This is a genomic window from Reyranella sp. (genome assembly GCF_052439685.1).
Classification (GTDB): domain Bacteria; phylum Pseudomonadota; class Alphaproteobacteria; order Reyranellales; family Reyranellaceae; genus Reyranella.
Genome location: NZ_JBQVQG010000023.1, coordinates 1 through 56066, shown reverse-complemented (window position 1 = coordinate 56066; position 56066 = coordinate 1). Strand labels below are relative to the sequence as shown.

The 56066-nt window shown below is 65.8% G+C and carries 54 protein-coding genes and 1 tRNA gene (1 of these 55 running past the window's edge); 29 read left to right on the top strand and 26 right to left on the bottom strand.

The genetic code is table 11. From position 1 onward, the window contains the following. The 6 genes from ACT6UX_RS23345 to ACT6UX_RS23320 all read right to left on the bottom strand — a co-directional run. Nucleotides 1-946 carry the 5' portion of an ABC transporter substrate-binding protein gene (locus ACT6UX_RS23345; protein ID WP_444777550.1) on the bottom strand. 572 nt of this gene lie to the left of the window's left edge, so only the first 946 of its 1518 coding nucleotides appear in the window; it begins with the start codon at nt 944-946; its stop codon lies off the left edge, out of view. Then, nucleotides 943-2022, bottom strand: coding sequence for an ABC transporter ATP-binding protein (locus tag ACT6UX_RS23340; protein WP_444777549.1), 1080 nt, complete (start codon nt 2020-2022; stop codon nt 943-945). The genes ACT6UX_RS23345 and ACT6UX_RS23340 overlap by 4 nt, the downstream gene beginning before the upstream one ends. Continuing rightward, nucleotides 2019-3002 (bottom strand): ABC transporter ATP-binding protein, encoded by a 984-nt coding sequence (locus ACT6UX_RS23335; protein WP_444777548.1) that lies wholly within the window; start codon nt 3000-3002, stop codon nt 2019-2021. The genes ACT6UX_RS23340 and ACT6UX_RS23335 overlap by 4 nt, the downstream gene beginning before the upstream one ends. Before the next feature lie 25 nt (nt 3003-3027). Beyond that, nucleotides 3028-4833 carry a gamma-glutamyltransferase family protein gene (locus ACT6UX_RS23330; protein ID WP_444777547.1) on the bottom strand — a complete coding sequence of 602 codons (1806 nt, stop codon included), beginning with the start codon at nt 4831-4833 and terminating at the stop codon, nt 3028-3030. 49 nt (nt 4834-4882) lie between these two features. Continuing rightward, the gene (gene ygfZ, locus ACT6UX_RS23325) at nt 4883-5764 is read right to left on the bottom strand and encodes a CAF17-like 4Fe-4S cluster assembly/insertion protein YgfZ (protein WP_444777546.1); all 882 of its coding nucleotides are present in this window, start codon (nt 5762-5764) and stop codon (nt 4883-4885) included. An 87-nt stretch (nt 5765-5851) separates the two neighbouring features. After that, a complete protein-coding gene (locus ACT6UX_RS23320) occupies nt 5852-6763 on the bottom strand; it encodes a hypothetical protein (protein ID WP_444777545.1) in 912 nt (303 codons plus the stop codon). 495 nt (nt 6764-7258) lie between these two features. Here ACT6UX_RS23320 and ACT6UX_RS23315 point away from each other — a divergent pair, with 495 nt between their 5' ends. From ACT6UX_RS23315 to ACT6UX_RS23305, 3 genes are all read left to right on the top strand, one after another. Next, on the top strand, nt 7259-8251 hold the full coding sequence (locus tag ACT6UX_RS23315) for an MDR family oxidoreductase (RefSeq protein ID WP_444777544.1): 993 nt from the start codon (nt 7259-7261) through the stop codon (nt 8249-8251). A gap of 39 nt (nt 8252-8290) precedes the next feature. Further along, nucleotides 8291-9616 (top strand): aspartate aminotransferase family protein, encoded by a 1326-nt coding sequence (locus tag ACT6UX_RS23310; RefSeq protein ID WP_444777543.1) that lies wholly within the window; start codon nt 8291-8293, stop codon nt 9614-9616. Between the two features lie 86 nt (nt 9617-9702). Then, on the top strand, nt 9703-11112 hold the full coding sequence (locus ACT6UX_RS23305; RefSeq protein WP_444777542.1) for a phospholipase D-like domain-containing protein: 1410 nt from the start codon (nt 9703-9705) through the stop codon (nt 11110-11112). On the opposite strand, the gene ACT6UX_RS23300 is transcribed toward ACT6UX_RS23305, so the two are convergent. Both ACT6UX_RS23300 and ACT6UX_RS23295 read right to left on the bottom strand, forming a co-directional pair. Further along, entirely contained in the window at nt 11103-11774 is a 672-nt protein-coding gene (locus ACT6UX_RS23300; protein WP_444777541.1) for an endonuclease/exonuclease/phosphatase family protein, read from the bottom strand. The two genes, ACT6UX_RS23305 and ACT6UX_RS23300, sit on opposite strands and share 10 nt — an antisense overlap. Continuing rightward, nucleotides 11771-13573, bottom strand: a complete 1803-nt coding sequence (locus ACT6UX_RS23295) for a cation:proton antiporter domain-containing protein (RefSeq protein WP_444777540.1) — start codon at nt 13571-13573, stop codon at nt 11771-11773. Before ACT6UX_RS23295 ends, ACT6UX_RS23300 begins: the two co-directional genes overlap by 4 nt. A 76-nt stretch (nt 13574-13649) precedes the next feature. Between ACT6UX_RS23295 and denD the strand changes: the two genes are divergently transcribed. Next, entirely contained in the window at nt 13650-14654 is a 1005-nt protein-coding gene (denD, locus tag ACT6UX_RS23290) for a D-erythronate dehydrogenase (RefSeq protein WP_444777539.1), read from the top strand. A 27-nt stretch (nt 14655-14681) separates the two neighbouring features. Here the strand turns inward: denD and ACT6UX_RS23285 are convergent, their stop codons facing one another. After that, the gene (locus tag ACT6UX_RS23285) at nt 14682-15491 is read right to left on the bottom strand and encodes a class I SAM-dependent methyltransferase (protein WP_444777538.1); all 810 of its coding nucleotides are present in this window, start codon (nt 15489-15491) and stop codon (nt 14682-14684) included. 105 nt (nt 15492-15596) lie between these two features. Between ACT6UX_RS23285 and ACT6UX_RS23280 the strand changes: the two genes are divergently transcribed. Continuing rightward, nucleotides 15597-16946: a hypothetical protein gene (locus ACT6UX_RS23280; protein ID WP_444777537.1), complete on the top strand. Its 1350-nt coding sequence runs from the start codon at nt 15597-15599 to the stop codon at nt 16944-16946. Nucleotides 16947-16957: 11 nt separating this feature from the next. Then, the gene (locus tag ACT6UX_RS23275) at nt 16958-18301 is read left to right on the top strand and encodes a hypothetical protein (RefSeq protein WP_444777536.1); all 1344 of its coding nucleotides are present in this window, start codon (nt 16958-16960) and stop codon (nt 18299-18301) included. A 168-nt stretch (nt 18302-18469) separates the two neighbouring features. Here the strand turns inward: ACT6UX_RS23275 and ACT6UX_RS23270 are convergent, their stop codons facing one another. Continuing rightward, entirely contained in the window at nt 18470-20020 is a 1551-nt protein-coding gene (locus ACT6UX_RS23270; RefSeq protein ID WP_444777535.1) for an acyl-CoA carboxylase subunit beta, read from the bottom strand. Between the two features lie 109 nt (nt 20021-20129). On the opposite strand from ACT6UX_RS23270, the gene ACT6UX_RS23265 reads away from it, so the two are divergent. Continuing rightward, a complete protein-coding gene (locus tag ACT6UX_RS23265) occupies nt 20130-20666 on the top strand; it encodes an AAA family ATPase (protein ID WP_444777534.1) in 537 nt (178 codons plus the stop codon). Here the strand turns inward: ACT6UX_RS23265 and ACT6UX_RS23260 are convergent. After that, a complete protein-coding gene (locus ACT6UX_RS23260) occupies nt 20576-21673 on the bottom strand; it encodes a biotin-dependent carboxyltransferase family protein (protein ID WP_444777533.1) in 1098 nt (365 codons plus the stop codon). The genes ACT6UX_RS23265 and ACT6UX_RS23260 overlap by 91 nt on opposite strands. Further along, nucleotides 21670-22407: a 5-oxoprolinase subunit PxpB gene (gene pxpB, locus ACT6UX_RS23255; protein WP_444777532.1), complete on the bottom strand. Its 738-nt coding sequence runs from the start codon at nt 22405-22407 to the stop codon at nt 21670-21672. Before pxpB ends, ACT6UX_RS23260 begins: the two co-directional genes overlap by 4 nt. A 38-nt stretch (nt 22408-22445) precedes the next feature. On the opposite strand from pxpB, the gene ACT6UX_RS23250 reads away from it, so the two are divergent. The 10 genes from ACT6UX_RS23250 to selB all read left to right on the top strand — a co-directional run bounded on the left by ACT6UX_RS23250 (nt 22446) and on the right by selB (nt 36750). After that, nucleotides 22446-23243, top strand: a complete 798-nt coding sequence (locus ACT6UX_RS23250; protein WP_444777531.1) for a LamB/YcsF family protein — start codon at nt 22446-22448, stop codon at nt 23241-23243. 92 nt (nt 23244-23335) lie between these two features. Then, the gene (locus ACT6UX_RS23245; RefSeq protein WP_444777530.1) at nt 23336-25633 is read left to right on the top strand and encodes a xanthine dehydrogenase family protein molybdopterin-binding subunit; all 2298 of its coding nucleotides are present in this window, start codon (nt 23336-23338) and stop codon (nt 25631-25633) included. A gap of 11 nt (nt 25634-25644) precedes the next feature. Next, nucleotides 25645-26886: a hypothetical protein gene (locus ACT6UX_RS23240; RefSeq protein WP_444777529.1), complete on the top strand. Its 1242-nt coding sequence runs from the start codon at nt 25645-25647 to the stop codon at nt 26884-26886. A gap of 171 nt (nt 26887-27057) precedes the next feature. Next, on the top strand, nt 27058-30147 hold the full coding sequence (gene fdnG, locus ACT6UX_RS23235) for a formate dehydrogenase-N subunit alpha (protein ID WP_444777528.1): 3090 nt from the start codon (nt 27058-27060) through the stop codon (nt 30145-30147). A gap of 14 nt (nt 30148-30161) precedes the next feature. Further along, nucleotides 30162-31067 carry a formate dehydrogenase subunit beta gene (gene fdxH, locus ACT6UX_RS23230; RefSeq protein ID WP_444777527.1) on the top strand — a complete coding sequence of 302 codons (906 nt, stop codon included), beginning with the start codon at nt 30162-30164 and terminating at the stop codon, nt 31065-31067. Beyond that, nucleotides 31064-31693 (top strand): formate dehydrogenase subunit gamma, encoded by a 630-nt coding sequence (locus ACT6UX_RS23225; protein ID WP_444777526.1) that lies wholly within the window; start codon nt 31064-31066, stop codon nt 31691-31693. The genes fdxH and ACT6UX_RS23225 overlap by 4 nt, the downstream gene beginning before the upstream one ends. Then, nucleotides 31663-32631, top strand: a complete 969-nt coding sequence (gene fdhE, locus ACT6UX_RS23220; RefSeq protein WP_444777525.1) for a formate dehydrogenase accessory protein FdhE — start codon at nt 31663-31665, stop codon at nt 32629-32631. Before ACT6UX_RS23225 ends, fdhE begins: the two co-directional genes overlap by 31 nt. A gap of 138 nt (nt 32632-32769) precedes the next feature. Continuing rightward, the gene (selA, locus tag ACT6UX_RS23215; RefSeq protein WP_444777572.1) at nt 32770-34098 is read left to right on the top strand and encodes an L-seryl-tRNA(Sec) selenium transferase; all 1329 of its coding nucleotides are present in this window, start codon (nt 32770-32772) and stop codon (nt 34096-34098) included. Beyond that, on the top strand, nt 34082-34855 hold the full coding sequence (locus ACT6UX_RS23210; protein WP_444777524.1) for a tetratricopeptide repeat protein: 774 nt from the start codon (nt 34082-34084) through the stop codon (nt 34853-34855). The genes selA and ACT6UX_RS23210 overlap by 17 nt, the downstream gene beginning before the upstream one ends. After that, a complete protein-coding gene (gene selB / locus ACT6UX_RS23205; protein ID WP_444777523.1) occupies nt 34852-36750 on the top strand; it encodes a selenocysteine-specific translation elongation factor in 1899 nt (632 codons plus the stop codon). Before ACT6UX_RS23210 ends, selB begins: the two co-directional genes overlap by 4 nt. Here selB and ACT6UX_RS23200 read toward each other — a convergent pair. Then, nucleotides 36740-37090 (bottom strand): VOC family protein, encoded by a 351-nt coding sequence (locus tag ACT6UX_RS23200; protein WP_444777522.1) that lies wholly within the window; start codon nt 37088-37090, stop codon nt 36740-36742. The two genes, selB and ACT6UX_RS23200, sit on opposite strands and share 11 nt — an antisense overlap. Before the next feature lie 75 nt (nt 37091-37165). On the opposite strand from ACT6UX_RS23200, the gene ACT6UX_RS23195 reads away from it, so the two are divergent. From ACT6UX_RS23195 to mobB, 8 genes are all read left to right on the top strand, one after another. Then, a tRNA-Sec gene (locus ACT6UX_RS23195) sits at nt 37166-37261 on the top strand. A gap of 31 nt (nt 37262-37292) precedes the next feature. Next, complete coding sequence (locus ACT6UX_RS23190) at nt 37293-37622, top strand: hypothetical protein (RefSeq protein WP_444777521.1); 330 nt, start codon at nt 37293-37295, stop codon at nt 37620-37622. 1 nt (nt 37623) lies between these two features. Then, a complete protein-coding gene (locus ACT6UX_RS23185) occupies nt 37624-37803 on the top strand; it encodes a hypothetical protein (protein ID WP_444777520.1) in 180 nt (59 codons plus the stop codon). A gap of 27 nt (nt 37804-37830) precedes the next feature. After that, nucleotides 37831-38343, top strand: a complete 513-nt coding sequence (locus tag ACT6UX_RS23180; protein WP_444777519.1) for a DUF992 domain-containing protein — start codon at nt 37831-37833, stop codon at nt 38341-38343. Nucleotides 38344-38396: 53 nt separating this feature from the next. Next, complete coding sequence (locus tag ACT6UX_RS23175; protein ID WP_444777518.1) at nt 38397-38894, top strand: hypothetical protein; 498 nt, start codon at nt 38397-38399, stop codon at nt 38892-38894. A 7-nt stretch (nt 38895-38901) separates the two neighbouring features. Beyond that, nucleotides 38902-39273, top strand: a complete 372-nt coding sequence (locus ACT6UX_RS23170; protein ID WP_444777517.1) for a hypothetical protein — start codon at nt 38902-38904, stop codon at nt 39271-39273. Continuing rightward, nucleotides 39270-40070, top strand: coding sequence for a formate dehydrogenase accessory sulfurtransferase FdhD (fdhD, locus tag ACT6UX_RS23165; RefSeq protein WP_444777516.1), 801 nt, complete (start codon nt 39270-39272; stop codon nt 40068-40070). The genes ACT6UX_RS23170 and fdhD overlap by 4 nt, the downstream gene beginning before the upstream one ends. Further along, complete coding sequence (gene mobB, locus ACT6UX_RS23160) at nt 40067-40555, top strand: molybdopterin-guanine dinucleotide biosynthesis protein B (protein WP_444777515.1); 489 nt, start codon at nt 40067-40069, stop codon at nt 40553-40555. Before fdhD ends, mobB begins: the two co-directional genes overlap by 4 nt. Before the next feature lie 9 nt (nt 40556-40564). On the opposite strand, the gene ACT6UX_RS23155 is transcribed toward mobB, so the two are convergent. The 5 genes from ACT6UX_RS23155 to ACT6UX_RS23135 form a co-directional block, all read right to left on the bottom strand. Next, nucleotides 40565-41806, bottom strand: a complete 1242-nt coding sequence (locus ACT6UX_RS23155) for a FecR family protein (RefSeq protein WP_444777514.1) — start codon at nt 41804-41806, stop codon at nt 40565-40567. A gap of 19 nt (nt 41807-41825) precedes the next feature. Further along, nucleotides 41826-43193, bottom strand: coding sequence for a tetratricopeptide repeat protein (locus ACT6UX_RS23150; RefSeq protein WP_444777513.1), 1368 nt, complete (start codon nt 43191-43193; stop codon nt 41826-41828). Nucleotides 43194-43262: 69 nt separating this feature from the next. Further along, the gene (locus tag ACT6UX_RS23145) at nt 43263-44258 is read right to left on the bottom strand and encodes a glycosyltransferase family 2 protein (RefSeq protein ID WP_444777512.1); all 996 of its coding nucleotides are present in this window, start codon (nt 44256-44258) and stop codon (nt 43263-43265) included. Then, nucleotides 44255-45997 carry an IlvD/Edd family dehydratase gene (locus ACT6UX_RS23140; RefSeq protein WP_444777511.1) on the bottom strand — a complete coding sequence of 581 codons (1743 nt, stop codon included), beginning with the start codon at nt 45995-45997 and terminating at the stop codon, nt 44255-44257. The genes ACT6UX_RS23145 and ACT6UX_RS23140 overlap by 4 nt, the downstream gene beginning before the upstream one ends. 32 nt (nt 45998-46029) lie before the next feature. Then, on the bottom strand, nt 46030-47151 hold the full coding sequence (locus ACT6UX_RS23135) for an FAD-dependent oxidoreductase (protein ID WP_444777510.1): 1122 nt from the start codon (nt 47149-47151) through the stop codon (nt 46030-46032). Here ACT6UX_RS23135 and ACT6UX_RS23130 point away from each other — a divergent pair. After that, entirely contained in the window at nt 47120-47902 is a 783-nt protein-coding gene (locus ACT6UX_RS23130; protein ID WP_444777509.1) for a cysteine hydrolase family protein, read from the top strand. The genes ACT6UX_RS23135 and ACT6UX_RS23130 overlap by 32 nt on opposite strands. Nucleotides 47903-47910: 8 nt before the next feature. Here the strand turns inward: ACT6UX_RS23130 and ACT6UX_RS23125 are convergent, their stop codons facing one another. Next, nucleotides 47911-48042: a Flp family type IVb pilin gene (locus ACT6UX_RS23125; RefSeq protein ID WP_444777508.1), complete on the bottom strand. Its 132-nt coding sequence runs from the start codon at nt 48040-48042 to the stop codon at nt 47911-47913. Between the two features lie 185 nt (nt 48043-48227). Between ACT6UX_RS23125 and ACT6UX_RS23120 the strand changes: the two genes are divergently transcribed. After that, the gene (locus tag ACT6UX_RS23120; RefSeq protein ID WP_444777507.1) at nt 48228-49034 is read left to right on the top strand and encodes a universal stress protein; all 807 of its coding nucleotides are present in this window, start codon (nt 48228-48230) and stop codon (nt 49032-49034) included. Nucleotides 49035-49086: 52 nt separating this feature from the next. Next, on the top strand, nt 49087-50481 hold the full coding sequence (locus tag ACT6UX_RS23115; protein WP_444777506.1) for a hypothetical protein: 1395 nt from the start codon (nt 49087-49089) through the stop codon (nt 50479-50481). Here the strand turns inward: ACT6UX_RS23115 and ACT6UX_RS23110 are convergent. From ACT6UX_RS23110 to ACT6UX_RS23080, 7 genes are all read right to left on the bottom strand, one after another. Further along, nucleotides 50478-51698: an META domain-containing protein gene (locus tag ACT6UX_RS23110; protein WP_444777505.1), complete on the bottom strand. Its 1221-nt coding sequence runs from the start codon at nt 51696-51698 to the stop codon at nt 50478-50480. The two genes, ACT6UX_RS23115 and ACT6UX_RS23110, sit on opposite strands and share 4 nt — an antisense overlap. Further along, the gene (locus tag ACT6UX_RS23105; protein ID WP_444777504.1) at nt 51695-52738 is read right to left on the bottom strand and encodes an AI-2E family transporter; all 1044 of its coding nucleotides are present in this window, start codon (nt 52736-52738) and stop codon (nt 51695-51697) included. Before ACT6UX_RS23105 ends, ACT6UX_RS23110 begins: the two co-directional genes overlap by 4 nt. A gap of 42 nt (nt 52739-52780) precedes the next feature. Next, on the bottom strand, nt 52781-53023 hold the full coding sequence (locus ACT6UX_RS23100; protein WP_444777503.1) for a hypothetical protein: 243 nt from the start codon (nt 53021-53023) through the stop codon (nt 52781-52783). Nucleotides 53024-53030: 7 nt separating this feature from the next. Continuing rightward, nucleotides 53031-53837: an MORN repeat-containing protein gene (locus ACT6UX_RS23095; RefSeq protein WP_444777502.1), complete on the bottom strand. Its 807-nt coding sequence runs from the start codon at nt 53835-53837 to the stop codon at nt 53031-53033. An 11-nt stretch (nt 53838-53848) separates the two neighbouring features. Then, a complete protein-coding gene (locus ACT6UX_RS23090) occupies nt 53849-54403 on the bottom strand; it encodes an MgtC/SapB family protein (RefSeq protein WP_444777501.1) in 555 nt (184 codons plus the stop codon). Between the two features lie 2 nt (nt 54404-54405). Next, nucleotides 54406-54795: a PRC-barrel domain-containing protein gene (locus ACT6UX_RS23085; RefSeq protein WP_444777500.1), complete on the bottom strand. Its 390-nt coding sequence runs from the start codon at nt 54793-54795 to the stop codon at nt 54406-54408. Between the two features lie 87 nt (nt 54796-54882). After that, on the bottom strand, nt 54883-55374 hold the full coding sequence (locus tag ACT6UX_RS23080) for a DUF1036 domain-containing protein (protein ID WP_444777499.1): 492 nt from the start codon (nt 55372-55374) through the stop codon (nt 54883-54885). A 235-nt stretch (nt 55375-55609) separates the two neighbouring features. Here ACT6UX_RS23080 and ACT6UX_RS23075 point away from each other — a divergent pair. Then, the coding region (locus ACT6UX_RS23075) for an outer membrane beta-barrel protein (RefSeq protein ID WP_444777498.1) at nt 55610-56066 on the top strand (457 nt) is incomplete at its 3' end.

Below are 56066 nucleotides of genomic sequence, written 5' to 3'. Positions count from 1 at the left end.
ACTGGTTTCCGACCACGAACTCGCCGTTGAAGACGACCTGGTTCAGCGCCTCGCGGTCGATCGACAGTTCGAAGGCCTGGCGGACGCGGGCGTCCTTGGCCAGCGGCGTATCGGCCTTCGGGCCGTTCGAGAGGTTGATGGTGAGGCCCTGGTAGCCGAGCTCGACCGCCGTCACGAGCTTGAGTTTCGGGTTGTCGCGCACCGTCTTGATATCGGTCGCCAGCACGCGCTCGATCATGTCGAGGCTGCCCGAGCGCAGGTTGGCCAGACGCACGGTCGAGTCGGTGATCGGCAGATAGGTGATCTTGTCGATGAAGACTTGGTCTTTGTTCCAGTAGTCGGCGAATTTCTCGACGACGATGCGGTCCTGCTGGACTCTCTCGACGAACTTGTAGGGGCCGGCGCAGACCGGCTTCAGGCCGAACTTGTCGCCGGCGGCCTCCGCCGCCTTGGGCGAGACCATCATGCCGGCGCGGTCGGTGAGCTGCGCCAGCAGCGGCGAGAAGGGCTCCTTGAGATTGAGTCTGACGGTCGTGGGATCGACGACGTCGATGGACACGATGGAGGCGAGCTCGGGCCGGCGGAACGAGCCCTTCATGGTGAGGTGGCGTTCGAGGCTGTATTTTGCGGCGGCGGCGTCGAACGGCTCACCGTCGTGGAACTTCACGCCGGGGCGCAGCTTGATGGTGACGGTCTTGCCATCGGCGGAGGTCTCGTGGCCGAGCGCAAGCTGGGGCACGATCGCGAGCTTCTCATCGATGTCGAACAGCTTGTCGCAGATCGAGGAGAAGACGATGCGGCCGACATAGGTGCGGGCCAGGGTCGGATCGAGCACGTCCGGATCCTCGGCGAGGCCGACGCGCAGATTGCTCTGGGCGGCCGCGCCGGACAAAGCGAGGCCCATGAAAGTGGCGGCCAGAGTCAGGCGACGAAATGTCTTCTTCATGTTGCCTCCGTTTGAGTTGTGACGAACGCCGCCTGCAGGCGGGCCAGTCGCATGCGGTCTTCGTTATTGCCCGTTCCCTCGGCGAGCGGGGGCGCGGGAGGAAGGTCGGGCCACCACGGGCAGGCGGTGGCGTGAGCTGCGCCGTCATCGTTCAGTTCGGGCACATCGATCCTGCACGATTCGCGGGCGTAGATGCACCGCGTATGGAAGCGGCAGCCCGGCGGTGGATTCATCGCGCTCGGAATGTCGCCTTCCAGCAGGGCGCGCTCACGGACGACAGTTGGATCCGGCTGCGGCACGGCCGACAGCAGCGCGCGTGTGTAGGGGTGGCGCGGGTTGCGGAAGAGTTCTTCGGTCGTGGCGGTTTCCACGATCTTGCCGAGGTACATCACCGCGATTCGGTCGGCGATATGCTTCACGACCGCCAGATCGTGGCTGATGAAGACATAGGCCAGGCCGAAACGGGCCTGAAGAGACCGCATCAGATTGACGACCTGCGCCTGGATCGAGACGTCGAGCGCCGAAACCGGCTCGTCCGCCACGATCAGCTTCGGCTCGACGGCGAGCGCCCGCGCAATCGCCAGCCGCTGGCGCTGGCCGCCGGAAAATTCGTGCGGATAGCGGCGTGCATGCTCGGGCCGCAGGCCGACCAGCTCCAGCAGCTCGCCGACTCGCGCGCGTCGCGCCGGCTCCGAGGCGGCGAGTCCATGCAGCATCAGCGGCTCGCCCAGCATGGCGCCCACGGTCATGCGCGGATTGAGCGAGGCGTAGGGGTCTTGGAAGATCACCTGCATGTGCCGACGCTGGGCGCGCATGCGCGACTGCGACAGGCCCAGGAGATCCTCGCCCTCGAAGCGCACGCTTCCGCCCGTCGGCTCGAGCAGGCGCAACACCAGCCGGCCGACCGTGGATTTGCCACAACCCGATTCGCCGACGATCGCCAGCGTTTCACCGGGGTCGACATGGAAGTCGACGCCGTCGACCGCCCGGACATGGCCGGAGACGAGGCCGAAGGCGCCGCTCTTCACGGGGAAGTGCTTCTGAAGTCCCTGAACCTCGAGCAGCGCCGCGTTCATGCTACGACCTGCGAGAGCGGGGCGCGGCGGCAGCGCGAGAGATGGCCTGGCGCGACCTCCACCAATGCCGGTGGTGCGGCGATGCACTCCGGTTCGACGAAGGGGCAGCGTGCGGCGAAGCGGCAACCGGGCGGCGGCCGGGTCATGTCGGGCACGCGACCTTCGATCGAGGGCAGCCGCTCACGCTTCTCGTCGAGCCGCGGGATAGAGCCCAGCAGGCCGACCGTATACGGATGCTCCGGCCGCGCGAACAGGTCGCGCACGGCGGCGCGCTCGACGATCTGTCCCGCGTACATCACTGCCACGTCGTCGGCCATTTCCGCCACGACGCCGAGATCGTGGGTGATCAGGATGATGGCGGTGCCGGTATCACGGCGCAGGCCGCGCATCAGGTCGAGGATCTGCGCCTGAATGGTGACATCGAGCGCCGTCGTCGGCTCGTCGGCGATCAGGAGCTGCGGGCCGCAGGCCAGAGACATGGCGATCATGGCGCGCTGTCGCATGCCACCGGAAAGCTTGTGCGGATAGTCGTCGATGCGCTTCTCGGGCGAAGGAATGCGCACCAGCTTCAGCACCTCGATGGCGCGCGCCCGCGCCGCCGCCTTATCCAGTCCCTGATGCCGCTGGATCGCCTCGATGATCTGATCGCCGATCGTGTAGGATGGATTGAGCGAGGTCATCGGCTCCTGGAAGATCATCGCGAGTCGCGCGCCGCGGAGATCGCGAATCAAGTGCTTGTCCAGAGTCAGTAGATCGTGCCCTTCGAACACGACCTGGCCGCCGACCTTCGAATTCTCCGGCGGCAGCAGGCCCATGATCGCGAGCGACGTCACGCTCTTGCCGCAGCCGGATTCGCCGACGAGGCCGAGCGTCCGGCCGCGCTGCAACGCAAGGTCGATGCCATCGACGGCGTGGACGACGCCATCGTCGGTGGCGAAGTCCACCGTCAGTCCGCGCAGCTCCAGCAGCGCGTCACTCATCGGTGTGCGTATGACGCAAGAGCGTTCATCGGCCCGCCGCGTAGCCCTGCATGCCGCGCGGATTGGCGGCCGCCTTGCGCCACGGATCGTCGCGCGTCGCGGCGGTGAGACGGCCTTCGGACCACTCGTCGTTCACCTCGACCTCGTGGCCGCGCTTCTTGAGTTCCGCCACCGTATCCTGGGGAATGCGGCCTTCCAGCACCAGCACGCCCGGTCGCGCGGTGCGCGGCCAGAAGGAGGAGGGGAAGTGCTCGCTGTGCCAGGCCGGCGCATCGATCGCCTCCTGTAGGTTCATGTCGCAATGCACGTGGCGCAGGAAGTGCTGCGTGACCCACTGGTCCTGCTGGTCGCCGCCTGGCGAACCCCAGACCATGTACGGCTCGCCGTCGCGATGGGCGAGGGTGGGGGTGAGCGTGCTGCGCGGCCTCTTGCCCGGCGCCAGAGACCCCGGCAAGCCTTCCTCCAGCCAGAACATCTGGCCACGCGTGCCGAGCGGAAAGCCCAGATCGGGAATGACCGGCGAACTCTGCAGCCAGCCGCCCGAGGGCGTGGCCGAGATCATGTTGCCGTCCTTGTCGATGATGTCGAAATGGACCGTGTCGCCGTTGGTCTGTCCGACGCGCCCGACCGTGGGCTCGCCGGCGCCGCTCGACGCAACGCCCAGCCGCACGCCGTCGGCGCGCCGGAGCTTCACCACGCCGCCGAAACCGTCGACCTTGCCGGGCCGCTGCTCCATCGAGGCATAGGCGGGGTCGACCAATTCGCGGCGCTCGGCATTGTAGGAGTCGGACAACAAGGTCTGCATCGGCACGTCGACGAAGGCGGGATCGCCATAGAAGGCCTCGCGGTCGGCGTAGGCGAGCTTCAGGCATTCGACCTGCAGGTGGATGAAGTCGGGGCCGGTCGGATCCATGCCGTCGAGGTCGAAGCCCTTGAGCAGGGCGAGCTGCTGCAGGACCACCGGGCCCTGCGTCCATGTGTGCGCCTTGCAAACCGTGTACCGGCCGTAGTCGTAGGTGAGGGGGGCCTCGATCGTGGCCTGCCACTTCGCCATGTCCTGGCCGGTCAGCACGCCCTTGTTGGCCTTGCCCGAGACATCCATCACTTCCTGGGTGCGGCAGAACGCGTCGATCGCTTCTGCGACGAAGCCTTGGTTCCAGGCCTTCCGGGCGCGCTCGATCTCCGCTTCGCGGCCGCCGCCGCCGGCCTCGGCTTCTTTCAGGATGCGGGCATAGGTGTTGCCCAAGGTGACGTTGCGGAAGAGCGACATGGGCCTCGGCACGTCACCGTCCGGCAGGAACACCGCGGCCGACGTCTTCCAGTGGGTGCGAAACTGCTCGGCGACCGTGGCGATGGTCGCGGTGGCACGCTCGACGATGGCGTGGCCGTTCAGCCAGTAGCCGATGGCAGGCGACAGCACGTCGGCGAGACGCATCGTCCCGTAGTCGCGCAGGACCAGCATGTACGCATCGAAGGTGCCTGGAATGCAGGCAGGCAGAAGACCTGTGCCCGGAATGAGGTCGAGGCCGAGGCCCTTGTAGTGGGCTATGGTCGCACCGGCAGGCATCGGACCCTGGCCGCAGACGACCTCCGTCTTGCCGCGGCGCACGTCGTGCAGGATCAGCGGTGCGTCGCCGCCGGGACCGCAGAGATGGGGTTCGACCACCTGCAGGGTGAAAGCGGTCGCCACGGCCGCATCGAAGGCGTTGCCGCCCCGCTCGAGGATGCCCATGCCCACCGCCGTCGCGATCCAATGGGTGGAAGTGACGACGCCAAATGTGCCGACGATCTCCGGTCGGGTGGTGAAGGGATTCGGATTGATGAGCTTCACGGTCTCTCCTCGCGCGAACGGCGCCGAGAGACCTTAAAGCCCGTGCGTCCTAGCCGCTAGGGGAGGCTGAATCCGGAAGGCGCATCCAGGTCGGGATTTCGGGCACGATGCGCGCGCCTGCGGCGGTGAGCGCTGAACCGTCGCCGCGAGCGGCGTCGAGCCGCAACATGGCGAGCGCGCGATCGCCCGCCCCGGAACGCAGTTCGCCCACTTCCTCGCCGTCGCGAACGACCGGGGTGCCGGGATCGGGCAGCGTTCCCTCGACCCTGACGGGAACGAGTCGCTTCTTGATGAGGGCGCGGTACTTGGTGCGGGCCGTCAGCTCCTGGCCCATGTAGCAGCCCTTCTTCCAGTCGACTCCGTTCAGCTCGTCGAAGCCGTTTTCCAGCAACAGCGCTTTCTCGACCTGGAGATCGCGGCTGCCGTCGGGCACCCCGAGCGGCAGACGCAGCGCGTCATAGGCTGCGAGCGGCGCTTCCTCGAAGCCGCGCGCCGCAAGAAGCGCGGACGCCTGACCGGCTGCAGCAATCACGCGCACGCCGAGCTTATCGAGGCGAGGATCGGTGAACGAGGCTGCCCCCAGGCCGAGCGCCCTGTGGACCTCGTCTCCGAAGGCCGCCGCGACTTCCAGCGTTGCCCCCAGATCCTCGACGGTGACCTTGGAGCGGAGCGTATACATCTTGAGCTTCTTCGCGAGCGCCGGCGCGCGCTCGCGCTCGGTTTCCAGGAAAAAGGTGTCGCCTCCGGCGTCGACGACGAACATGTCGTTGAGGAAACGCCCCTGCGGCGTCAGCAGCGCCGCCCAGATAGGCGAACCCGGCGCCACCTTCCTGGTGTCGTTGGAGATCAGGCCCTGCAGGAACTCAATGCGGTCGGTGCCGGCGACGGAGATGACGCTGCGATGAGGCAGCAGGCTGAATTGGGACGACATGACGAGGAGAGTTGGGGGCTAGCCCTTGGCTTGGCAAGCGCCCCATGGCCACAGTTGTAATGTGGAAATGCCGGCCTGACGATGACCTCAGGCGGACGCTTGCCGGACTTGGCGAGCGTCGTCCGGAAAGGCGATATGCTGCGCTGCAGGACGCTGGGTGGGCCACGCAAAGAGGCTGCAATCCAAGCCCATCTCACTCAATCGCGCGATCGCCTCCTCGCGAATGGACGGATCGGCCGGACCATCCCGCTCGGCATCGTCGGACGCCCGCATGTGGCTGCTCTGGCCATCACGCGTACCGTCGAGCGAGCTGCCGATTTTGGCCTCAATGGCGCGCATGTGGTCCTTGCGGACCAGCCGGACGGCTGTAGGGAGCATGGGCCAATCGCGCCGGGTCCCGGAGAAATGGTCCAGCAGGTACGTCGCCGTCTCGACCGGCCGGTCGATGAGGTTCTCGTATGGGATCATCTTCACCAGGCCAGGATGGCGGGCGGCTTGGACTTGGTAGGTAACGAACTGGCGCGCATAGGAGATCAGGGCCGCGCCGAACAGATACTCCCGGAACGACATGTCGCTGACCGGCCGACCATGAAACAGACGGTACGCCGGGTTCACATGCGCCTGGCAATAGCGGAAATAGGAATACGCCTGGTCGACCGGGTTGCGATACACCAGCGCGATCGGTCCTCCACGACCCTTTCGCGCTGCCCGCTCCATCGCCGGTACCTTGATGGGGGCATAGTCATAGGCCGCAAGGTCTACAGGCGTGTGCCGGTAGCTCGTCTCTTCATGGAGGCAATCATAGCCCGGCACATGGAAGGACGTCTGCCGCCACCAATGGCGGGCTGGCAGCAGGTCCTGGAAGCCCGGGCAGACGGTATGACCAATGAACATGTGCTCGGTCGGCAGCGTTCCGGCCACACGAAACAGGGGCCCGCCCCTGAAGTTGCCGAAGTCGAAGGCGGGGCCCTTCGGATTGCCGACGACCTCACCGGTCAACAGATCGTCCAGTCGACCGCCTCGTTCGAGGTGGCAGACGAAAGAGAAAAGGTAACGGAGGAACCAGGTGCCCGAGCGCGGCACAGTCGACAGGACAGGGAGGCGATAAGTTCCGAACATGCAATTCAGTACGCGATGAGCGTCCTCTGTCTCCCCATAGTCAAACAACGACCATACATTATCAGGACCGCACGATTGAGGGCGTCTCTTTTTTGCATTGTCGCGATGGTAGCGGCGCAGTGCACCACACACGTTTCGTCTGTGCTCCATTCTTGGGCAGACGGCTATATTATGAGGCGTGTGGTCCATCCAGAGCAGCTCGCTGGAATTGAGGTGCCGCCGGATCGTTGTCAGTGAGACTGCATTGCCACCCCCGCGCGTCTGCTTCCGCCGAGCGGTTCCGCTGGTAAGAACGGCGAAACGAGCCCTTCGCGGAGACTGTCTAAGCGGCGGCGGCCTTGCTAGACAGCGGCATCCATTTGTTGAGGAGCTCCCATGACCTTCCGCGCACTTGTCCTGACCCAGGGTGCAGACCGCAAGGTCAGCGGCGCCATCGAAACGCTGCCCGAGGACAGGCTGCCGGCGGGAGATGTCGTCGTGGCGGTCGACTATTCGACGCTGAACTACAAGGATGGTCTGGTGCTGACGACCGGCGGCGGGCTGGTCAAGACCTGGCCCCACGTCGGCGGCATCGATTTCGCGGGCACCGTGGAGAGGTCCGAGAACGCGGCTTTCAAGGCCGGCGACAAGGTCGTTCTGAACGGCTATCGCGTCGGCGAACTGCACTGGGGCGGCTACGCCACGAAGGCGCGGGTCAAAGGCGACTGGCTCGTCAAGCTGCCGTCCGGCCTCTCGACCCGGCATGCGATGGCGATCGGCACCGCCGGCTACACCTCCATGCTCTGCGTCATGGCGCTGGAGAAGCACGGCATCGATCCCGCCAAGGGCGAGATTCTCGTCACGGGGGCGGCCGGCGGCGTCGGCTCTGTCGCCGTCGCGATCCTGGCGAAGCTGGGCTACAACGTGGTCGCCGCGACCGGCCGCCCCCAGGAGGGCGAGTACCTGAAGTCGCTCGGCGCCACGACGATCATGGACCGCAAGGAACTGACCGAGGCGCCGGATCGCCCGCTGCTCACGGAGCGCTTTGCGGGCGTGGTCGACACGGTTTCCGGCGTGATGTTTGCCAAGGCGCTGGCGCAGGTGAAGTACGGCGGGGCGGCGGCGGTCTGCGGTCTCGCGGCCGGTCCTTCATTTCCGGGCTCGATCCTGCCCTTCATCCTGCGGGGCGTTTCCGTCTACGGCATCGACTCGGTGATGCTGCCGAAGACGCCGCGTGAGGAAGCGTGGCGTCGTCTCGGTACCGATCTGCCGCTCGACAAGCTCGACAGCACCGTGAGCGAGGCGGGGCTGGGCGATCTCATGGCGCTGGCCCCAAAAATCCTCAAAGGAGAGATACGGGGCCGCGTGGTTGTCGACGTGAACAAGTGATAGCGTAACCCTGAGTTCATCTTACCCGAAGGTCTGCCGATGACGCCGTCGAATACCGCGCCTGCCGCCAACAATCTGGAAGCGTTCTTCATGCCGTTCACCGCGAACCGGCAGTTCAAGAAGAACCCGCGCATGCTGGCCAAGGCGAAGGGTGTTCACTACTGGACGCCGGAGGGTCGCAAGATCATCGACGGCACGGCGGGCCTGTGGTGCGTCAACGCCGGTCACGGCCGCGAGGAGATCAAGGCGGCGATCGCGAGGCAGCTGGACGAGATGGACTACGCTCCGTCCTTCCAGATGGGCCATCCCAAGGCGTTCGAGCTGGCGGCGCGGCATGCCGCCCTGCTGCCGGGTGACCTCAATCATGCCTTCTACTGCAACTCGGGCTCCGAGGCGGTCGACAGTGCGCTCAAGATCGCACTGGCCTATCATCGCGCCAACGGCCAGGGCACCCGCACGCGCTTCGTTGGTCGCGAGCGCGGCTACCACGGGGTCGGCTTCGGCGGCATCTCGGTCGGCGGCATGGTCAACAACCGCAAGTGGTTCGGCGCGATGCTGCCGGGTGTCGATCACCTGCCGCACACCCAGCTGCCGGAGAATGCCTTCTCCAAGGGCGAGCCGGAGAACGGCGCCCATCTCGCCGATGCGCTGGAAGGCATCGTCGGCCTGCACGACGCGTCCAACATCGCCGCCGTGATCGTCGAACCCTGCGCCGGTTCGACCGGCTTCCTGCCGCCGCCGAAGGGCTACCTGAAGCGGCTGCGCGAGATTTGCGACAAGCACGGCATCCTGCTGATCTTCGACGAGGTCATCACCGGGTTCGGCCGTCTCGGCGCTTCTTTCGCGGCTGACAAGTTCGGGGTGATTCCCGATCTGATGACGGTCGCCAAGGGCATCTCCAACGCCACCGTGCCGATGGGTGGCGTGTTCGTGCGCAAGCACGTGTTCGACGGGCTGATGACCGGGCCGGAGAACGCCGTCGACCTGTTCCACGGCTACACCTATTCGGCCCATCCGCTGGCCTGCGCCGCAGCGTCGGCGGTGCTCGACATCTACCGCGACGAGGAGTTGTTCGCCCGCGCCGCCGAACTGTCGCCCTACTGGGAAGAGGGCATCCACTCGCTGAAGGGGCTGCCGAACGTCACCGACATCCGCAACCTCGGCATGGCCTGCGGCATCGACCTGGCGCCGGAAGGCACGGTCGGCACGCGCGGCTACAAGGCCTTCGTCAAGGCCTTCGACCTCGGCCTGATGGTCCGCCAGTCGGGCGATGCCATCGCCATGTCGCCGCCGCTGGTGATCGAGAAGGCCCAGATCGACGAGATCGTCGACATCACCGCCAAGACCATCAAGGCGGTCGCCTGACGCCCCGACGCAGCTTGCGCATGGCGTTCTATACGGGGCGTCGCTAGAACCTGTTCTAGACCAGCCGCGCGCGGGGAACAGGCAACGTGACACTCGATGACAATCTGGCGGCGGTGGTGGGTGCGACCGCTGCCGTGGCGCATGTCGCCCTTGCCGTCGCCGTTACCGTCCATGTGCTGCTCTACAAGCGCAGCGTCGGGGCGGCGGTATCCTGGATCGGCATCGCCTGGCTATCGCCGTTCCTGGGCGGTCTGCTCTACGCCATCATGGGCATCAACCGCGTAAAGCGGCGTGCACAGAGACTGAGGCGTCAGCACCTGGTGCCGCTCGCGGGCGATCCCGCCGCGACGGTGACACGGGATTCGCTGACGCCGCTGGAGTATGCGGTCGGGCGGGTGACGGGCCTGCCGTCGAAGCCTGGCAATCTCGTCGAGATGCTGCACAGCGGCGACGAGGCCTACCCGCGCATGCTCGAAGAAATCGGCGAAGCGAAGTCGACCATCGGGCTCTGCAGCTACATTTTCCGTGCCGATTCAGCGGGCGAGAAATTCCATGAGGCTCTGATCCAGGCCCAGCAGCGCGGCGTTAAGGTGCGAGTCCTGATCGACGGAGTCGGGGGCGGCTACTTCTGGTCCGGCACCTACAACCGGCTGCGCAAGGCCGGCGTCCCGGTCGCGCGTTTCCTGCATTCCTATTTCCCCTGGCGTACGCCGTTCGTGAACCTGCGCAATCACCGCAAGCTGCTGGTGATCGACGGTCGCGTGGCCTTCACCGGCGGCCTGAACATCGCAGCCGAGAACGTCGTGGCCGGAAACCCGCCCCATCCGGTACGCGACACGCATTTCCGCATCGAGGGACCGGTCGTCGAGCAGCTCACCGATGCCTTCGCCGACGATTGGCAGTTCACGACGGGGGAGCAGCTGGACGACGGCTGGTTCCCGACACTGGAGCCGGTCGGGACGGTGCTCGCGCGCGTCGTGCCCTCCGGGCCCGACGAGGATATGGAGCAGATCGAGTTCGTGACCCTGCATGCCATCTCCTGCGCGCGCGAATCGATCCGCGTGGTGACGCCTTACTTCCTGCCAGGCGAGCCGCTCACCATGGCGCTGGGCCTGGCGGCGATGCGCGGCATCACGGTGGACATAATGCTGCCGGAGAACTCCAATCACGCGATTCTCGACTGGGCACGGCGTGTCCCGCTGCGACCGCTGATCGAAGCCGGGTGCAACATCTGGATGATGCCGGCGCCGTTCGATCACTCCAAGCTGATGACGATCGACGATTCCTGGTCGTTCATCGGCAGTGCCAACTGGGACACGCGCAGCTTCCGTCTGAACTTCGAGCTGAACGTCGAGCTGCACGACGCCGCCTTCGCACGCGAGATCGTGGCATCGAAGACGCCGCGGCGCTGCCTGACCCTCGGCGAGATCGACGGCGATCCGTTGCCGATACGCCTGCGCAACAGCGCGGCCCGGCTGCTGCAGCCCTATCTGTAGAAGCGCTTCAGCCGGTCCTTGCGCACCCGCAACGGCTCCTCCGCGGCCTGGCCGCTTTCGGCAAGGCGCAGTTCGAGGCGGATCGGCCGATGGTCGGAAGGACCGAAATCCAGCGCGTCGGCGGTGGTGCATACAAGCCGATGGGCGAGGCAGCGATCAAGGCGCACGGGCATGACGTTGCCCGAAAGATGCGTGGGCTCGCGTGGGCCGACGTCGGCGAAACCGGGGATCATCACCGGACCGACGGCATTATAGTCGCCGATGATGGCCGAAGGCTTGCCCTGCAGCGCAGCGGCGATGCGGGCGAGCTGGCGGCGATTGAGCAGCTGGCCGTGCGAGAGGTGAACATTGGCGAAGGTGATCTCTCCCATCTGGATGATCTGGGCGCGTCGCCGCGGCAGCCTTCCAGGGAGTCGCGAGGCCGGCAGTGAAAGGGCCACGGGGCGGGGAAAGTGGGTCGGGCTCCAGACGGCGAGCCCATGGATGCGCCCCAGCCAGGACAGCCGGTAGAAATGGCCGCCGACCAGGCTCGGCAGTGCCTCGATCTGCTGCGTCGCTTCCTGCATGAGCAGTATGTCGGGCTTCTGGACGCTGATCAGGGTCGCCACGTCTTCGACGGCCGCGCCGATGAGGCGCAGCAGGTTCCAGCTCACGACTTTCATGCCTTGCCCACCTTGTCGCGACGGGCACGGCGGATCTGTTCGGTCATCGACGCCGTCCCACCGGCGGCGGCCTGGAGTTCATTTCGAACCTGCTCTCGTCTTTCGTGGATCGAGGCCATGACGAGACCCATCGGTACACCGAGGCCCACCAGCGCCGATTCGGCCAGCTGGAGACTCGCCTCGATCGTCTCGGGCACGGCATCGGTGACGGCCAGGGTGTAGAGATGGCGGGCATGCTCGGCATCGTGGGCACGGGCGACGATCATCACGTCCGGCCGCCGGGCCCGCACGGCGCGAACCACATCGTCGACCGCCGCCGTGTCCAGGGTGACGATCACCCCCGTCGCCTCGTCGATGCCGCAGCGCTGCAGGAACAGCGCGTTGGAGGCGTCGCCGAAATAGACCGGCCGGCCGAGTTTCCGCCAACGCTCGACGCGGCCCGCGTCGCGGTCGGCCGCGATGTACGAAATCCCGTGTTTCTCGAGCTGGTCGCAGACGAGCTGACCCACCCGTCCGTGGCCGACGACGATGACTCGCCGGGCATGGTCCGAAGGGGGGAGTTGCGTCGCGGGAGCATCTCCCGTCACCTGCTCGGCCACCCGCTGGGCCGCGCGGCGCGCGAGTAGGGACACGAACGGCAGACTGCCCATGGTCAGCGACACGACCGCCAGGACGCCGGCTGCGACGCCGGGGTCGACCAGGCCCAGCTGCGCGGCGAGGCCGATGCCGATGAAGGCAAATTCGCCGCCCGGGGCCAGCAGCAGGCCGGTTTCGACACTCGCGGCCCACGATATGCCGAACAGGCGGCACAGAGGGACGAGCAACGTCGTCTTGAGAATCATCATCGCCGCGAACCCGCCGAGCACGAGGATGGGTTCGCGCCAGATGAAGCTCAGGTCGATGTGCATGCCGACCGAAAAGAAGAAGACGCCGAGCAGAAGCCCGCGGAAGGGATCGATCATCGCCTCGACGGCGCGCCGGTATTCCGTTTCGGCAAGAAGCAGCCCGGCGATGAAGGCGCCGAGCGCCATGGACAGGCCTGCAAAGGCCGCGATCACGCCCGATCCGACGGCGATCAGCAGGGTTGCCGCCATGAAGAATTCGGGATTGTCGGTGCTGGCGGCCAGCCGGAACAGGGGCTTAAGGATCACCCTGCCGACCAGAGCGATCACGGCGATGGCCAGCAGCGCCTCGACGACCGCGACGATGACGCCCTGGACGACAGAGCCCTCGGAATGGCCTCCCAGAGCGCTGATCAGGAACAGGAGCGGCACGACGGCCAGGTCCTGAGCGAGCAGGATGGCGAAGCTGGTGCGGCCGGTGGTCGACATCATGCGGCGCTGGCCGGACAGCAGCTCCATGACGATGGCGGTCGAGGACAAGGCCAGGCAGGTACCGATGATGAGTGCGGCGGCGGCCGGCTGGCCGAGCCAGAACGCCGCGAGGCTGATCGCCAGCGCCGACAGGACCACCTGCAGGCCTCCCAGTCCGAAGACCAGGCGGCGCATGGTGATCATGCGCCGCATCGAGAGTTCGAGCCCGATGAAGAACAGCAGGAAGACGATGCCGAGATCGGCGATGAAGGCGATCTGTCTTTCACCTGTGACGGTGAGCCAGTCGATTGCGCGGGAATAATCGGCGAGACGGCCGAGCCCGTGAGGCCCCAGCGCAGCGCCCACGACCAGGAAACCCAGCACGGGGCTGATCTTGAGGCGATTCACGACGGGAGCCACGACGGCCGCCGTTCCCAGAACGATGAGAGCGTCCTTGAACGCGTAAATGTCGGCGGATCCGGCCATGCCGCGCAAACATAGACTGCAGGCGGCGATCTGTGCACACTTTCGTCCGCATACAACGGAATCGGACGGAAACGACATGAAGGTGGTCATCACCGGCGGGGCGGGCTTTCTGGGCAAGAAACTCGCACGGCGCATACTGCAGCAGGGCGAGATCGCGGCGGCCTCCGGCCAGCCTCAGAAAGTGAACGAGCTGCTGCTATTCGATGTCGGCAAGGCCGAGGGGCCGGGCCTGGACGATCCGCGGGTCAAGACGATCGCGGGCGACATCTCGAATTTTGCGACCGTGCAGTCGATCGTGCAGGGCGCGTCGACCGTGTTCCATTTCGCCGCAGTCGTCAGCGCCGGCGCGGAGGCCGATTTCGACCTGGGATATCGGGTCAATCTCGACGGCACGCGCAATGTCCTGGAAGCCTGCCGGGCCCTTGGCACCAATCCGCGCGTGGTGTTCACCAGTTCGCTGGCGGCGTTCGGTGGCGACCTTCCCCCGGCCGTCACCGACGACACACCGCTGACGCCGCAGACTTCCTATGGTGCGCAGAAGTCGATCGGCGAATTCCTGGTGCGCGACTACACGCGCAAGGGCTTTCTGCGCGGCACCTCGGTGAGATTGCCGACGATCTGCGTGCGCACGGGCCTGCCCAACAAGGCGGCCTCGACATGGGCCAGTTCGGTGCTGCGTGAACCGCTGACGGGGGTCGACGTCGTGTGTCCCGTCACGCCCGAGACGGTCATGGTGGTCCTCAGCCCGCGCAAGACAGTCGACGCCTTCATGCGCCTGCACGATCTGCCGCCGGATGCCTTCGGTCCGGGACGCACGCTGCTGCTGAACGGCATCAACGTGACCGCCAAGGAACTGGAGCAGGCGGTCGACCGCCATGCCGGCAACCGCAAGGTCGGCAAGGTCGTGTGGCAGCACGATCCGGCGGTCCAGAAAATCTGCGACGGCTGGCCCCAGGGCATCGACTCGGCGCGCGCCCGGCGCCTGGGTTTCGAGACAGACAAGGACCTCGACGAGGTCGTGCGCCACTTCATCGCCGACGATCTCGACGATCAGATGAAGATCGCGAAACCTGCGGCCTGAGAGGGCTGCAGGAAATCCGCAGAGCCCTTATCGGCCGCGCAGCATCCGCCAGCCGTTCTGGAGATGGCGCATCGGCCCCCAGACATGGCGGGTGCGCATCATGTGCCAGCGCTGCGGCTCGTTGTCGGGGCCTGCGATGGCGCCGGCATCCTCGACATAGTCGGTGATGCCGACGGCGTCGGTGTCCCAAGGGCCGGTCGTCTTGAAGATCGTCGTCTTGGCGCCATAGCCTTGCAGCGCCCGCGACATGCCGGAGGCCATGAAGTCCATGTAGCGCGGCAGGCTCTCGGGGCGGCAGAGGTAGCCCTTGTTGAATCCGACGGCCAGGAGCCTGAAGTGGAAAGGGTTCTTTTCGAGGTAGCGGATGACCTCGGTCGTATTGGCCGGGTATCGCGGCGAGAAGAAATCGTCGATCACGACGATGCCGTCGGTGTTGACGATCCGGTTGGCGAACTCCAGCTCGCGATAGACGGCCGTCCCGGTATGTTCCCCATCGATGTGGAACCACCGCACCGACTGGTGCATCGCCTGCAGGTCGAGCTTGGCCGGCAGGTCGGCGGACGGGCCGGACAGGGGCACGAGGTTCGTGGCCTTCGCGCCGACCGATTCGATCGAGCGCTGGACCGCAGCCTCATCGAGGCGGAGATCGCACAGGTAGAGCTTCTCGTTGCCCTTCCGGTAGGAGGCGAGGACGGAGGCCGACCGGCCCCGCCAGACGCCGATCTCGAACAGGTCGCCGGAAATCCCGGCCTGCTGGTCGAGCAGGGCGCGCCAGACGCAATAGGACTGGAACATGAACCAGCCCGGAATCGCGTCGATTTTCTCCCAACTGAGCATCCACCATCCCCGTTTGCCGCGCCTTGCTAACAGCGCCCCTTCGACGCTGCAAGCCGTCACCGCTTGCACCTGGGGCACGGGTCCTGTAGGCCCCCTCGCGGAGAAATGCCAACAACTACAGTCGCCTACAGGGCCACGGTCGGCCTGCTCTGGACCCTGGTGCTTTGGCACAGCTGGGAGTGCCGGGGGCTTTTCGTCGACGGATCGGCCTTTCTTGTGCAGATCGCCCGGCGCGAATGGTTCTTCGACTTCTACAATCCGCGGCTCTACGCGATGATCGTGGGGCAGGTCCCGATCATCACCGCGGTCTTCCTCGGGGTCACCGACCTCCATCTCCTGGCGCAGCTATTGTCGCTGGGGCTCTTCGCGGTCCCGACGGCGCTGTACCATCTGGCCCTCCTGAGGGTTAAGGACGATCCCGTGCTGCTGGCCGCGCTGCTTGCGGTCATCGGGGTCGTCTTCATGACGACCTCGTTCTTCATCGTCGGCGAATACAATACCGCCTACGCCATAGGCATCGCCGTGGCCGTCCGACTGGTGACGGCGCGGGAACTGACGGTGGCCGACGGGGCCTTCCTGGTCGCGGTCGGGTTGCTCGGCATCCGAGCCTACGAGGTGATGCTCTATCTCGGTCCCTTGCTGGCCGCGATGATTCTCTGGACGGTCTACCGGATTTCCGCCCGGCCCATCGTCGCCACGATCCTCTATCTGATCGCGAGCCTGGCCTTTCTGGGCGGCCTGTGGGTGGCTGCCGATTCGCTGATCCATCCCTTCTCGCAGGATCACCTCAGCCGGACTGCGGCGACGGCCCTCGACGCATGGCAGAACGTCCAGTTCGACCTCGCGATGGGCGCCGCCCTGGTCATCTTCGGCTGGGCGGCGCTGCGACCGCAGGATCTCTCCGGCCGCAGGCCCTACGTCTTTGCCGGTATCTTCCTCCTGCTGCTCGCTTTGTCGCCGTTGCTCGTGCTGACGGACTCGCTGGTTCGCCCGCACGCCAAGTCGCAGTACACGGCGCGCAGCATCGCCGGTCTCGTGATCGCCGCCGTCATCATCCTGATGTGGCTCTACACCTCGTCCTTCGGCACCCGGTTCGCCGCGCTGGCGGCCTTGCGGCGTCCCGAGGTCTCGCGCCGGATGCTCGCCTTCGGTTGTCTGATGGTGATCGCGGTGATGCCCTCCAACATCTACCTGACGCTCGAGTGGCGTAGCTATCTCGAGACCGTGCGGTCGATCGTGCGCAACAACACCGGCGTGATTCCCTTCGAATCCACCCCGCTCGCCCGGCGCCCCCTCGAGACGCTGGTCGAGTCGTGGATTTTGCCCAGCCAGAGCCTGGCGCTGCGGTCGAAGCGGACCGACGGCATCATCGCGCCGCCGCGAGGCTTCAACTCCTGGCAGCCGTTCCCGCCGGCCGAACCCTATCCACTCGGCCACTACATGTGGCGCGACTGACGGTGCCGGGCATGTCACCGGTTGCCGTCGCCCGGGGCGTCGCCGTCATCCTCTGGGCGCTGGCTCTACACAACACGCTGGCCTGCCGCGGGCTATTCTGGGACGGATCCTCGTTTCTGGTGAACCTGCTCGACCACGGACATTTCCACGATTTCTACGCGGCCCGGGCCCATGTCGACTGGGTGACGCAGGCGCCCCTTCTCCTGCTGGCCCGGTTGGGCGTCCGCGATACGGAGTTGCTGGCGATGGCGCAATCGGCCGCTCTCTTTGCGTTGCCGACGGCGTTCTATCACCTCGCCCTCGACCGCGTGCGCCGCGATCCGGTGCTGCTGGCGGCGGTGCTCGCCATCATCGCCGCCGTCTTCCTTCCGACCTCGTTCTTCATCATCGGCGAATACAACGTCGCCTTCGCCTGCATCACGGCAGCCATGGCGGTCGCACTTACGACCGGCGAGAGCCGTCGGCGCGATGGGGTCCTGCTGCTGGCCTTCGGCCTGCTGTGCCTCAGGTCCTACGAGGCCATGATCTATCTCGGGCCGCTGGTGGCGAGTGCGATCCTGTGGTCGACGCGGGGCAGCGGCGACCGGCCGACGCGCTGGCTCGGTGGGCTGGCGGCGCTCGCCTTCATCGGCGCGGCCGTCGTATCGGCCGTCACCATCGCCGACTACTGGGACCATCCGCATTTCATGAAGGTGCGCTCCACCAGTGTCGATTTCTGGCAGAACATGCAGTTCTCCATTCCGCTGGCGGGCTTTCTCATCTGCGCACTAGCGGGCCTGCGAAGGCCGGCTTGGCTGCAGGGCAGGGGGCCGCTGGTGGTCATGGGCGTCATCGCGCTGCTGCTCGCCCTGTCGCCGTGGTGGCGGCTCGTGCACGGGCCGTCGATCCTCTATCCGCCCTCGCACTATGTGGCCCGCCAGGCGGCCGGTGTGCTGCTGGCGGCCTTCCTCGTCGGCATGTGGGTGCAGGTGGCGCGCCGCGATCCGCCGCGTGTCTTCGCCGTCGTACGCCAGCCAGAAGTGGCGCGGCGGATGGTGCTCTTGCTGGGGGCACTGACGGTCGCGGGGACCATCCCGGACATCGTCCTCACCCGCCTGTGGAGCGGCTATGTCGAGCGCCTGAGGGTGGTCGTCGACGGCAGCACGGGCATGGTACGGGCGGAGACGCTGCCGCTGCATGACTGGCCGAACAAGCTCTTCTTCCAGGACTGGTCCTATCCGGCCTTGAGCGCGGTCGTCAGCCGCTCGCCCGGCCAGTCCTATGTAGTGTCCGACCAGGATTATCTCAGTAATCCGCCCTTCGAGCCCGCGTGCGGACTGTTGCCGAAGCTCAAGGGCTACGGCTGGCGGGGCTAGCAGGTTGTTGGAATAGGCCTTTCAGAAGCACCTGCGAGCAACATTGTTACGCCAACGGTCACCCCGACACGGGATGCAGGGGGTGCGACGTTCGCTTCATTTATTTCGTTTATTTCGTTTGTTTCGTTTGCGCGCCATGACTTCGGCTTTTCAGCGCCCTGCTGGAGCCTAGGGCCGCATCCACAGGGTTGCCGGGCCGCTGCCGCGTACCGGGGCGGCTAGGTCGACGAATTCGCAGAGGATCTTGCGCGTATCGCGCGGATCGATGATCTCCTCGATCCAGAAACTCTCGGCGCTGCGGAATGGCGACCGCAGCTTGTTCAGCCGGTCCTCGATCTCCGCCATCTTGGCCTTGGGATCGTCGGCGGCGTCGATGTCGGCGCGATAGGCGGCCTCGATCCCGCCTTCCAGCGGCAGCGATCCCCAGCGGCCCGACGGCCAGGCATAGCGCCAGTTCATCCGCGAGCCGTTCTGATGCGCGGCCCCCGCCACGCCGAAGGCGTTGCGGATGATGAAGGTGCACCACGGCACGGTGGTCTGGAACATCGACGACATGGCGCGCACGCCCTGGCGGATGACGCCGCTCTTCTCGGCCTCGAGGCCGATCAGGAAGCCGGGACAGTCGCAGAAATAGACGACGGGCAGGTGGAAGGTCTCCGCAAGGTCGAGGAAGCGCGTCACCTTCTGGCAGGTATCGGACGTCCACCCGCCGCCATAGAACATCGGATCGCTCGCCATCACCGCCACGGGCCAGCCGTCGACGCGGGCGAAGCCGGTCACGACCGAGCGGCCGTAGAGCCGGCCCATCTCGAAGAAGCTGCCCTGGTCGACGACCTTCTCGACGATCGGCCGGATGCGATAGACCTTGCGGATCTCGCGCGGGATGGCGTCGAACAGCGAATCCTCCCGTCGCGCCGGATCGTCGGTCACGGGACCGCGCGGCGGTGCGTCGTAGACCGAGGAGGGCAGGTAGGAGAGGAAGCGGCGCGCCGCGGCAAAGGCCTCGTCTTCGCTGTCCACCGCCTCGTCGATCGCTCCGGCGCGCAGCTGGATCTCCCAGCCGCCCAGCTCCTGCTTGTCGTACTGCTTGGGGCTGAGGCGATTCACCACCGGCGGCCCGGCGACGAACATCGCCGAGACGTCCTTCACCATCACCGAATAGTGGGTGGCGGCGAGTCGCGCGGCACCGAGGCCCGCGACGGAGCCGAGGCCGAGGCCCACGGTGGGTACCATGCCCATGTTGCGCACGGTCCATTCCCAGCCGGCGACGCCCGGCACGTTGGCGCGGCCCGTCGTCTCGATGGTCTTCACCGATCCGCCGCCGCCGGAGCCTTCGATCATACGAATGACCGGAATGCGATACTGGTTGGCGTAGCGTTCGACGTAGTTGGACTTCTCCTTGATCGTCGCGTCGGCCGAACCGCCGCGTACCGTGAAGTCGTCCCCCGTCACGGCGACATGCCGTCCGTCGATCTTGCCGCGTCCCATGACGACGTTCGCCGGGGTGAGATCGACCAGGTCGTTGCGACCGTCATATTCCGCCTTGCCGGCGACGCTGCCGATCTCGCGAAACGAATCCTTGTCCAGCAGCCGCTCGACGCGCTCGCGCACCGTGAGCCGCCCGCCATCGTGCTGACGCTTGACCTTGTCGGCACCGCCCATGCGCTTCGTCATTTCCTGACGGCGGCGCAGCTCATCCATTTCCGGTTGCCAGCTCATCTCGACGCATCCCCCGATCGTTTGTCGGAACGTTTCCAGCCCTCGCGGTTCGTACCAACGAAGACCCGGAGCGGCTACAGTAAAGCGGCCTTCGCGGAGGAGCTGACCGATGGACGAAACGGCAGGTCGAGCATGCACGATGCTCCACATGATCTGCGGCAAGATCGCCGCCGGAAAGTCGACGCTCGCGGCCAGGCTGGCGGCGCATCCGGGCGCGATACGGATCAGCGAAGATGTGTGGCTCGCCAGTCTGTACAGGGACGAGCAGAAGACGCTCGAGGACTATGTCCGCAATTCCCGCCGCCTGCGCGAGGTCATGGGCGATCACGTCGTCGAGCTGATGAAGGCGGGCCTCTCGGTGGTGCTCGACTTTCCCGCCAACACGCCGGCCAGCCGTCAATGGATGCGCAGTCTCTTCGAGCGCGCGGGTGCGGGCCACCGGCTGCATTTTCTCGACGTGCCGGACGAGGTCTGCAAGACGCGTCTGCGCGCCCGCAACGCCGCTGGCACCCACGCCTTCACCGCCAGCGACGCGGAGTTCGACCTCTTTACCAGCTACTTCGTGCCGCCCTCGGCCGACGAAGGCTTCGAGGTGACGTTCGACGGCGAATCGAAAACGACGCCGTCGATCAGGTTCTCTTCGTAGAGCCGGGCCAGGTCGATGCCGCCCGGCGGGCGTGCCACGACGAAGCCGGCGACGGCACGCTGGAGCCTCGCTTCCTGGTCGCGGCGCAGGGCCTCGGCTTCCGCGACGGCGATCGCGGCGAAGCGCACGGTCTGGCCGGGTAGCAGGCGACCGAGACGCGGCAGGTCGACCGAGGCGACGGTGGCGATCTTGGGATAGCCGCCAACCGTCTGACGGTCGGCCATCAGGACGATCGGCAGGCCGGCCCCGGGCACCTGGATGGCGCCGGGAGCGATTCCGTCGGAAATGATGTCGGCGCCGCCCTGGTCGACGCTTTTCGCGTGGGCGATCGTCGGTCCTTCGAAACGGATGCCCATGCGATCGGCTTCCTTGGACACGCGATACTCGGACTCAACGAAGGTCCGGCGGCCTTCGTCGCTGAAATAATCCTCCTGCGGCCCCCAGACCACGCGCAGCGGTCCGCTGCCATAGTCGAAAGGCTGCGCGAGCCGGCGCTCGTCGCCCGCGGGAGCACCGGCCTTCGCGAGCGGCAGGAGGTCGCCGGCGGCGAGCTTGCGGCCATCGAAGCCGCCGATCCCGGCCCTCGAATAGGTCGAGAGACTGCCCATGAAGGCCGGCAGGTCGAAGCCGCCAGCCACGACGAGGTAGGCCGTGCTGGCTCTCTCGATCATGCCGACGCGCAGGATCTGCCCGCGTTTTAGAAGATGGCTGCGGTCGGACTCCAGCGGTTTTGGCGCCGCATCAGGTCCATCGATCAGCGCAGGCGAAAGCGGACCCACCAGCCCGATCCTCACACTGTCGGCCTCGACCAGCAGGTCGGGACCCATGACGCCGATCTCGAGCCCGGCGGTGTTGGCGGGATTGCCCACCAGCGCGTTGGCGAGGCTGAGACCGATGCGGTCCATCGCGCCGGCGGTCGGCATGCCGAGCGCCATGAAGCCGGTGCGGCCGAGATCCTGCAGCGTGTCGAACAGGCCGGCGCGGACGACCTTCAATCCGGTGCTCATTTGCCCTTCACCAGTCTCGACCAGTCGAAGGTGCCGGCCTCGACTTCGCCCGCGATGCGGTCGAAGCTCCCGCGATCGATGCGCTCGAAGGCGAGCGAATCGCCGGGGGACAGGAACACCGGCTGCTCGCGGCGCTTGTCGAACATCCACAACGGCGTGCGGCCGATCAGGTGCCAGCCGCCGGGGCTTTCGAACGGGTAGATCGTCGTCATGTCCATGGCAATGGCGACCGAGGAGCGCGGCACCCGGACGCGCGGCTGGCTGCGGCGGGGGAGGAAGAGCGCCTGGTCGAGACCCGCGATGTAGGCGAGGCCCGGCATGAAGCCCAGCACATAGACCTTGAAGGGCGAGGCGAGGTGGGCCGCGATCACCTGTTCCGGCGTCTTCTTCGTGCGCTCCGCGACCTCGGCGAGGTCGGGCGCGAATTCCGGATCGTCGTAGCAGCACGGAACGGTGACCTGGCGGCTCCCGGCGTCGGCTGGCAGGCCGCGGGCGATCAGCGCGTCGACCCTGGGCTGAAGATCGGCCCGCGAGGTCGAAAGCGGATCGTAGGTGACCATCAGGGACCGCATGGTGGGGACGGTCTCGACCACGCCGGAAATCTCGCCGGCGTCGCGGGCCAGACCGATCGCGGTGTGGAGTGCCATGACCCGGCCGTTGATCTCGGGGGAAATCTCGTTGCCGAACTCGACGGTGAAGGCGGTGTCGCCGCAGGATAGGTATCGAACGCTCACATCTGCTAGGATAGCGCTTCAGATTGAGGGAGTCTCCCATGGCCGCCGCGACCAATGCAGGACACGTCAACATCAACTCGGACCTGGGCGAGAGCTTCGGACCCTGGGTGATGGGCAACGACACCGAGGTCCTGAAGATCGTCGCGTCCGCCAACGTCGCGTGCGGCTTCCATGCCAGCGATCCCGTGGTGATGATGGATACGGTGAAGCTCTGCACGCAGAACGGCGTGTCGATCGGCGCCCATCCGGGCTTCGCCGACCTGCAGGGTTTCGGCCGCCGCGTCATCAGCCTCACGATCAAGGAGCTGGAGGCCAACATCGCCTACCAGATCGGCGCGCTGCAGGCGATCGCCGCCCTCCATGGGGCGAAGGTCACCCATATGAAGCCGCACGGGATGATGGCGAACATGTCGGCCGAGAGCCCGGAAATGTCCGAGGCGATCGCGCGGGCGACCAAGGCCGTCGATCGTGACCTGATCTTCCTCGCCCAGGCCAACACCGAGCAGGGCAAGGCTGCCCGCAAGCACGGGCTGCGGGTCGCTGAGGAGGTGTTTGCCGACCGGACCTACACCGAGGCCGGCCTGCTGACGCCACGCAAGGAAGCCAATTCGATGATCAAGGACCCTGCCAAGGCGGTCGAGCATGTCCGGCGCATGGTCGACGAGCAGGCGATCTACTCGACCTCGGGCAAGCGCATCCCCTGCCAGGTCGATTCCATCTGCGTGCACGGCGACGGCCCCACGGCCGTGACCGTCGCCACGGCGGTCCGCCAGGGGCTGGAGGCGGCCGGAATCCGCATCGTGCCGCTGCCCGAGATGCCCAGCCTCCGTTCGTGATCCACGGGGCGATCCGTCGCGCTGACTTGTGGGACGCCGCTTCGCCGCTATAGTCCGCCCGATCCTATGGGAATTCGCGGCGGGAGTGGCGTATGGCGGTTTTTGGCAAGGCTCAGTACATCAAGCGTGTCGAGGACGACCGTCTCCTGACGGGAACGGGCGGTTTCACCGATAACCTGTCGCGGCCGAACCAAGCCCATGTGGTCCTCGTCCGCTCCCCGCATGCCCATGCAAAAATCCTGAAGATCGACACGGCGGCCGCCAAGGCGGCGCCGGGCGTGGTCGCGGTCTTCACCTGGGCCGACATGGAGAAGGAAGGCGTCGGCAACTTCGCATTCCCCGCCATGTTTCCCGCCGCCGACGGCAGCAAGCCCGAGATGACCCCGCGCCGGTCGCTGGCCCACGAGGTCGTGCGTTATGTCGGTGAGGCGGTGGTCGCGATCGTGGCCGACACGCGCGAGCAGGCGCAGGACGCCGTCGAAATGGTCGAGATCGAGTACGAGCAGCTCCCGGCGGTCACCGAGATCGAGGATGCGTTGAAGCCCGATGCGCCGCAGGTCTGGGGCGGCGCCCCCGGCAACATCGCCGGCTACAACAAGTTCGGCGACCATGCCAAAGCGGAGGAGGTCTTCAAGGCCGCCGCCCATGTCGTGTCGCTCGACATCGTGCACCAGCGGCTGATCGTGAACGCCATGGAGCCGCGCGCGGTCATGGCGGAATGGGAGAACGACCGGCTGATCGTCCATATCGGCAGCCAGAACCCGTCGGTCACGCGCGACACGCTGTGCGACGTCATCCTCAAGATGCCCAAGGACAAGGTGCGCGTCGTGGTGCGCGACATCGGCGGCGGCTTCGGCATGAAGGTCGGTATCCAGCCGGACGAGGCGGTGGCCGTCTGGGCCGCCAAGGTGTTGAAGCGCCCGGTGCGCTGGCGCGCCGAACGCAGCGAGGAATTCGCCGCGACGACCGCCGGACGCGACCAGTTCCACAAGGGGTCGATGGCCTTCGACAAGGACGGCAGGATCCTGGCGCTGCGCATGGAGGCGTTCGCCAATATCGGCGCCTACCCGTCGCGCGGCGGCGTGGTCATCCCGCTGTTCGTCGGCCCGAAGGTGACGACCGGCACCTACGACATCCCGATGATCGATCTCCGGATCACCTGCGTCATCACCAACACCGCCACGATCGGCGCCTATCGTGGTGCCGGCCGGCCCGAGTGCATCCTCAACCTCGAACGGCTGATGGATACGGCGGCGCGCCAGATCGGCATGGATCCGGCAGAGCTGCGCCGGCGCAACTTCGTGAAGCCCTCGCAGATGCCCTACACGACGGCGATGGGTGAGAAGTACGATTCAGGCGACTTCAATCTCTTCCTCACCAAGACGCTCGAAGCGGCCGACTGGGACGGCTTCGCGGCACGCAAGGCGGAAGCGGAGAAGCGCGGCAAGCTCTATGGCCGCGGTCTTGCCTCCTACGTCGAATGGACCTCGGCCAACGTCATGAACGAGATGGCGCATTACGAGGTGAAGGAAGACGGCAAGGTCGTGATCTGGATGGGCACGCAGGGGATGGGGCAGGGGCTGCAGACCAGCTTCACCCAACTCGCCTCGGAACTGCTGGGCATCGACCCGTCCAAGATCGAGATCGCCATGGGCGATTCCGACCGGGTGGGCGGCGTCGGCTCGATGGGTTCGCGCTCGGCCTATATCGGCGGTTCGGCGGTGCTGAGCGGCAGCGAGAAGCTGGTCGACAAGGGCAAGGAACTGGCAGCCGATGCGCTGGAAGCGGCGACTGCCGACATCGTCTATTCGGCCGGCCGCTTCACCATCACCGGTACCGACCGCGGTATCGGCCTGGGCGAACTCGCCGCGAAGCAGCCTGACAAGCGCATTTTCATCGAGAACGTGAACACGGTCGACGGAATCGCCTGGCCCAACGGTGCGCATGTCGGCGAGGTCGAGATCGATCCCGACACCGGCATGGTCGAGCTCAAGCGCTACACGACGGTCGACGATGTCGGCAAGCCGCTGCATCGGCCGATCGTGTTCGGCCAGATCCACGGCGGTTGCGCCCAGGGTATCGGCCAGGCGCTGCTGGAGGAAAACGTCTACGATCGCGAGAGCGGTCAGCTCGTCACCGGCTCGTTCATGGACTATGCGATGCCGCGGGCGGAGACCTTCCCGAACTTCAACAACCAGCTCGACGACACGGTGCCGGCCAAGAGCAACCCGATCGGTGCCAAGGGCGTCGGCGAGTCCGGTACTGTCGGCTCGACGCCGACCGTCATGAACGCGATCATGGACGCGCTATGGCCGCTCGGGGTGCGTAACCTTCAGATGCCGGCGACGCCGCAACGCGTCTGGCAGGCCATCCAGGAAACGAGGAAGTAACGGGCGGGGAGATGAAGCAGCGTATCTACGGCTGGATCTCCATCCTTTTCGGAGTTGTCCTTTCGCTCGCCGCGCTCGAAGCGACGGCGATCGCCTGGATGTACCTTGAAGACGGCCGATATACGCCGGCGACGGAGCTCTTCGAGCGCACGCAGAACACCTATGTGCGCGACGCCACGAAGGGAACGGCGTGCCGCTACGTCGATACGCTCTTCCCGCACCCCTACGTGGCGTTCGTCCACCACGCGAACCCGCCTTGCGGGATGCCGTGGGTCAACAATGTCGGCCTGTTCGGACCGGACTATCCGGTCCTCAAGCCGACCGACCGCTATGTCGTGATGCTGACGGGCGGCTCCGTCGCGTCGCAGCTCGGACAGAATGCAAGGCCGCCCGCCCCGCGCTATCTCGAGGAAGAACTCAACAACAAGTACATCAGCCCGAACGGCAAGCCGTTCCTGGTGCTGAACGGTGGAGACGGAGCCTGGAAGGAGCCGCAGCCCTTTATCCTGTTTTCGCTCTACGCCTCGTCGGTCGATGCGGTCGCCGTCCTCGGCGGATTCAACGAGCACTATTTCTTCTGGCCGGGCTTCAGCGAGCGGCTCGAGCGGCCGCTCAGCAACTTCCTCGACGTGAATCCCTTCGTGGCCGACGAGAATTTCGGCGACGCGGCGATCGGCTGGGTCATGGGCCGGATCGCGGGAACGCTCGCGCTCAATCCGATCCTCGGCCATTCGCACGCCGCCTACATGGTGATCCGGGGCATCGAGCAGGCTGCCAAGGGCAAGGACATCTTCAAGTCGACCAAGAAGACGACGCTGAACAGCATCTTCCACTTGCCGGAGGACATTCAGCGAAACTACAAGCTCGCCTTCGACGTCCAGCTGGAACTCTACAAGAAATACGTGCGGGCGACGTTTGCGGTGGCGCGCGACAACAACGTCAAGTCCGCCTACTTCATCCAGCCGGCTCCGGCGATCGGCAAGGAACTCACCGAGGAGGAGAAGCGCGTCGTCGGCGACCTCTCCTATCACGACATCTACAAGAACATCGTCGCGGGGTTGATGACCCTGCACGATGGCGGGGCACCGATATTCGACCTGACGCAGGTCTTCGCGGGGGAGAAGCGGTCGATCTACGCCGACCACATCCACTACGCGCGGGATGCCGACAACGAGAGCCTCGGCAACCGGATCATCGCCGCCCGCATGGGTGAAATCCTGGCGGAAACCTGGGGATTCCAGCGGAAACCCTGACTGGCCGGCGGGAATCCCCCGGGACTGCACGCGACGGTAGTCCCTCAACTTTCAGTTATTCTCGAAATAACTGTTGCTTCACGGGCCCTGCCGAGTTTCACTATCCGAGACGCAGCGAGGAAAAAGGGGCGGTGAACCGCCTCATGCGCGTCGCTAGGGATGGAGCGAAACATGGCCGTCACTCGTCGGCAATTCATGAAGGTGAGCGCCGCCGGCCTCGCCGCCTCTTCCGTTGGGGCGCTGGGCTTCATGGGCGCAGGCGAGGGACTCGCCGCCGGTGTGCGGCCCTTCCGGCTCGAGAAAGCAACCGAGACCCGCAATACCTGCCCCTACTGTGCCGTGGCCTGCGGCGTCCTCATCTACTCGTCGACCGATGGTACGAAGGACGGCAAGGCCAAGGTCGTCCATATCGAGGGTGACTCGGACAATCCCATCAATCGCGGCACGCTCTGTGCGCGGGGCGCCGCGTCGCTCGGCTTCGCGAACAGCCCGAACCGTCTCCAGTACCCGATGCATCGCAAGCCGGGTTCCGACAAGTTCGAGCGCGTGACCTGGGACTTCGCGATGGAGCGCATCTCCAGGCTCGCCAAGGAAGATCGCGACAAGAACTTCATCGCGAGGAACCGGGACGGCGCGACGGTCAACCGCTGGACCAGCACCGGTTTCCTCGCCGGCTCCTCGTGCAGCAACGAAGCCGGCTACCTGACCTACAAGGCCATGCGCTCCATGGGTGTCCTGGCCCTGGAGAACCAAGCACGAATATGACACGGACCGACGGTGGCCAGTCTGGCCCCGACTTTCGGCCGCGGTGCGATGACGAACTCGTGGAACGACATCAAGAATGCCGATGTCGTCCTGATCATGGGCGGCAACGCCGCCGAAGCCCATCCCTGCGGCTTCAAGTGGGTGACGGAGGCGAAGGCCAACAACGGGGCCAAGCTGATCGTGGTCGACCCGCGATTCACGCGCTCGGCCGCAGTCTCGGATCTCTATGCGCCGATCCGGCCGGGGACCGACATCGCCTTCCTGTCCGGCGTGATGCGGTACCTGCTGGGTAACGGCAAGATCCACCAGGAGTACGTGAAGGCTTACACCAACGCCTCCTACATCGTGAAGGAGGGCTTCAAGTTCGAGGACGGGCTGTTCGCGGGCTATGACGAGTCGAAGAAGAACTATGTCGACCGCTCGACCTGGGACTACGAGTTCGACGAACAGGGCATGGCGAAGGTCGACGAGACCCTGCAGAACCCGCGCTGCGCCCTCAATCTGCTGAAGGCCCATGTCGAACGCTACACGCCCGAGATGGTCGAGCGCATCTGCGGTACGCCAAAGGACAAGTTCCGGAAGGTCTGCGAGCTGATCGCAACGACGGCCAACGGCGAGCGCTCAATGACCTCGCTCTACGCGCTGGGCTGGACGCAGCATACGACCGGTGCCCAGAACATTCGCAGCATGGCGATGATCCAGCTCCTGCTGGGCAACATGGGTATCCCCGGCGGCGGCGTGAACGCCCTGCGCGGCCATTCCAACGTCCAAGGCATCACCGACCTCGCGCTGTTGTCGACATCGACGCCTGGCTACCTCGTGCTGCCGTCGGAGAGGGAGACCACCTTCGCCGACTACATGAAGGCGCGCGCGTTCAAGCCCATCCGGCCGGGCCAGACCAGCTTCTGGCAGAACTACGGCAAGTTCTTCGTCAGCCAGCAGAAGGCCCTGTTCGGAACCGCTGCCACGAAGGACAATGACTGGGCCTACCACTATCTGCCGAAGTTCGACACGGCCTACGACGTACTGAAGATCATCGACATGATGGCGGGCGGGCAGATGAACGGCCTGTTTTGCCAGGGCCTCAATGTCATGATGGCCGGGCCGAACAAGACCAAGATCCACCAGGGCTTGAGCAAGCTTAAATGGCTGGTGGTCATCGATCCGCTGCAGACGGAAACCGCGCGCTTCTGGGAGAATCACGGCGAATTCAACGACGCCGATCCGAAGGCGATCCAGACCGAAGTGTTCCAGCTTCCGGCCACCGCCTATGCCGAGGACGAGGGCAGCTACACGAACTCCAGCCGCGTCATCCAGTGGCACTGGAAGGCGGTAGACGGACCGGGCGAGTCGCGCGGCGACATCGAGGTCATCGCCGATCTGCACAGCCGTCTCAGGGCTCTCTACAAGAAGGACGGGGGCGCCTTCCCAGATCCTATCATCAATACGAGTTGGGCCTATGCGAAGCCCACCCATCCCGAGCCGGTCGAACTCCTGAAGGAACTCAACGGCTATGCGCTCGAGGATCTGCCGGACCCGGCGGATCCGACCAAGGTGATGCTGAAGGCCGGCCAGCTGCTGCCGGGCTTTGGGGTGATGCGCGACGACGGCAAGACGTCGGGCGGCTGCTGGATCTACACCGGCGTCTACACCGAGACCGGGAACATGGCGATGCGCCGCGATGCCAGTGACCCGACCGGCCTCGGCATCCATCCGAACTGGGGTTTCTCCTGGCCGGCCAACCGACGCATCCTCTACAACCGCGCCTCCGCCGATCCTTCGGGCAAGGCGTGGAGCGAGCGCAAGAAGTACATCACCTGGAACGGATCGCGCTGGGTGGGCGGCGACGTGCCGGACTATGCGCCCACCGTGGCGCCGGACAAGGCGGTCGGTCCGTTCATCATGAACCAGGAAGGTACGGCAAGGTTGTTCAGCCGCACCGCCATGACGGACGGCCCGTTCCCCGAGCACTATGAGCCGATGGACGCCTATATCGCCAATCCGCTGCATCCCAAGGTCACGACCAATCCGGTGGTGCGGGTGTTCGCGGCCGATGCCAAGTCGTTCGGCACGCCGGACAAGTTCCCGATCGTGGCGACCTCGTACCGGCTCGCCGAGCACTTCCACTACTGGACGAAGAACGTGCACGACAACGCCGTGGTCCAGCCGGAAATGTTCGTCGAGATGGGCGAACGACTTGCCAGGGCCAAGGGCATCCGGAACGGCGACTGGGTCGAAGTCTCGAGCCAGCGCGGCATGATCAAGGCCAAGGCCTCGGTGTCCAAGCGCTTCCGGCCGATCATGGTCGACGGCAAGCCCTGCGACGTGATCGGCCTGCCGATCCATTTCGGCTTCGTCGGGCTCGCGCGGAAGTCCTATCCGGTCAATACGCTGACGCCGCCGGTGGGTGACGCCAGCACCAATACGCCGGAGTTCAAGGCATTCCTGGTCGACGTCAAGAAGACCACCCCGCCGGCGCAGCCGGCCGTGGCCTGATCGGGGAGGGTGAGATGTCCGTGATGCAAGCCCTCGATCTCCGCCGCCGCTCCGCCTCCAGCGTGCCGCCGCCCGCTGCCGGCAAGCCGGCCGCGGTGCCGGTCGCCAAGCTCATCGACGTCAGCAAGTGCATAGGCTGCAAGGCCTGCCAGACCGCCTGTCTCGAGTGGAATCAGCTCGACCAGCCGATCGGCTATACTGACGGCACCTACGATAATCCGACCGATCTCACGACGGCCTCGTGGACCGTGATGCGCTACACGGAATATGAGAACGGCGACGATCTCGAATGGCTGATCCGCAAGGACGGCTGCATGCATTGCGACGATCCGGGATGCCTCAAGGCCTGCCCGGCGCCAGGCGCCATCGTCCAGTACACCAACGGCATCGTCGACTTCATCTCCGACAACTGCATCGGCTGCGGCTACTGCGTGAAGGGCTGCCCCTTCAACATCCCGCGCATCTCTCAGGCCACGAGCAAGGCCTACAAGTGCACACTGTGTTCCGACCGGGTGGTGGTCGGCCAGGCGCCGGCCTGCGCCAAGTCCTGCCCGACGCAGGCGATCTACTTCGGTACCAAGGAAGATATGATCGCCCATGCCGGCAAGCGCATCACCGACCTCAAGTCGCGCGGCTACCAGAATGCCGGCCTCTACAATCCGCCAGGCGTCAACGGCACGCATGTCATGTACGTGCTGCAGCATGCCGACAAGCCGTCGCTCTATGCCGGCTTGCCGGACAACCCGCACATCAGCCCGCTGGTCGGGATCTGGAAGGGTGTGATGAAGCCTCTCTCGCTGGCAGCCATCGCTTTCGCCGGCGCCTTCGGCTTCATGCACTATGTCACCAGGGGGCCGAACAAGGTCACCGAGCACGACGAGGAAAAGGCCGCCGAAGTGGCGGGGAGCGATCGGGCATGAGTGCGCATGCCAAGCCGGTGAGCCGCTATACGACGGCGGCCCGAATCAACCACTGGATCACCGCGGTCTCGCTGATCCTGCTCGCGCTGAGCGGCATGGCACTGTTCCATCCCTCTCTCTACTTCCTGACTTATCTGTTCGGCGGCGGCCAAATCACCCGCGCCATCCATCCCTGGATCGGTGTCGTGCTGGCCGTCAGCTTCCTCGGCCTGTTCCTCCGCTTCTTCACGCTCAATTTCTGGAATCGCGACGACACGATCTGGATGAAGAACCTGGGGGCGGTGATCAACAATAAGGAGGACGGGCTGCCTGAGCTCGGCAAGTACAATGCCGGCCAGAAGCTGGTTTTCTGGGGGCAGTCGATCCTGATCCTGTTGCTCCTCGGCAGTGGCTTCGTGCTGTGGGACACCTACTTCGCGTCCTACACGACGATCGACCAGAAGCGCCTCTCCGCTGTTATCCACGCGCTGTGTGCCATCGGCGCCATCCTGATCTGGATTGTGCACGTCTATGCCGCCATCTGGGTCAAAGGCACGATGAGCGCCATGACCCGCGGCTCGGTCAGCGGCGGCTGGGCGTGGAAGCATCATCGCAAGTGGTTCCGCCAGGAAGTCGGCAAGCCCTGACTTCCAACCCCGAGAATCCCACGTCTGCCTACGGCGAAAACATCCTCGGCGCCGCCGCCGAGGGTGAACGTGTTCGTCTGCCCGACCTGTCGACGGTCTTCCGGCAGCGTGCGGAGCGACTGCACGCGCTGGCGCCGGGGCACGATCTGGAGGGCTTCCTGCGGCTGATCGCGGCGCTGGTGACGGCGCAGCGCGCGGCGCTGGAGGGGCTGCCGCCGGGATCGCTGCCCGGCGCGGCGGAGATCGGCAAGGCCCGGCTGGTGCAGCGCGCGCCCCTCGATCCCTCCATCCGACCGCGCGACGAAAGCTGGCGGGTAGCGCTGTCCCGCATTCTTGGGCGCATGGACGGCACCGTCCTCCCGGAGGCCGCCCTGGCGGCTCGCGAGGCGCTTCTGAAGGCGAACCCGGCCTCACTCGAGGCGCTCGCCGATCGCTTCCTCAGCGGGGGCGTCGCGTCCGGCGAGGCGGCGCAGGCGGTGTTCGTCGCGGCGGCGCTGCAGGTCGTGTGGACCCGCATGGCGGCCCTGCTCGATCCTGGCGACCTTTCGGGTGCTGAGGAGAGTGGCGACTGTCCCGCCTGCGGATCACCGCCGGTCGCCGGCCTCGTCTCGCCCGGCGGGACGAAATTCGGACACCGCCATCTTCACTGTTCGCTGTGCGCCACGTCGTGGCGCTACACGCGGGTGCGCTGCGTGCACTGTGGCAGCACGGAGAAAATCTCGTTCCGCAATCTGGCAGGCACATCCTATCTCCGCGCGGAATGCTGCGAGGTGTGCCAAGGCTATTCCAAGGTGTTTTACCTGGAGAAGATGCGGACGTTGGAGCCCCTGGCCGACGATCTGGCCTCTCTCGGGCTCGACGTGCTGGTGGGCGAGGCGGGCTTCTCGCGGGTGCCCAATCCGTTCGTGCTGGGCATGATGGAGCCGCCGGAGAATTGATTGATCGACCGTCGAGCCTGAGCCATGTTGGCCGTGGGCGGACAGGACGTCCGGCCTTTCTCTGTTAGGAACGAACCCGTGTCGCGTGCCGACCGCGCCGAGGGCGCCCCCGAAATCCGTCCCCTGTCGATCGATCGCATGGTCTCGTGGCCGTCCGTCGCGCCACTCATCGAGCGCGCCGGTCGTCCTCTCGTCGTCGAAGCGCTCCGGGCATGGGTCGACGAGCGGCGCAGAACTACTGAAGTCGCGAGCGAGGCGGCCTGCGTCCAGTGGTGCACAGCGCGACTCGATGTCTTCCTGCGGCCTTCTCAGCGGCGCGTGTTCAACCTCACCGGCACCGTCCTTCACACAAATCTCGGACGTGCCGTGCTTGCCGAGGAAGCGATCGCTGCTGCCGTCGAAGCGATGCGCTCGCCGACGACGCTCGAATACGATCTCGACGGCGGTGCGCGCGGCGAGCGCGACGATCATATCGCGCCCTGGCTCTGCCGGTTGACCGGCGCCGAGGCGGCGACCGCCGTCAACAACAATGCTGCCGCGGTGCTGCTGGTGCTGAGCGAACTCGCGGCCGGCCGAGAGGTCATTGTCTCGCGCGGAGAACTGATCGAGATCGGCGGTGCGTTCCGCATTCCCGATATCATGGCGCGCGCCGGTTGCCGGTTGGTGGAAGTGGGCACGACCAACCGCACCCATCTCAAGGACTATGTGGCGGCGATCGGTCCCGACACCGCCGCAATCATGAAGGTCCATCCGTCCAACTACGCGATCCAGGGTTTCACCAAGTCCGTGTCGGCCGCCGAACTCGCGCCGCTCGCGCGCGAGAAGGGCGTGGCGATGATCGAGGATCTCGGCAGCGGCACCCTGGCCGATCTCGAAACCTGGGGCCTGCCGCATGAGCCGACGGCGCGCGAAGCCGTTTCTTCTGGTGTCGATGTCGTCACCTTCTCCGGCGACAAGCTGCTGGGCGGCCCGCAGGCCGGCCTCGTGGTCGGCCGCAAGGCGCTGATCCAGCGTATCGCCCGCAACCCGATGAAGCGGGCGCTGCGTCTCGACAAGGTGCGCCTGGCCGCTCTCGAAGCGACGCTCCGGCTCTATGCCGACCCGGGGCGGCTCGCCCGGCGACTGCCGACGATACGCGCCCTCGCGCGGCCGGCCGCGGAGATCCGCGCTGTGGCCGAGCGGCTGCTGCCGGCGATACAGGCGGCGCTCGGCAAAGACGCGATGGTGAGCATCGCGGAGGTCCGGGGACAGATCGGCTCCGGTGCGTTGCCGGTCGACCTGCTGCCGTCGTTCGCGATCGCGATCAACGCCAGGGGACCCGACCGGATCGCCGATCGTTTCCGTCGCCTGCCGATTCCCGTGATCGGCCGGATCAGCGACGGCGGGCTTTACTTCGATCTTCGCACGCTCGATGACGAGCCGGCCTTCGTCGCGCAGCTGGACAAGCTTCATGTCGTGGCTGGCTAGGCTTCTCGACCGCACGCCGCTGCCGGAGCAACGGATGGCAGAGGCGCTGACAGCGTGGAGGTCCGGCCACTATGGCGTCGCGCTGGACCTGTGGGCGCCGCTCGCCCATGAGGGCAATGCGCGGGCGCAGAGCAACATGGGCGCGGCGTTCCTGCAGGGCCGTGGCGTCGAGCAGGATCACGCCAGGGCGATCCTCTGGCTTCGACGCGCGGCGGAGCAGGGTGATGCGGGCGGCCAGCGCAACCTGGCTCTTTGCCATTACGAAGGCTGGGGCGTGCCGCAGGACCATGCCGAAGCAGCTCGGCTCTACGAGGCGGCCGCGAAACAGGACGATCCCGAGGCTCAGGACATGCTGTCCTGGATGAAGCTCGTAGGCGGTGGCTGTCCGCAGGATTACGCCGGCGCTCGTTTCTGGGCCGAGAAGGCGGCGACCCACGGCAGCGCGGGGGCCATGGCGCGGTTGGGCGACATCCATCACAACGCGCTGGGCGTCGAACGCGACGCGGCTGTGGCCGCCGAATGGTGGGGACGCGCCGCGCAACGGGGACATGGCGCGGCGCAGGCGATGCTCGGGGCGGCCTATCTCGCCGGCAAGGGCGTCGATCGCGACCTGGTCGAAGCGCTGCACTGGCTGCGACGTGCCGAGATGGGCGGCGCGGGCGAGCTGGCGGCCGGCTTCCTGAAGGAGGCGCGCGCGCATGCCAAGCCCTCGCAGCGGGCCGAAGCCGAGCGCCGCGCCGAGGAGCCTTTGACATGATCGTCGGAACGGCAGGCCATATCGATCATGGCAAGACCGCACTGGTAAAAGCGCTGACCGGTGTCGACGCCGACCGTCTCAAGGAGGAGAAGGCGCGCGGCATCACCATCGATCTCGGCTATGCCTACAGCGATCTCGGCGACGGCCGCCAGCTCGGCTTCGTCGACGTGCCCGGCCATGAGCGGTTCGTTCACAACATGCTGGCCGGCGCCACCGGCATCGACGCGGCGCTGCTGGTCGTGTCGGCGGCCGAGGGCATCAAGCCCCAGACCGTCGAGCATCTGCAGATCCTCGATCTGCTGGGCCTCGATCGCGGCATCGTAGCTCTCACCAAGTCTGATCTCGCCAACGACGACCAGCAGCTCGAGCGGATGGCCGAGATCGAGACCCTGCTCGCTACGACCTCGCTGCGCGGCGCGGAGATCGTGCCCGTCTCGGCGGTGACGGGTCAGGGGATCGACGAGCTGAAGGAGAAGCTCCTGGTCCTCGGCGAAAGCGGCAAGGGCGTCGCGGGCTTCGCGCGCCTCGCTGTCGATCGCTGCTTCCTGCTTTCTGGAGCGGGTGTCGTCGTCACCGGCACCGTCCACGCCGGAGAGATCAGGGTCGACGACCGGCTGCTGCTGACGCCGTCCGGCATAGAGGTGCGGGTGCGCTCGCTGCACGCCCAGAACCGCGCCGCTGCGGTGGGACGCGCCGGCGAACGCTGTGCGCTCAATCTCGCCGGCCCCAGGCTCTCGAAGGAAGCGATCAAGCGCGGCGAATGGGTGGTGAGTCCCGAGCTGCACGCACCGACCGACCGCATCGACGTCCGGCTGAACCTGCTCGCCTCGGAAGCGCAGCCCCTGAAGCACTGGTCGCCGGTCCACGTGCACATGGGTTCGGCGCACGTCATGGGGCGCGTGGCGCTGCTCGAAGGCGAGAAGCTTGCGCCGGGTGACACGGCGCTCGCGCAGATCGTGCTGGATGAAAAGGTCGGTGCACTCTCGGGCGACAGGGTCATCCTCCGCGATCCATCGGCGACGCGCACCATGGCCGGAGGGACGGTGATCGATCCGTTCGGCCCGCCCCGCAACCGTCGCGCCGAGCGCCGGCTGGCGGAACTCTCGGCGCTTTCGGTCGGCGATGCCGATGTCACGCAGAAGCTCCTGCGCCTGCAAAGCGGCTATATCGATGTCGCGCGCTTGGGTCTTGCGCGCAATTTTCGTCCCGCCGAGGTCGAGACACTCGTCAAGGCGGCGGGTGGGCAGACGCTGGAAGGCTTTGGCTTCCTCGTGGAGACGCTGGAGGCGGCGCGCAGGGACATCGTCGAAACACTCAAGGCGTTTCATGAGAGTAAGGCCGATGCGCCCGGTCTGCAGGCCGAGCGGCTGCGGGTCACGTTGAAGCGCCGCTGGCCCGCCCCGGTTTTCAAGGCACTGCTCGACCAGGAGATTCGCGCGAAAGCCGTGGTCGTCGACGGTGCGTTCCTGCGCCTGCCCGGTCATTCGCTGAAACTGGGGTCCCGCGACGAGGCTCTGTGGAACAAGATTTCCGCCGATATGACACGCGACCGGTTCAAGCCGCCGAGGGTTCGCGACTTCGCCCAGGCCTATGGGGCTACGGAGGCCGACACGCGCCGGCTGTTGCAGCGCCTGTCCAAGCTCGGCCGGGTCGTCGAGGTGGCGCCGGACCATTTCTTCCTGCGCCCCGTGGTTGCCGAGATGGTCGGCACCGTGAACGGATTCGGTCAGGAGTTCACGGCGGCGGAATTCCGCGACAAGCTCGACAATGGCCGCAAGCTGGCGATCCAGATCCTCGAATTCTTCGATCGTCACGGCATCACGATTCGCCGTGGCGACCTGCGCCGGGCCGTCCCGCAAAAGGCGGGACAGTACGGTCCGCCGCCTACGGCTTAGCGACCGGACCGCTCAGGCTGATCGGCGCGCCGTCGGGGCCGATGAAGAGGGACAACAGGAAACCGTGCTCCTCATGCGGTGCGCCGCCGACATTCACGCCGCGTGCGGTGAGTTCGGTTCGCTTGGCATCGAGGTCAGGAACGCGCAGGCCCGGTTGCCATGTCCCTGCCGGATTTGCCGCCGATGCTGGTTGAAGGGCCAGTCGGGTGGAGCCTGTATCGAATTCGGCCCATTCCGGGCCTTCGAACTTGAGCTTCAGCCCGACCGTGTCGCGCCAGAAGGCGACCGCCGCCGGGAAGTCGGACACGTTTGCGATGATGTATTTGAGTTCGACGGTCATGATCTTGAATTCCTTGGGGATTTCACCCTAGCACGACAGGTGACAGGGACGAGGTTCTGGTGAATCATCAGTCCCGGAGGGGAAGCGCTCCCGGTGGGGCGGCTGGCCTTCAAAGCCAGAGAGGGCCGTTAGCCGGTTCTTAGTGGGTTCGACTCCCACTCTCTTCCGCCAACTCTTTGGATCTTCGGAGTCCAGACGACTGATGCGTACCTTGATCTTCGTCGCCCTGCTGTCGCTGGCGGCGTGCTCGATAAATTCCCAGTACTCCGAGCCGTGGACGGTGCGAACGGTCAAGCATTCGTACGATGCGCGGGACGCTTGCCTCGTGAAGTACGCTGCCCCTTATGCCGTCGATGGTTCCGATGCGTCCAGCGTGGGTCGTACCGTCAGTGCCAACTGTGAGGCTGAGACGAATGCGCTGATCGCGAGCAGCAATCCGCACAAAGATCCGACCGTGACGGCGGCCATCCGTCAGGATTCCGAATTCAGGGCGACGGGCTTCGTGCTCAAGGCCCGTGGGCAGTACAACTAGGATGTCGACCGAGAAAGACGTGACGAACGAGGACGCAAAGATTGCGCTGGCCAATCTCATGATCCGAAAGGCCGGCCTCATCCGGACCGTCCGGCACGAGATGCACAAGCAGGGAGTGGTCTACTACGCTGGCCTCACCGAGATACTCGAGGCCATCGAGCGAGCGAAGAAGGACAACTGACCGTAAACAATCGGAAAGGATGCCGACATGCTTCGACCCCTACTGACGATGACTGCCGCCGCTGCCCTCGTGGCCATCCTTGGCGCTGGCGCCCAGGCGCAGACCCCGGCCGCTCCCGGCACCCCCAAGGCGGCCGGCAAGTCCGGCGCGAATGTCGGCTCGCTCACCTGCAAGGTGGCCGGTGGCATGGGCTTCGTCTTTGGCTCTTCGAAGGACCTCGACTGCATCTTCGCGCGCACCGACGGTGTCGGCGAGAAGTACACCGGTGCCATCAAGCGCTACGGCGTCGATATCGGCTTCACCAAGGAATCGCAGATCGTCTGGCTGGTCTTCGCGCCGGGCAGTATCGCGCCAGGAGCCCTGGCGGGCGCCTACGCGGGCGCGACGGCCCAGGCCACGGTGGGCGGGGGTGTCGGTGCCAACGTGCTGCTGGGCGGCGGGAGCGGCCAGGTCACCCTGCAGCCGGTCAGCGTCGAGGGCAGCGTCGGACTGAACGTCGCCGCCGGCGTCGCCGAGGTCGAGCTCAAGTACGCCAAGTAAAGCGGCGAGCGGAGAGGCTTGCGGCGGCCCGGCGGGTCAGGTCAACTCCCGGCATGCCGTCTGCCGCAGATTCCCTGATCGCCCGCCTCCAGGCGGATTGTACCGCGGCCGAAGCAGCCGAGCGCCAGATACGAGCCTCCGTCGAGGCCCAGATCAGGGAGGCCGAGCGCGCGCGCACCTTCGCGTGGCGGCGTCTCAGTGCCCTTTCGGACATGGCGAGGGTCGCCGCGCTCGAACCCGATCGCGAGCGCGCGGTGGAGCGCCAGCTGGAAGCGCTGTTCCGCGACATCGGCTGGATCGAGAATGGCCTCGTCGAACTGGGCGAGGGAGCGCGGCCCCTGTTGGACTGGCTGCGGCCGATTGCCGAGGCGCTGCATGCCGAGGCGCATCCCCAGGCGCCGGAGGACGGCCAGGAGTCCGAGCCGCCGGTGATCGCCGATCCGATCGCAGCCTTCCGTGCCTTCGAGGCGTGGTACGAAGCCGAGCGCGGTGAACCCTTCCTGCAGGTGTTCGACCGCTACGTGCCGCCCACCCCCGTGGTCGAATTCTAGGCCTGCGATGAAGACCGACTTCGAGCACTGGCTCGCGGCTCAGTTCGCCGACACGGGCCCGTTCACGATCTTCATCCTGCTGGTGCGCATCACGTCCTCCAGCGCTGCGCCCGTTCGATCGAGCTACGCCCACCTGATCGGCGACGAGATGGCGTGGCAGGAGATGCGCGCACTGCTCGACGGTGCGCGCGCGCCATGGGATGGCGTCGCCTTCTTCGTCGGTCTCGGCCATGAGGGCGGTCCGCTGCCCGACCCGGTGGCTGTGCGCATGCTCAAGGAGGTGGAGGCTGACGTGACGGCCAATCCCCTGGTCCTGAACCGCGGCCTTTTCTTCGACCGCGAAGGGCGGCAGCTGCGCATCGACGAGACCACGGCATGAGCCGCGAGGGCTCGGTTCGTCGTCCCGCCTGCCGCCTCACCGCCGGCCGCAGCGAATCGCTCGAGGAGACGGTTGCAGAGGAAGTCGCCATTGCGCTGGTCTACAACGGCATCAGCCATGCGGTGATGATGGCGACGCCGTGCGACCTCGAGGATTTCGCCCACGGCTTTTCCCTCACTGAGCGGATCGTCGAGCGGTCCTCGGAAATCTACGACATAGAAGTCGAGCCCGTCGGACGCGGCATCGAGGTCAGGCTGGAGATTGCGGCGCAACGGATGGCGGGACTCCAGCAGCGGCGGCGCAGCCTGGCCGGACGTACAGGATGCGGTCTTTGTGGCGTCGACAGTCTGGAGGCGGCGCTGCGCTCCGTTGCGGCGGTTTGCGATCCACAGCCGGTGGCGCGGCTCGCGATCGAGCGGGCGATGGCCGGGCTGCCGGAGCATCAAAGGATCAACCGGGTGAATGGCGCCACGCATGCCGCGGGCTGGGCATCGGCCGACGGCACGCTCGTCGCGGTGCGCGAGGATGTCGGCCGCCACAATGCGCTCGACAAGCTGGCCGGCGCGCTGGCGCAGAGCGGCAGCGCGGAGCCCGGCGGCTTCGTGGTCGTGACCAGCCGCTGCTCCTACGAGATGGTGCAGAAGGCGGCAGCGATCGGGGCGTCGGCGATCGCGGCGGTTTCGGCCCCGACGTCGCTCGCGATCGAGACGGCGGAGCAGGCTGGCGTCGCCCTGGCCGCCTTTGTGCGCGAGGGGCGCCTGACCGTGTATGCCCATGCGGAACGGATCGTCGCGTGAGTCCGCCGCGCATTTTCGGGGTCACCGGCTGGAAAAACGCCGGCAAGACGACACTGACGGAGCGTCTGGTGGCCGAGTTCGTGCGACGCGGCTGGCGGGTGTCGACGATCAAGCATGCTCACCACGACATCGACATCGACCGGCAGGGCACCGATTCGTACCGTCATCGCGCCGCTGGCGCCAGCGAGGTCGCCCTCGTCGGCGGACTGCGTTACGCGATCATGCGCGAGACGGCGGAACCGTCGATCGCGGAGGTTCTGGGGAGGCTCGCGCCGGCGGATCTCGTCCTGATCGAGGGCTACAAGAGCGAACCGCACCTCAAGATCGAAGTGCGCGCCTCGCCGGACGCCGAGCCCTTGGCGCCGGGCGATCCCGCCATCGTGGCGGTGGCCGCCGATTTTCAGTCCATCGGCGGAGACCTGCCATGGTTCCGGCGCAACGACATCGCGGCCATCGCTGACTTCATCGCCGCCAGGATCGGCTGACGCTGCGCGTCAGCGACCGGGGCCCGGGTTGGGCCCCGCCTTCTGTCCTGTGAAGACCCCGCCGGCCTGATAGTTCGGGCCATTCACCGAGAAGGTCCCGGCCTGGTAGTTCGGATAGTTCTGTCCCAGGAAGACGCCGTTCATGTTCATCGTGCGGCCGGGTGTGTTGGGATTGGTCGTGGGCATGGTCGCCTGGAAACCATAGTTACCGGTCCGGGTGGTCGTCCCGCCGTAGCTGCTATTGTTGAAATTCGCCGTGGTCTTGCCGGTGCCGGTGTTCATCGACCAGACCTGCGTATAGTTGCCCGTCCCGTACGAGTGATTGCCGTTGTTGCGAACGAGACCGCCCATCTGGCCATTGTACGTGATCGTCTGCTGCGCCTGATTTGCCTTGGACACGATCTCCGGCAGGTTCGGCCGGTTCGAGGGTGATGTCTCGAAGGCATTGGTCAGGGCGTTGGTTACGATGTTGCTCGGGTTGACGTTGCGCGGACCCGGACCGCTGCCGAAGCGGTTCCCCAGGTTGTTCCCGGAGCCCTGCCCGGAATTGGCATTCGAGAAACCGGAATTCTGGGCTGCCTGATCGGCGCCACTCGACTGTCCGCCGCCCTTGCTGCCTTCGAGCTTGGCCAGGAAGCCGCTCATGGCGCCCGGCGGGACCGCGACGGCGAGGCCGGGCAGGGTACCGAACAGGGTCGTCACCTGGAAGCCGGGACGCGTGACGATCTCGAGCTTGCCGCCGGCACCGACCGTCATGCTGATGCCGAAGACGAAGATCGACGTCGTCTCCTTCTGATCGACGTTGAAGATGCTGATGCCGCCCCGGATGCCGATGGTGCTCGACGGAGTGGTGACGCTGATGGCGTTGGTCTTGCTGATCTTGCCGCCGACCAGACGGAACACGCCTTTGCTGGCGTTGATGGCCAGATCGCCTGTCTTGGTCGCGGGGTCGTAGACGAACTTGTCGATCGTGAGTTGTGCGTTGGGGCCGACCGACAGCGAGGTGCCGTCGAGGAACATCAGATGGGCGCGGTCGTTCGCGTCTGTCGTGATCACCTCGTTGGCCTGCACGTCGACGCCGACGCGCAGCACGCGCTCCGCCTCGCTGGGAGGCCGACCGCGCGGATCGCCCTCGGCCGCCGAAGTGACGCCGACCTTGGCCGTCGCCGTGACTGGAAGGAGGGAAGTGCCCGCGGCGAGCAGTGCAGCGGTGAGCAGGGACAGGTTCGCGCCGCGAAGTCTGGTGGACACTGTGATCTCCTGAGCAGCGCTAGAAGCGCCAGGTTACTCCGATGAGCGCACTGTTGTTCGTGAACGCGTAATTGGGAATGTCCGAGGATCGCACGAACCGTCCGCCCGACACCGTGAACATCGTCCGCTGATCGAACGGAACGGACAGGGTTATATTCAGGACCGTGTCCGTCTGTTGTCTGGTAACGGATGGATCCACGACCGCATCGGGCTGGTCATAGTACCACCACTGCATGTTCCCAAACAGGCTGATGCTCCAGGGCAATTCGCTCTTGAACACCGGGTCGGCGAAAGAGAAGGACATGCCGCCGCCGGCCCCGTAGAGCGTGTAGTTCTGCCAAGGGGTGCTGTCGGTCTGGTAGCGTTGCAGGTTGCCGTTGGCATAGAGCATCAGCGCATCGTTCACGAGGTATTGAAACGTCGTGTTGGCCGAGTATTCGGTGCCGGTGAACTGGTTGTTCGTCGGGAGGTACCAGCTGTTCTGGTACATCTCCCGCCGCCAGGTGAAGTTCGTGGTGTTGCGCAGCTTGTCTGAGAGCAGCACGCCCACTTCGAGGCCGGATCCGAAGCTGCCATAATAAGGGACGTCGTTGACCCAGATGTATCCCGCCGTACCGAACGGCTTCAGGCTGACATCCTGGAAAATGCCCTGGAAAGCCTGGAAGCGCGGGCCGGACGTCAGGTCGAGAATAGAGACGTTGGCCGCCTGGATCTGGAACTGCCGGTTGAGATATCCCGAGAGCTGCGTCTCGAGCTGACCACGGTTGTTCTGGCCGAGATCGTAAGTGTGACGGACGAAGCCCGAGGTCACGAAACCCCAATCCGCCGTGCCCAGGCCGGCCTGGTTGAGATTGGCGGTCTGCCCGAACAGGCGCACGCTGGAAGTCGGCGGCCCGAGATTTGCGTTGGATTGATAGCGCGTGCCGGCAAACACCTCGCCACTGAATCGCGACTTGGCCAGACGCTTCTCCGACTCTGCCAGGAACTGCTCGGCGCGGGCCTTGACGTCGGGCGGAAGCGACGCCGACTGGAGCGTCATCTCGAAATAGGTCCGCGCTACTTCGAACGAGCCCAACCGATAGTAGAGCACTCCGAGTTCGAGGCGGACCCTTGGTAGGTTCGGATCCACCACCAGCATCCGTTCGAGGGCGGAGATGGCGCCCTCGAGATCGCCGGTCTTCGCCGCGATCATGGCAAACCTGAAGAGGACGTCGAGATCGGACGGCTTCTGCAGCATTTCCTGAAAGGCCGTGTCGTATTCGGCTTCGTCCGTTGCTGAAACGGCCGCTGTCTGAGCGAGGGCAGGATCCGCGTCCAGAACGGAAGAACCGATACTGCCGGCGAGCAGCACAGCGACGAGGCTCGCGCATCGTCCCAACCTGTTCACGATGAATTCTCCCCCGCGCCCCGCGTGTTCCGGGACCGACTGCTCTCAAAGAGTGAAGCAGGACTCGTACTAGATCAACCAACTCCGGATTGTGAGCACCCAGCCGGCGAGCAGGTTGGCGCGAGCCGCTCGCATCCGCAGCACCATGCGGCGGTACTGACGATCCCCGAGCGCCGTCACGAAACGCTCCTCGTCGCGAGTCATTGCGGTGAGCATGCGATCGAGCATGGTCGAATAGGTGTTTCCCCAGTTGCGGCTCGACAGATGGAGTCTTCCACCCAGCACGGGATTGTCTGCAGCACCGTTGCGGCCGTGAAGGCGATAGGAATAGAGGGCGTCGTCGATCAGTAGAGAACCGGCGACCATCTGCGCCATCACGACCACATAGAAGTCCATGTGCAGGCGAAACGCTTCGTCATCCTCGGGAAAGACGAGGTTGATCAGCGAACGCCGGAACATCATCGAGGAGGTGCTGACCCAGACCCAGTGGACCACACGCTTGGTATAGAGATGGTACGGCGTATGGCCCTGCCAGTCGGCTGTGCCGCGCGCCACATCGAGCTTGGGGACGCGACTTGCGTCGAGGGCCACGAAAGCCTGGTCGCGGTCGACGCGGGCGCGGTCCTTGCCGAACCAGTACATGCCGCCGGCGATCAGCTCGTCCTGTCCGTTGATCAAACGCGCATTGCAGGCGGTGAAGCCCACCGCGTAACTCTCGTTCAGGTGCGCGGCGAGATGGCGTTCGAGGAAGTCCGGATTCCACAGATCGTCGGAATCGAGGAAGCAGACGAACATGGCGTTCGTCTCGGCGAGCCCGCGGCGCGTCGCCCCGGTCTGGCCCACATTCCTGTCGAGACGGACATGCCGGAAGCGAGAGTCTGCCAGTTCCGCCAGCGTCTGCTCCACGACCGCGACCGAATCGTCGGTCGAGGCGTCGTCGACGATCACACACTCGAAGTCGCGCAACGTCTGCTGTGCGACCGAACGGATGGCGGCGGCGATGTAGTCACGGCAACTGAAGCACGTGACGACGACCGAGATGCGGGGGAGCCTGATTTCGGTCACTTCGCCGGCCCGAGGAAGTCGAAGTCGACGCCTTCGTCAGCCTGCAGCACGGTCTTGAAGAACAGGCCGGTGTAACCGCGGTCGCTGCCGGGATGGGGCAGCGGCGCCTTCCAGGCCTTGCGGCGGGTCGCCAGCGTCTTGGCATCGACGTGGAGTTCGAGCCGGCGCTTCGGAACGTCGAGCGTGATGCGGTCGCCGGTCTTCACGAGGGCGAGCGGCCCGCCGACGGCAGCTTCGGGCGCGACATGCAGGACGATGGTGCCGAACGCCGTGCCGCTCATGCGTGCATCGGAGATGCGGATCATGTCCTTCACGCCGGCGCGTGCGAGCTTCATCGGGATAGGGAAGGAACCGGCCTCGGGCATGCCGGGCGCGCCCTTGGGGCCGGCATTGCGCAGCACGAGAATGTCCTCGGCTTTCACGTCGAGATCAGGATCGTCGCCGCGTGCTGCGAGATCCTCCAGGGAATCGAATACCACGGCGCGACCGGTATGGGTCATCAGGGCGGGCGAGGCGGCCGCGTGCTTGATGACGGCGCCGCGTGGCGCGAGATTGCCGCGCAGCACGGCCATGCCGCCGGTCGGCTTGATCGGATCCTTGGCGGTGCGGATCACCGTCTGGCCCGGAACCATCTCGGCGGCATCGATGACCTGCTTCAGCGTCCTGCCGGCGACCGTCCTGCACTTCTCGTCGAGGTTCTTGCGGATCTCCTTCATCAGGCGCGAATTGCCGCCCGCCCAATGGAAGTGCTCCATGTAGTGATCGCCCGACGGCTTCAGGTCGACCAGCACCGGTACGTTGCGGCCGATTTCGTCGAACTCTTCCAACTCGATCTCGATGCCCAGCCGGCGCGCGACGGCGGTGAGATGCACCAGCGCATTGGTCGAGCCGCCGATCGCCTGCAGCACCGTGAGCGCGTTGCGGAACGCGGCCTTGGTCATGATCTCGCTGGGCTTCGGGCCCTGCTTCACGGCCATCTCGGCCGCGAGCCGGCCGGTCTGCTCGGCGATGCGCAGCCGGTCGGAATGCGTCGCGGGGATCGAGCCGCTTGTCGGCAGGCCCATGCCGAGCGTCTCGACGATACAGCCCATCGTGCTGGCGGTGCCCATCACCATGCAGGTCCCCTTGGTCGGCGCCAGGCGCTCGCTCACCTTCTCGATGTCGGACTCCGAGAAGGTGCCGGCGCGATACTGGCCCCACAGGCGACGGCAGTCGGTACAGGCGCCCAGCACCTCGCCCTTGAAGTGGCCGACCAGCATCGGTCCCACCGGCAGAACGACGGCCGGCCGGTCGGCGCTGGCCGCGGCCATGAGCTGGGCCGGCAGCGTCTTGTCGCAGCCGCCGATCAGCACCACTGAATCCATCGGCTGGGCGCGGATCATCTCCTCGGTGTCCATCGCCATCAGATTGCGCAGGAACATGCTGGTCGGGTGGGAGAAGCTCTCGTGAATGGAGACGGTCGGGAAGACCATCGGCAGCGCGCCAGCCAGCATGACGCCGCGCTTCACCGCCTCGATCAGGTCGGGCACGTTGCCATGGCAGGGATTGTAGTCGGAGAAGGTGTTGGTGATGCCCACGATGGGCCGGTCGAGTGCATCGTCGGAGTAGCCGCCGGCCTTGATGAAGGCCTTGCGCAGGAACAGCGAGAAGCCCGCATCGCCGTAGGTGGCGAGACCCTGGCGCAATCCGGTTTCCTTTTTGGGTGCAGCCTTCGACGTCCGGCGCTTGGCAGTTGCCATTTCAGTTTCTCTCCCTGGATCGCTGCATTTTGTCAGGTCGGACCATCGCCGACCAGACCGGCCGCCCAGCGCGCATGCGCTGCGGCGTCGCGATCCTCGGCAATGGTCCGCGCGAGTTCGAGGCCCATCAGGGCGCCGAACTTAAAGCCATGGCCCGAACAGGGGGACATGGCCCAACCCTTGGCACCCGCCTTCTCGACGCTGAAGCGCTCATCGTCGGTGACACTGTAGAAGCAGACCTTGAGATTGTGGATGGCCCAGCGGTCGAACCCCTTGAGCAGACTTCTGCAGCGATCGAGCAGAGCGCTCATCTCGCCTGCCTGTGCGTCTCGTCCCGCGGTGGGATCGCCAGTGCGGCTGAATTCGTGGTCGCCGACCTTCATGCCGCGCCCGCGGACAGGCGGCACCAGGTAGAGACCGACGTCCCCCGTCTTCTCGATGATCATCGGTCCCTTCGCCCAGGCGTCACGCTGATCGGCAGGCAGATCGAAATACAGCACCACCTGGCGCGAGGGCACGACGCGCGCCGCGAGCGCCGGCAGGAGGCGGGGAGCCCAGGCGCCCGCCGCCACCACGACGATATCGCCGCCATGGACTTCACCAGCCTCCGTGACGACGAGTGCCCGCTCGAGATCGACCGAACGCACGGGCGTGTTGGCATGCAGCCTCACGCCGGCTCTCGCGCCGAGACGGCGTGCCAGCGCAGCCACGATGTCCTGCGCCAGCAGCACGCCGCCCGTGTCGATCCAGAAGGCGCGCTCGAGCCCCTTCGTGTCGAGCAGCGGGAAGCGGCGTGGCAGTTCGGCCATCGACAGTTCGGTCATCGGCCGGCCGATCGAGGCGAGGGCGGCGGCGGAACGCTCCGCCCAGTCCGCGCCGTTGCCGGTCAGCGCCAGCGTCCCGGTCGGCTCGTAAAGCGTTTCGCCCAGGTCGGCCCACAGCAGGTCCCAGGCTGCATAGGCCTCGTCGATCATCCGGGCGTACCCGACATGCGTGCCGTAGGGATGGCGGATCAGGCGGTGCTCATCCATCGAGGAGGCCAGCGCATTCGGGAGAGGGCCCTGTTCGAAAAGCTCGACCTGGTGGCCGAGGCGCGCCAATCCCCAGGCCGTCGAAAGGCCCATGATGCCGCCGCCGATTATGATCGCTCTCACGTGTCCCTCTTGTCGCTCGATGCGTCTTTCACAAACGATCCACCGCTTCTACATGCTTCGAGGGGCATTGAGACCCCCTCGCGAAGGTGTTGCAAATCCGGGCGTCCTGAGCGTTGATGGTAACGAGGCTTACACAACCGAGAAAACCAAAGGAACGAACATGGCGATGACCATGCTGCAGATGGCCGGGGCGCAACCGACGCCGGCCACCATGGCCGACGGGATCCTGCTGATCATCGATGCCCAGAGAGAGTATACGGACGGATTGCTGCCGTTGACCGGGGTCCAGCCAGCGGTGGACGCACTGGCCGTGCTGCTCGAGAAGGCTCGCGTGGCGGGCGCGCCGATCGTCCATGTGCGGCATCAGTCCAAGGGCAAGGCCTTCAACCCGAGCTCCTCGGGCTACGAAATCGTCAAGGAGCTGACGCCGCGTGATGGTGAGACGGTCATCGACAAAGGATTGCCGAACTCCTTCGCCGGCACCGACCTGGGGTCGCGGCTCGCGGCGATCGGCCGCAAGAACCTGATCGTCGGCGGCTTCATGACGCATATGTGCATTTCGGCGACGGTGCGGGCGGCCACGGATCAGGGCTTCATGAGCACCATCGCGGCCGATACGGTCGCAACGCGCGACCTGCCCGATGCGATGGGCGGTGACACGATCGCTGCGGATGTCATCAACAGGATCACGCTTGCGGCCCTGTCCGACCGCTTCGCCTGGATCGTGCCGTCGGCTCGGCAGATCGCCTGATCCTGGAGCTAGATGCCTTTGCCGCTGACGGTGCTGATGGCGGTGATCGCCGCGACGCCGATCAGGGAGGCGATCAGTGTGTATTCGATGGCGGTGGCGGCCTTGTCGTCCGCCATCAATCGGCGAAAAAAGGACAGCATCGATATCTCCAGAGTGAAGAAATGCTGGGGGCTGACTGCCGCCCGTGTCGATCAATAAGTCAAAAATCGTCCCTAACGTATTGGACCGACACACCGGTACAATGTGAGAATTGTATCAAGTTCGTCGTGGCGCGCGCTGCGGCGAGCACCGTGCTATCGTTGGTCGAGCAAGGAGAGGGCGAGTCATGAAGTCCATTCTGACAATGGCCTGGACGTCGGAAGATCCGTCCGCATTCGATCTGGCAGCCAAGATCGCGCACAAGTTCGGGGCGCGCCTGATCGGCCTCGAGCCACCGTCCTACGGCGTCATGAGCATGGCCTGGGCCGATGCCGGCATGGGCGCTCCGATCGGCGGCGGCCTGGCCGAGGACGCCGAGGAGCGACAGCGGGTATCCGCGGTCAAGCAGGCTTTCGACCAGCGGGCCGCCGGCCTCGCTTCCGAATGGCGCTCGGCCGACGATAGCGGTCCGACCGCGATCGGCACGATCGGCAGGGCCTACGACCTCATCGTGCTGCCGCAACCCGGTGCGCTGCCCAAGATGCCGGAAAGCGTGTTCGAGACGGCCCTGTTCGATTCGGGGCGCCCGGTTCTGGTCGTGCCGCCCGGATACAACGGCATGGTCGGAAAGCGCATCCTGTTCGCGTGGAACGGCTCGACGGAAAGCGCCCGTGCGATCTCTCTCGCGATGCCTGTCCTGAGCGACGCTGAAGAAATCGAGGTGCTGAGCGTCGAAGGCGCGATGGTTCCCGGTCCCACGGCCATGGAGATCGCCGAGTCGCTGAAGAGCCACGGTCTCAACGTAACCGGCCAGCACGTGAAACCCGGCGCCAAGTCGGCGGGCCAGACCATCCTCGACCGGGCGCAGGCGCTGGGCGCCGACCTGATCGTCAAGGGTGCCTATACCCAGAGCCGGCTGCGCCAGATGATCTTCGGCGGCGTGACGCGCGACCTCATCCTGTCGTCTCCTCTGCCGGTGCTGTTCTCGTATTGATCCAGACAATCCGCCGCCGGTGATCTGCCGGCGGCCGTGCTAGAACCGCCGCATGACGGCTGGTTCGCCCGCATCCGACTCGCTCTGGGGCCGCACACTGGTGCTGCTGCTGCTCGTGATCGTTCTGATCACGGGCGCCGCGCTGGCGTACGCGCAGTTGACCGACGACCGAAGTGCCCCGGCCCCGCCCGCGATCGCGGAGAAACTCGTCATCCTGCAGGCGGAGCGCAGCGAACTGCAGGCACGGGCCGACAGCTTGGCGCGTCTTGAGATGCTTTCGTCATTCCGGGCGGCCAGCCTGCTGTTCGATGCGCTGGCCTCGCGATACGAGCCGGAGCGTGAGCAGCCCTTCGACCGGTTGCCGGCCCCGCGACGCGAAATGTTCGCCAGGCTCGAGGCACTGAATGCCGCGTTGCGCGCCGCGATCGATCGTCCCGGCACGCCCGGAGGGGCCGCTGCGGTGGAGCAGGCGGCCAACGGCATCCCGGCCGACCTGGAGTGGATGGCGTCCTTCGATTCCACGCCGGTCATTCTCTCCTACACGCCGATGTTCCTCGCGCCCAGGCGGACGGTGCCGAGCGACTCGCCAGCTCCGGCCGGCGATGACCCCGTCATCGAGATCGAGATTCTGGGGTTGCGCCTGACAAGAGACCGAACGCCGCCGGTGCTGACCATCGGCTCATGGCGCGGCGAGGCGATCATCATGCCCGAGCGCCTGAAGTTCATCGTGCCGCGCAGCGCATTCCCGAATGACGCCAAGCATGCGCGGTTTGCCTCCGGATCGCTTTTCGTGCGCCATGCCTCCCGCGTGGTGGCGTTCCAGTTGCTCTTCACCTCGATCCCGGAAATGGTGGGCGCGTTCGCGTTCGACCAGAAGGTGCGGTCTGCCCAACCGGATTCGAACACGCTGGTCTCGCCGGAAATCTTGGCGCGCGCGCCGGCGGGCGAGGCGCGGACCGTGCGGCGTTGTTTCGATCCCCCGCCGGGATGGCGTTTCGACAAGAGCAAGAGGCGTGTCGTCATCGTCGAGCGGCTGGGCTGGATCGACGACATCCCCGATGAGACGATGAACAGCGGATCGGTCGCTTTCGTGCGCGAAGACCGTCCCACCCAGATCTGCGTCGCGGTTGTCGCCAAAGCGGCGACGAAGGCGGCGCGCACCGCCACGATCGGCCGCTTTGAAGCCACGCTGGTCCGGGACGTCACGGTGGATCGAACTGTGAAGAGCGGGACTCGCGCTCTCGACTGGAATGCGCCGGTCAGCGTGCCCGTCGAAGCGGGAATGGCCGAGTGGAAACTCTACGTCCGTCTTTTCGACGAGATCGACCGCGAGTACGAAGGCGGCGCCGGCGGAGCGGCCGTTCCCTCCGGACTCCCATTTCTGCGCATTGCGATCGAGGACGGCAACAAGCTGACGATCGGGGCCGATCTCGCCGGCTTTCGCTAACGGCCGCGGGCCTCGAGCCGCATGCGCCGCTTGCCGGTCTCGTCGTTGAGATCGAGCGTGGTGCCGGAAATCTGCGCGGTCCTGATCGCGCTCAGAGCCGCGACGAACCGCTTTTCGATGGCCGTCTCGGCCGGCGGGCAGGCCATCAAGGTCATCGGTCCGGGCGTGAAGCGTAGGCCGGCCGTATCGAGCGCATAATCGCCCGCCAACGTGTTGCAGCCCGTCGAGGCTGTGAACTTGTCGAGATCGTCGAGGCGCATCAGCGGCCGCCGGCGCCAATCGGCGAACGAGAGGCGCTCACCGTCGAGTTCGACCAGCCGCCATTCGGTGTCCCGCAGCGCCGACCCACGCGCTGCCAGCGCCGGACACGCGCCATTGCGTTTCAGGTCCATGAAACGGTCGACTTTCACTGAGTTGTTGCCGTCGAAGCTGCCCATGATCTCGACGTAGAGGAACGATTCACGGGAAGGGGTGGCGTCTACCCAGGCTTTTTCCAGGTCCGGCTCGGCGCCGCCCGGGGCCACGCCGTAGACGCGGCCGACCAGACACGGGGCGAACAGGCCGCCATCCTGGGCGTCGCGATACATGCCGGCGAGCTTGAAGCGGCCATCGATTGGATCGGCCGTTGCGGCCTGTGGCAGCTCCGTACCGTCCTCGGCAACCAGTTTGTCGGCACCGATCTCGCGGAACGACCGTCGGCTGCCGGCCCCGCCGCGCAGAACCAGTCGCACGCCCCCTTCGACTTCCTGTGCCCACTCGCCCAGCTCCAGCAGAGGCTCCGCCGTCCCGTCGCGCTTCTCGCGGAGCCGGAACGTGCCGTCGGGAAACAGGGTGACGGTCAGGCCGCCGCCCGCATAGGTTCGTGGCGGCTCGCCCGGCCTTCCGGCAGCGTGACAGCGCATCGAGCGCCCTGCGGCGGTGAGCGTCACTTCGCGGCCGCGCCCGCGAAGTTCGTAGTAGGAATCGGAATAGGCAAACCCCGATCCTGCGGTAATCCGCGACAGTTCGATCTCGGGTTGGCCCGGCATGCGCAAGGTCGCGAGTTCGCCATCGGCCGAGTAGGACGAGGCGAAGTCCATCCCGCCCGGGCAGGAATACATCACCTCGCCCTGGGGCACGGGCAGGGGCGCGGGCCTCGGCGCCTGATCGGGCGCCGAGGTCTGTGCTGCAGCCGGGGTTGCGGCAAGCAGGACAAGCAGCAGGAACAGACGGTTCATGTCGTCGACTCCGGGATGCGACCATCGGCGGACAGCAACACGGCGACCGGCCGGGTCGTCTCGAACTGCGCGAGCACGATCAGCGCGACCACCATGATCGGCACGCACAGGAACATGCCGACCACGCCCCAGATCGTACCCCATACGATGAGGGAAACGATGACCACCAGCGGTGAGAGATTGAGAGAGCGCCCCATGATCGCAGGCTCGATCAGATTGGCAGTCACGACCTGGATGGATCCGAAAACCAGCAGCACGATCAGGAAAGGCGTGAGGTTGTCGAACTGGATCAGCGTGAGAAGGGCCGGCGCGATGATCGCCAGGATCGAGCCGACGGTGGGGATGTAGTAGAAGAAGAATACCATCACCGCCCAGAAACCCGCGAAGTCGACGCCGACCGAAGCCATGACGAGGTAGGCGAGCGCCGAGGTGACGGTGGCGAGCGTGGTCTTGATGCGGATGTAGACGCGGATCTCCCGGTCGATGCGATCGAGGATGGCAAGGACGCGCGCCTCCTGTCCATCGCCATGAAAAATGGCGGCGAGCTTGCTCTTGAAGTGAGCCTGCTCGACGAACAGGAAAAGGGTGTAGATCAGGATGAGCCCGGCGACGCTCACTACCGAAGCCGCTGCTGCGGCGACGCTGCCCAGGGTGTCGGCGAGGCTGATGCGGGCGACGAGTTCCGACAGGGTCGGGGCCTGCTCGATGCCGATCATCGGCGCGATCTGCTCGATGAGGTTCGTCAGTCGAATTTCGTAGGAGGGTACCGCGGCCACGACCGCCTGCACATTGAGCCCGATCGTGCGCCCTACGACCCAGAACAGCCCGCCGATCAGCAGGATGGCAACGAGCAGAGCCAGCGGCTGCGGCAGCCGCAATCCGCCCAGCCGGGGATGGCTGAATGTATCGGCCAGCGAATCGATCATGTACCAGAGCACGATGCCGAGGACGAACGGCAGCAGGAGGCTGCGGCCGGCGACGAGCAGTAAAATCGTCGCGGCGATCACGATGGCCCACAGGGCGGCGCGTTGCAGCGTCATGGCGGTACTATAGGCGCTGTCGCCAGGAGTTGGGAGGCGGCGTCAATTTCCAATCGGGCTCCGGCCGCAGACGAGCATCTCGCGACCGCGTTCGGTCAGTTCGACCCTGCGTTCGCCGATCTCGCCGCCACACTGGCGGACCAGCCCTTCGGCACGGGCATCCTCCCACACCGGGAAACGCGGGCAGGAGCTCTGCCAGGCGTCGAGCACGTCCTCGCGTCGGCGTGGCCGGGCCGCCACCCATTCGAGGAACTGGATCATGATCAGGTCCGGGCTCGCCGACATGGTGCCGCTATTGGAAGCCGCAGGACTGCGCCGTGGCGCCGACCGTCGCCCAGCGCTGGCCTTCGCGAAAGCAGCCGTTGCTCCACGTGCCGGTGAAGACCTGACCTTCGGGACCGCCAGACTTGGTGCCCCAGCCATTGGCCCGATCGTTTGACCAGTCGCCTTCATATCGCGTCCCGTTCGCCCACACGCGCACACCGCGTCCCTGCATCTTGCCGTTGACGAAATCGCCCTCGTAGCGGCCGCCGTCGACGTAGAAGAGAGTCCCCCGGCCGGTCCGCTGATTGTCACGAAAGTCGCCGATGTAACGGTTGCCGTTGGTCCAGATGTACATGCCATGCCCCTGCGGGCGGCCCTCGCGGAACTCCGCGATCAGCCGGGCGCCGCTTGGAAACACATGGGTTCCCTTGCCGTCCCGTTCGCCGGCCTTGAAGGAGCCCTCGTACCGGGCCTTGTCGGCGTAGCTGATCTTTCCCTGACCGTCGTACAGGCCATCCTTCATCTCGCCCTCGAAGCGATCCGTCGGGACCCCTTTGCGGTACCATTGCAGGACACCGCTGCCCTGGGCCAGATCGTACTCGCAGGCTCCGGACCAGCTGATTGCGACATCGGGGTCGGCATTCATCAACACGACGCCGCAACCCGTCTTCGGATCCCTCACTTCGTCGGTTGCGACAGGGGGCTGGCCGGGCGTGGGGGCGGTGGGCAGCGGACGATTGGCTCCCATGTCCGGGATCGGCCGCGACGTCTGCGCCGCGGCGGGCCAGGCGAACGCGCCAACGACGAGAGCGACGAGAGACAGCGGGCGGCTCATGGAGCCTCAGATTAGCACTGCGGGTCGGTATCGTCTTTCCCGTCGCACTTTTCGTCACCCTTGCCGGCGGCTTCTTTCTTCTTCTTGATTGCGGCCAGCCCCAGCTTCCGTTCGAGCGTGTGCAGGAGGCTCATGACGACCAGGATCAGGAACGTGCCGAGTCCGGCGATCTGCCAGAGCCCGAATCCAGAGGAAAGGCCAACAGCACCCGCCAGCCACATTCCTGCACCCGTTGTCAGACCCTGGACTTCACCTCGTGTGAACAGGATCGAGCCGGCAACCAGAAATGCCACTCCTGCCGTTACCGCCTCCACCGCGCGCAGAGGGTCGCTCGCCGTCTCGCGGCCGGCGAAGGCGGCGGAATGGGAGATTTCGACTGTGAGGATGCCAAATGTTGCTGCTGCCACGCAGATCAGGATGTGGGTGCGAAGGCCCGCAGGTCTCGCCTGCCACTCACGCTCGAAACCGATGAGCGCGCCGAGCAGCGCGGCAAACAGGAGCCGCGCTGCAATGACTGGAAAGGGCAGAAACGTCGGGTGCGCGATCTCGTCTGCGAGTGCGCCCATCGTCAGGAAGCGTATTTGAACTCAGGAAGCGTCTTGAGAGAATCCTTCGTGGCGCCCGGCAGGACGATCTTCTTGCCGTCGGTTCTCATCTGTTCGTAGGGCAGGGCGATCAGCTTGTCGCCCAGGCCGAGAAAGCCGCCGACCGACAGAACGACGAAGGGCGCCTTCCCGTCGGGGCCGACGATGATGTCATCGACCTTGCCCACCGTATCGCCGGCGTCGTTGACGACCGAGGATCCGATCACCTTGCTGGCGCGGTAGCCGGTCGAAACCTTGACGACGTCGACCTTCGTGAGCTGGATGGTCTGGGGAGCGCCCTGGGCGGTGACGAGGCTGGGCGTGGCGAGCGCGAGAGCAGCGGCAAGGGCGGCCGGGATGGGGCGAAGGCGCATTCTGGAACTCCGTTGAGAGGGACGGTCATCTCAACGAGCAACGTTCATTTGCGTTCCGGTCGCGCGGTCACGGGCTCCCCTGAGCGATCAGGGCGTGAAATTGTGCGTCCAGCCGTTTTGACGTCTGGTATCCACCTGGGTGAAAAGGCGCCTCTGATATTGCGCTCCGCAACCGTTCGCTCTGATGGTGAAGGCTTGGGGGCTCACGCAGACGGGGACGCTTCCTGCCCATTCGCGCCCTGTCGACTTGTCCTGTGCATAGACCAGATAGCGGTCGTATTGCAGGGGCCCCGTCCAGAGGAAGGTGCACGCGTTGGGCGGCAGTTTGTACCAGCCTTCGGATATGATGATCCGGCCGGTGCCGTCACTGACCCCGGTATCCAGCGCCTTGGCAACTTCAATTTCGCCACTCGAAAGATTGCAGGCCCGAAAGCCACTGGGGGCCGGGCGCTGGGCGTGTGAACTGGCAGCCGTGGCCAGCAAAAAGAGGGCGATCAGGAGGAACTTCATTCGACGCTTGGTTTCTCCGGAGATGAACCCGCGCTCCAGTCGCCGTGGGTTCCTGAGATAGGTTCCCATCTTATATTTCCTAACTCGTTGTTTTAAATGAATAAATAAGAGGGCTGCTGCAAGCTCGCCCGGTGCGGCCGATCTAGTGTGGCTGAGGTGCCACAGTCGCGGCAACAATGAGTTGGTAGCGCCTTACTTTGTGGCGCGGCCCCGGGGAGGTCGGGTACATTACTTCCGCTGTCGTGACGAATTTTTGGCCCCGCCCCGTTTGGCGGTGGGGCTGTGCAAGTGAGGGAGATATCTGATGAAGAAGGCTCTTCTGGCGGCCGCCGCCATTGTAGCGCTGCCGGTGGCTGCGCAGGCGCAGGCCCCGCAGCCGGGTCTGTACATTGGTGCCGAGGGCGGCATCAACTGGCTGACGAACTTCACGGCGAACACGAACATTCCGGCGTGGCCGACGGTGAGCGTGACCCCGCAGCTGGGCTGGATGGCCGGTGGCGTGATCGGTTACGACTTCGTTGGTCCGCGCGTTGAGTTGGAAGGCATCTATCGCTGGAACCCGACGAATGTCGGCGTGCCGAACACGGCCGTCAACAACCAGGTCGGCCAGCTGGGCATCATGGCGAACCTGCTGTACGACTTCATGCCGGGTTCGGTGATCACGCCGTACATCGGCGCTGGCGCCGGTCTGGGTCTGGTTGACGGCAACTCGTCGCTGTCGAGCACGGTTTTCGCCTATCAGGGCATCATCGGTCTCGGCT

Excerpts from the sequence above, each read along its gene's own strand:
- ACT6UX_RS23340 (WP_444777549.1), bottom strand. The coding sequence starts at position 2,022 with ATGAACGCGGCGCTGCTCGAGGTTCAGGGACTTCAGAAGCACTTCCCC.
- ACT6UX_RS23335 (WP_444777548.1), bottom strand. The coding sequence starts at position 3,002 with ATGAGTGACGCGCTGCTGGAGCTGCGCGGACTGACGGTGGACTTCGCC.
- ygfZ (WP_444777546.1), bottom strand. The coding sequence starts at position 5,764 with ATGTCGTCCCAATTCAGCCTGCTGCCTCATCGCAGCGTCATCTCCGTC.
- ACT6UX_RS23315 (WP_444777544.1), top strand. The coding sequence starts at position 7,259 with ATGACCTTCCGCGCACTTGTCCTGACCCAGGGTGCAGACCGCAAGGTC.
- ACT6UX_RS23310 (WP_444777543.1), top strand. The coding sequence starts at position 8,291 with ATGACGCCGTCGAATACCGCGCCTGCCGCCAACAATCTGGAAGCGTTC.
- ACT6UX_RS23300 (WP_444777541.1), bottom strand. The coding sequence starts at position 11,774 with ATGAAAGTCGTGAGCTGGAACCTGCTGCGCCTCATCGGCGCGGCCGTC.
- ACT6UX_RS23295 (WP_444777540.1), bottom strand. The coding sequence starts at position 13,573 with ATGGCCGGATCCGCCGACATTTACGCGTTCAAGGACGCTCTCATCGTT.
- denD (WP_444777539.1), top strand. The coding sequence starts at position 13,650 with ATGAAGGTGGTCATCACCGGCGGGGCGGGCTTTCTGGGCAAGAAACTC.
- ACT6UX_RS23285 (WP_444777538.1), bottom strand. The coding sequence starts at position 15,491 with ATGCTCAGTTGGGAGAAAATCGACGCGATTCCGGGCTGGTTCATGTTC.
- ACT6UX_RS23280 (WP_444777537.1), top strand. The coding sequence starts at position 15,597 with ATGCCAACAACTACAGTCGCCTACAGGGCCACGGTCGGCCTGCTCTGG.
- ACT6UX_RS23275 (WP_444777536.1), top strand. The coding sequence starts at position 16,958 with ATGTCACCGGTTGCCGTCGCCCGGGGCGTCGCCGTCATCCTCTGGGCG.
- ACT6UX_RS23270 (WP_444777535.1), bottom strand. The coding sequence starts at position 20,020 with ATGAGCTGGCAACCGGAAATGGATGAGCTGCGCCGCCGTCAGGAAATG.
- ACT6UX_RS23265 (WP_444777534.1), top strand. The coding sequence starts at position 20,130 with ATGGACGAAACGGCAGGTCGAGCATGCACGATGCTCCACATGATCTGC.
- ACT6UX_RS23260 (WP_444777533.1), bottom strand. The coding sequence starts at position 21,673 with ATGAGCACCGGATTGAAGGTCGTCCGCGCCGGCCTGTTCGACACGCTG.
- ACT6UX_RS23250 (WP_444777531.1), top strand. The coding sequence starts at position 22,446 with ATGGCCGCCGCGACCAATGCAGGACACGTCAACATCAACTCGGACCTG.
- ACT6UX_RS23245 (WP_444777530.1), top strand. The coding sequence starts at position 23,336 with ATGGCGGTTTTTGGCAAGGCTCAGTACATCAAGCGTGTCGAGGACGAC.
- ACT6UX_RS23240 (WP_444777529.1), top strand. The coding sequence starts at position 25,645 with ATGAAGCAGCGTATCTACGGCTGGATCTCCATCCTTTTCGGAGTTGTC.
- fdxH (WP_444777527.1), top strand. The coding sequence starts at position 30,162 with ATGTCCGTGATGCAAGCCCTCGATCTCCGCCGCCGCTCCGCCTCCAGC.
- ACT6UX_RS23225 (WP_444777526.1), top strand. The coding sequence starts at position 31,064 with ATGAGTGCGCATGCCAAGCCGGTGAGCCGCTATACGACGGCGGCCCGA.
- selA (WP_444777572.1), top strand. The coding sequence starts at position 32,770 with ATGGTCTCGTGGCCGTCCGTCGCGCCACTCATCGAGCGCGCCGGTCGT.
- ACT6UX_RS23210 (WP_444777524.1), top strand. The coding sequence starts at position 34,082 with ATGTCGTGGCTGGCTAGGCTTCTCGACCGCACGCCGCTGCCGGAGCAA.
- selB (WP_444777523.1), top strand. The coding sequence starts at position 34,852 with ATGATCGTCGGAACGGCAGGCCATATCGATCATGGCAAGACCGCACTG.
- ACT6UX_RS23200 (WP_444777522.1), bottom strand. The coding sequence starts at position 37,090 with ATGACCGTCGAACTCAAATACATCATCGCAAACGTGTCCGACTTCCCG.
- ACT6UX_RS23190 (WP_444777521.1), top strand. The coding sequence starts at position 37,293 with ATGCGTACCTTGATCTTCGTCGCCCTGCTGTCGCTGGCGGCGTGCTCG.
- ACT6UX_RS23185 (WP_444777520.1), top strand. The coding sequence starts at position 37,624 with ATGTCGACCGAGAAAGACGTGACGAACGAGGACGCAAAGATTGCGCTG.
- ACT6UX_RS23180 (WP_444777519.1), top strand. The coding sequence starts at position 37,831 with ATGCTTCGACCCCTACTGACGATGACTGCCGCCGCTGCCCTCGTGGCC.
- ACT6UX_RS23175 (WP_444777518.1), top strand. The coding sequence starts at position 38,397 with ATGCCGTCTGCCGCAGATTCCCTGATCGCCCGCCTCCAGGCGGATTGT.
- ACT6UX_RS23170 (WP_444777517.1), top strand. The coding sequence starts at position 38,902 with ATGAAGACCGACTTCGAGCACTGGCTCGCGGCTCAGTTCGCCGACACG.
- fdhD (WP_444777516.1), top strand. The coding sequence starts at position 39,270 with ATGAGCCGCGAGGGCTCGGTTCGTCGTCCCGCCTGCCGCCTCACCGCC.
- ACT6UX_RS23140 (WP_444777511.1), bottom strand. The coding sequence starts at position 45,997 with ATGGCAACTGCCAAGCGCCGGACGTCGAAGGCTGCACCCAAAAAGGAA.
- ACT6UX_RS23130 (WP_444777509.1), top strand. The coding sequence starts at position 47,120 with ATGATGCCGCCGCCGATTATGATCGCTCTCACGTGTCCCTCTTGTCGC.
- ACT6UX_RS23125 (WP_444777508.1), bottom strand. The coding sequence starts at position 48,042 with ATGCTGTCCTTTTTTCGCCGATTGATGGCGGACGACAAGGCCGCCACC.
- ACT6UX_RS23120 (WP_444777507.1), top strand. The coding sequence starts at position 48,228 with ATGAAGTCCATTCTGACAATGGCCTGGACGTCGGAAGATCCGTCCGCA.
- ACT6UX_RS23115 (WP_444777506.1), top strand. The coding sequence starts at position 49,087 with ATGACGGCTGGTTCGCCCGCATCCGACTCGCTCTGGGGCCGCACACTG.
- ACT6UX_RS23110 (WP_444777505.1), bottom strand. The coding sequence starts at position 51,698 with ATGAACCGTCTGTTCCTGCTGCTTGTCCTGCTTGCCGCAACCCCGGCT.
- ACT6UX_RS23105 (WP_444777504.1), bottom strand. The coding sequence starts at position 52,738 with ATGACGCTGCAACGCGCCGCCCTGTGGGCCATCGTGATCGCCGCGACG.
- ACT6UX_RS23100 (WP_444777503.1), bottom strand. The coding sequence starts at position 53,023 with ATGTCGGCGAGCCCGGACCTGATCATGATCCAGTTCCTCGAATGGGTG.
- ACT6UX_RS23095 (WP_444777502.1), bottom strand. The coding sequence starts at position 53,837 with ATGAGCCGCCCGCTGTCTCTCGTCGCTCTCGTCGTTGGCGCGTTCGCC.
- ACT6UX_RS23090 (WP_444777501.1), bottom strand. The coding sequence starts at position 54,403 with ATGGGCGCACTCGCAGACGAGATCGCGCACCCGACGTTTCTGCCCTTT.
- ACT6UX_RS23085 (WP_444777500.1), bottom strand. The coding sequence starts at position 54,795 with ATGCGCCTTCGCCCCATCCCGGCCGCCCTTGCCGCTGCTCTCGCGCTC.
- ACT6UX_RS23080 (WP_444777499.1), bottom strand. The coding sequence starts at position 55,374 with ATGGGAACCTATCTCAGGAACCCACGGCGACTGGAGCGCGGGTTCATC.